Annotated in this window: 50 protein-coding genes and 2 pseudogenes (2 of these 52 only partly in view); 21 read left to right on the top strand and 31 right to left on the bottom strand. The window is 74.8% G+C overall.

What is annotated here, in order from left to right:
- The 4 genes from AB0D10_RS14745 to AB0D10_RS14730 all read right to left on the bottom strand — a co-directional run.
- Positions 1-153 carry the 5' portion of a hypothetical protein gene (locus AB0D10_RS14745; protein ID WP_360255638.1) on the bottom strand. 12 nt of this gene lie to the left of the window's left edge, so 153 of the gene's 165 nt are visible here — the first part of the coding sequence; its start codon is at positions 151-153; its stop codon lies beyond the left edge, outside the window.
- Positions 154-311: 158 nt separating this feature from the next.
- Complete coding sequence (locus tag AB0D10_RS14740; protein WP_360255636.1) at positions 312-1523, bottom strand: cytochrome P450; 1212 nt, start codon at positions 1521-1523, stop codon at positions 312-314.
- Positions 1524-1663: 140 nt separating this feature from the next.
- On the bottom strand, positions 1664-1882 hold the full coding sequence (locus AB0D10_RS14735) for a ferredoxin (RefSeq protein ID WP_360255634.1): 219 nt from the start codon (positions 1880-1882) through the stop codon (positions 1664-1666).
- A 214-nt stretch (positions 1883-2096) separates the two neighbouring features.
- On the bottom strand, positions 2097-3647 hold the full coding sequence (locus tag AB0D10_RS14730; RefSeq protein ID WP_360255632.1) for an ATP-dependent DNA ligase: 1551 nt from the start codon (positions 3645-3647) through the stop codon (positions 2097-2099).
- A gap of 705 nt (positions 3648-4352) precedes the next feature.
- On the opposite strand from AB0D10_RS14730, the gene AB0D10_RS14725 reads away from it, so the two are divergent.
- The 3 genes from AB0D10_RS14725 to AB0D10_RS14715 all read left to right on the top strand — a co-directional run bounded on the left by AB0D10_RS14725 (position 4353) and on the right by AB0D10_RS14715 (position 7748).
- Entirely contained in the window at positions 4353-4832 is a 480-nt protein-coding gene (locus AB0D10_RS14725) for a GNAT family N-acetyltransferase (RefSeq protein WP_360255630.1), read from the top strand.
- 116 nt (positions 4833-4948) lie between these two features.
- Entirely contained in the window at positions 4949-5932 is a 984-nt protein-coding gene (locus tag AB0D10_RS14720) for a CAP domain-containing protein (RefSeq protein WP_360255628.1), read from the top strand.
- A gap of 238 nt (positions 5933-6170) precedes the next feature.
- The gene (locus AB0D10_RS14715) at positions 6171-7748 is read left to right on the top strand and encodes a sigma-70 family RNA polymerase sigma factor (protein WP_360255625.1); all 1578 of its coding nucleotides are present in this window, start codon (positions 6171-6173) and stop codon (positions 7746-7748) included.
- Between the two features lie 90 nt (positions 7749-7838).
- Here the strand turns inward: AB0D10_RS14715 and AB0D10_RS14710 are convergent, their stop codons facing one another.
- Both AB0D10_RS14710 and AB0D10_RS14705 read right to left on the bottom strand, forming a co-directional pair.
- Positions 7839-8075, bottom strand: a complete 237-nt coding sequence (locus AB0D10_RS14710; RefSeq protein WP_360255623.1) for a hypothetical protein — start codon at positions 8073-8075, stop codon at positions 7839-7841.
- A gap of 90 nt (positions 8076-8165) precedes the next feature.
- Positions 8166-8594 carry a nuclear transport factor 2 family protein gene (locus tag AB0D10_RS14705; RefSeq protein WP_360255621.1) on the bottom strand — a complete coding sequence of 143 codons (429 nt, stop codon included), beginning with the start codon at positions 8592-8594 and terminating at the stop codon, positions 8166-8168.
- Between the two features lie 872 nt (positions 8595-9466).
- Here AB0D10_RS14705 and AB0D10_RS14700 point away from each other — a divergent pair.
- Positions 9467-10417 carry a carbohydrate kinase gene (locus tag AB0D10_RS14700; RefSeq protein WP_360255683.1) on the top strand — a complete coding sequence of 317 codons (951 nt, stop codon included), beginning with the start codon at positions 9467-9469 and terminating at the stop codon, positions 10415-10417.
- 77 nt (positions 10418-10494) lie between these two features.
- Here AB0D10_RS14700 and AB0D10_RS14695 read toward each other — a convergent pair whose 3' ends face one another.
- Positions 10495-11034: a GNAT family N-acetyltransferase gene (locus AB0D10_RS14695; protein ID WP_360255619.1), complete on the bottom strand. Its 540-nt coding sequence runs from the start codon at positions 11032-11034 to the stop codon at positions 10495-10497.
- A 258-nt stretch (positions 11035-11292) separates the two neighbouring features.
- On the opposite strand from AB0D10_RS14695, the gene AB0D10_RS14690 reads away from it, so the two are divergent.
- Positions 11293-12309 carry a polysaccharide deacetylase family protein gene (locus AB0D10_RS14690; RefSeq protein ID WP_360255617.1) on the top strand — a complete coding sequence of 339 codons (1017 nt, stop codon included), beginning with the start codon at positions 11293-11295 and terminating at the stop codon, positions 12307-12309.
- 16 nt (positions 12310-12325) lie between these two features.
- Here AB0D10_RS14690 and AB0D10_RS14685 read toward each other — a convergent pair whose 3' ends face one another.
- The 5 genes and pseudogenes from AB0D10_RS14685 to AB0D10_RS14665 all read right to left on the bottom strand — a co-directional run.
- Entirely contained in the window at positions 12326-12757 is a 432-nt protein-coding gene (locus AB0D10_RS14685; protein WP_360255615.1) for a YchJ family metal-binding protein, read from the bottom strand.
- Between the two features lie 104 nt (positions 12758-12861).
- Complete coding sequence (locus tag AB0D10_RS14680; protein ID WP_360255612.1) at positions 12862-13518, bottom strand: NAD(P)-binding domain-containing protein; 657 nt, start codon at positions 13516-13518, stop codon at positions 12862-12864.
- A gap of 94 nt (positions 13519-13612) precedes the next feature.
- Complete coding sequence (locus AB0D10_RS14675; protein ID WP_360255609.1) at positions 13613-13966, bottom strand: hypothetical protein; 354 nt, start codon at positions 13964-13966, stop codon at positions 13613-13615.
- A 72-nt stretch (positions 13967-14038) separates the two neighbouring features.
- Positions 14039-14296 (bottom strand): hypothetical protein, encoded by a 258-nt coding sequence (locus AB0D10_RS14670; protein WP_360255607.1) that lies wholly within the window; start codon positions 14294-14296, stop codon positions 14039-14041.
- 163 nt (positions 14297-14459) lie between these two features.
- Positions 14460-14780 (bottom strand): annotated as a pseudogene (locus AB0D10_RS14665) (hypothetical protein); the annotation flags it as partial.
- Positions 14781-15011: 231 nt separating this feature from the next.
- Between AB0D10_RS14665 and AB0D10_RS14660 the strand changes: the two are divergent.
- Positions 15012-15413 carry a hypothetical protein gene (locus tag AB0D10_RS14660; protein WP_360255605.1) on the top strand — a complete coding sequence of 134 codons (402 nt, stop codon included), beginning with the start codon at positions 15012-15014 and terminating at the stop codon, positions 15411-15413.
- Positions 15414-15503: 90 nt separating this feature from the next.
- Here the strand turns inward: AB0D10_RS14660 and AB0D10_RS14655 are convergent, their stop codons facing one another.
- The gene (locus AB0D10_RS14655) at positions 15504-17126 is read right to left on the bottom strand and encodes a cytochrome bc complex cytochrome b subunit (RefSeq protein WP_360255603.1); all 1623 of its coding nucleotides are present in this window, start codon (positions 17124-17126) and stop codon (positions 15504-15506) included.
- A 409-nt stretch (positions 17127-17535) separates the two neighbouring features.
- Here AB0D10_RS14655 and AB0D10_RS14650 point away from each other — a divergent pair, with 409 nt between their 5' ends.
- The 3 genes from AB0D10_RS14650 to efeB all read left to right on the top strand — a co-directional run bounded on the left by AB0D10_RS14650 (position 17536) and on the right by efeB (position 21558).
- The gene (locus tag AB0D10_RS14650) at positions 17536-17856 is read left to right on the top strand and encodes a hypothetical protein (protein WP_360255600.1); all 321 of its coding nucleotides are present in this window, start codon (positions 17536-17538) and stop codon (positions 17854-17856) included.
- A gap of 262 nt (positions 17857-18118) precedes the next feature.
- Positions 18119-20197 (top strand): iron uptake transporter permease EfeU, encoded by a 2079-nt coding sequence (gene efeU, locus AB0D10_RS14645; RefSeq protein WP_360255597.1) that lies wholly within the window; start codon positions 18119-18121, stop codon positions 20195-20197.
- The gene (gene efeB, locus AB0D10_RS14640) at positions 20197-21558 is read left to right on the top strand and encodes an iron uptake transporter deferrochelatase/peroxidase subunit (RefSeq protein ID WP_360255595.1); all 1362 of its coding nucleotides are present in this window, start codon (positions 20197-20199) and stop codon (positions 21556-21558) included. Before efeU ends, efeB begins: the two co-directional genes overlap by 1 nt.
- A 68-nt stretch (positions 21559-21626) precedes the next feature.
- Here the strand turns inward: efeB and AB0D10_RS14635 are convergent, their stop codons facing one another.
- The gene (locus tag AB0D10_RS14635; protein WP_360255592.1) at positions 21627-23009 is read right to left on the bottom strand and encodes an ATP-binding protein; all 1383 of its coding nucleotides are present in this window, start codon (positions 23007-23009) and stop codon (positions 21627-21629) included.
- Positions 23006-23704, bottom strand: coding sequence for a response regulator transcription factor (locus AB0D10_RS14630; RefSeq protein WP_360255589.1), 699 nt, complete (start codon positions 23702-23704; stop codon positions 23006-23008). Before AB0D10_RS14630 ends, AB0D10_RS14635 begins: the two co-directional genes overlap by 4 nt.
- A gap of 178 nt (positions 23705-23882) precedes the next feature.
- On the opposite strand from AB0D10_RS14630, the gene AB0D10_RS14625 reads away from it, so the two are divergent.
- Positions 23883-25364, top strand: a complete 1482-nt coding sequence (locus tag AB0D10_RS14625) for a glutamate synthase subunit beta (RefSeq protein WP_360255586.1) — start codon at positions 23883-23885, stop codon at positions 25362-25364.
- Positions 25365-25415: 51 nt separating this feature from the next.
- On the opposite strand, the gene AB0D10_RS14620 is transcribed toward AB0D10_RS14625, so the two are convergent.
- Positions 25416-26915, bottom strand: coding sequence for a hypothetical protein (locus AB0D10_RS14620; protein WP_360255584.1), 1500 nt, complete (start codon positions 26913-26915; stop codon positions 25416-25418).
- Between the two features lie 372 nt (positions 26916-27287).
- On the bottom strand, positions 27288-28598 hold the full coding sequence (locus tag AB0D10_RS14615; RefSeq protein WP_360255582.1) for an MFS transporter: 1311 nt from the start codon (positions 28596-28598) through the stop codon (positions 27288-27290).
- A 142-nt stretch (positions 28599-28740) separates the two neighbouring features.
- Between AB0D10_RS14615 and AB0D10_RS14610 the strand changes: the two genes are divergently transcribed.
- The 4 genes from AB0D10_RS14610 to AB0D10_RS14595 all read left to right on the top strand — a co-directional run bounded on the left by AB0D10_RS14610 (position 28741) and on the right by AB0D10_RS14595 (position 31784).
- Entirely contained in the window at positions 28741-29478 is a 738-nt protein-coding gene (locus AB0D10_RS14610; protein WP_360255579.1) for a TetR/AcrR family transcriptional regulator C-terminal domain-containing protein, read from the top strand.
- On the top strand, positions 29465-29977 hold the full coding sequence (locus tag AB0D10_RS14605) for an isochorismatase family protein (RefSeq protein ID WP_360255577.1): 513 nt from the start codon (positions 29465-29467) through the stop codon (positions 29975-29977). The genes AB0D10_RS14610 and AB0D10_RS14605 overlap by 14 nt, the downstream gene beginning before the upstream one ends.
- A 127-nt stretch (positions 29978-30104) precedes the next feature.
- A complete protein-coding gene (locus AB0D10_RS14600) occupies positions 30105-30776 on the top strand; it encodes a HEAT repeat domain-containing protein (RefSeq protein ID WP_360255574.1) in 672 nt (223 codons plus the stop codon).
- A 3-nt stretch (positions 30777-30779) separates the two neighbouring features.
- Complete coding sequence (locus tag AB0D10_RS14595; RefSeq protein ID WP_360255571.1) at positions 30780-31784, top strand: MerR family transcriptional regulator; 1005 nt, start codon at positions 30780-30782, stop codon at positions 31782-31784.
- Positions 31785-32034: 250 nt separating this feature from the next.
- Here the strand turns inward: AB0D10_RS14595 and murQ are convergent, their stop codons facing one another.
- Positions 32035-33045: an N-acetylmuramic acid 6-phosphate etherase gene (gene murQ, locus AB0D10_RS14590; RefSeq protein ID WP_360255568.1), complete on the bottom strand. Its 1011-nt coding sequence runs from the start codon at positions 33043-33045 to the stop codon at positions 32035-32037.
- Between the two features lie 61 nt (positions 33046-33106).
- Between murQ and AB0D10_RS14585 the strand changes: the two genes are divergently transcribed.
- Entirely contained in the window at positions 33107-33730 is a 624-nt protein-coding gene (locus AB0D10_RS14585) for an endonuclease (RefSeq protein ID WP_360255565.1), read from the top strand.
- A 107-nt stretch (positions 33731-33837) separates the two neighbouring features.
- On the opposite strand, the gene AB0D10_RS14580 is transcribed toward AB0D10_RS14585, so the two are convergent.
- The gene (locus tag AB0D10_RS14580) at positions 33838-34518 is read right to left on the bottom strand and encodes a DUF6445 family protein (protein ID WP_360255563.1); all 681 of its coding nucleotides are present in this window, start codon (positions 34516-34518) and stop codon (positions 33838-33840) included.
- Between the two features lie 201 nt (positions 34519-34719).
- Positions 34720-35373, bottom strand: coding sequence for a TetR/AcrR family transcriptional regulator (locus AB0D10_RS14575; protein ID WP_360255561.1), 654 nt, complete (start codon positions 35371-35373; stop codon positions 34720-34722).
- Positions 35374-35536: 163 nt separating this feature from the next.
- Here AB0D10_RS14575 and AB0D10_RS14570 point away from each other — a divergent pair, with 163 nt between their 5' ends.
- Both AB0D10_RS14570 and mca read left to right on the top strand, forming a co-directional pair.
- A complete protein-coding gene (locus AB0D10_RS14570) occupies positions 35537-36991 on the top strand; it encodes an MDR family MFS transporter (RefSeq protein WP_360255558.1) in 1455 nt (484 codons plus the stop codon).
- Between the two features lie 273 nt (positions 36992-37264).
- Positions 37265-38218 (top strand): mycothiol conjugate amidase Mca, encoded by a 954-nt coding sequence (mca, locus tag AB0D10_RS14565; RefSeq protein WP_360255556.1) that lies wholly within the window; start codon positions 37265-37267, stop codon positions 38216-38218.
- A gap of 45 nt (positions 38219-38263) precedes the next feature.
- Here the strand turns inward: mca and AB0D10_RS14560 are convergent, their stop codons facing one another.
- A complete protein-coding gene (locus AB0D10_RS14560) occupies positions 38264-39064 on the bottom strand; it encodes a hypothetical protein (RefSeq protein WP_360255554.1) in 801 nt (266 codons plus the stop codon).
- A 363-nt stretch (positions 39065-39427) separates the two neighbouring features.
- Between AB0D10_RS14560 and AB0D10_RS14555 the strand changes: the two genes are divergently transcribed.
- The gene (locus tag AB0D10_RS14555) at positions 39428-40003 is read left to right on the top strand and encodes a PaaI family thioesterase (protein WP_360255551.1); all 576 of its coding nucleotides are present in this window, start codon (positions 39428-39430) and stop codon (positions 40001-40003) included.
- 93 nt (positions 40004-40096) lie between these two features.
- Here the strand turns inward: AB0D10_RS14555 and AB0D10_RS14550 are convergent, their stop codons facing one another.
- Both AB0D10_RS14550 and pip read right to left on the bottom strand, forming a co-directional pair.
- Positions 40097-41095 carry a YdcF family protein gene (locus AB0D10_RS14550; protein ID WP_360255549.1) on the bottom strand — a complete coding sequence of 333 codons (999 nt, stop codon included), beginning with the start codon at positions 41093-41095 and terminating at the stop codon, positions 40097-40099.
- A 144-nt stretch (positions 41096-41239) separates the two neighbouring features.
- Complete coding sequence (pip, locus tag AB0D10_RS14545; protein WP_360255547.1) at positions 41240-42193, bottom strand: prolyl aminopeptidase; 954 nt, start codon at positions 42191-42193, stop codon at positions 41240-41242.
- Positions 42194-42522: 329 nt separating this feature from the next.
- Here pip and AB0D10_RS14540 point away from each other — a divergent pair.
- Both AB0D10_RS14540 and AB0D10_RS14535 read left to right on the top strand, forming a co-directional pair.
- A pseudogene (locus AB0D10_RS14540) lies at positions 42523-42963 on the top strand (MFS transporter); the annotation flags it as partial.
- Positions 42964-43093: 130 nt separating this feature from the next.
- A complete protein-coding gene (locus AB0D10_RS14535; RefSeq protein ID WP_360255544.1) occupies positions 43094-43909 on the top strand; it encodes an MFS transporter in 816 nt (271 codons plus the stop codon).
- 75 nt (positions 43910-43984) lie between these two features.
- Here AB0D10_RS14535 and AB0D10_RS14530 read toward each other — a convergent pair whose 3' ends face one another.
- From AB0D10_RS14530 to AB0D10_RS14495, 8 genes are all read right to left on the bottom strand, one after another.
- Complete coding sequence (locus AB0D10_RS14530; protein WP_360255542.1) at positions 43985-44809, bottom strand: lysophospholipid acyltransferase family protein; 825 nt, start codon at positions 44807-44809, stop codon at positions 43985-43987.
- Positions 44806-45660, bottom strand: a complete 855-nt coding sequence (locus AB0D10_RS14525) for a GNAT family N-acyltransferase (protein WP_360255540.1) — start codon at positions 45658-45660, stop codon at positions 44806-44808. The genes AB0D10_RS14530 and AB0D10_RS14525 overlap by 4 nt, the downstream gene beginning before the upstream one ends.
- Positions 45661-46066: 406 nt before the next feature.
- Positions 46067-47446, bottom strand: coding sequence for a serine hydrolase domain-containing protein (locus AB0D10_RS14520; protein ID WP_360255680.1), 1380 nt, complete (start codon positions 47444-47446; stop codon positions 46067-46069).
- A gap of 100 nt (positions 47447-47546) precedes the next feature.
- Entirely contained in the window at positions 47547-48872 is a 1326-nt protein-coding gene (locus tag AB0D10_RS14515; protein ID WP_360255678.1) for a M1 family metallopeptidase, read from the bottom strand.
- Positions 48873-48919: 47 nt separating this feature from the next.
- Positions 48920-52807 (bottom strand): Pls/PosA family non-ribosomal peptide synthetase, encoded by a 3888-nt coding sequence (locus AB0D10_RS14510; protein ID WP_360255538.1) that lies wholly within the window; start codon positions 52805-52807, stop codon positions 48920-48922.
- A gap of 406 nt (positions 52808-53213) precedes the next feature.
- On the bottom strand, positions 53214-54080 hold the full coding sequence (locus AB0D10_RS14505; protein ID WP_360255536.1) for an NmrA family NAD(P)-binding protein: 867 nt from the start codon (positions 54078-54080) through the stop codon (positions 53214-53216).
- Positions 54077-54568: a hypothetical protein gene (locus AB0D10_RS14500; protein WP_360255535.1), complete on the bottom strand. Its 492-nt coding sequence runs from the start codon at positions 54566-54568 to the stop codon at positions 54077-54079. The genes AB0D10_RS14505 and AB0D10_RS14500 overlap by 4 nt, the downstream gene beginning before the upstream one ends.
- 240 nt (positions 54569-54808) lie before the next feature.
- Positions 54809-55330, bottom strand: coding sequence for a MarR family transcriptional regulator (locus AB0D10_RS14495; protein ID WP_360255533.1), 522 nt, complete (start codon positions 55328-55330; stop codon positions 54809-54811).
- A 153-nt stretch (positions 55331-55483) separates the two neighbouring features.
- Between AB0D10_RS14495 and AB0D10_RS14490 the strand changes: the two genes are divergently transcribed.
- Positions 55484-55788, top strand: partial view of a hypothetical protein gene (locus AB0D10_RS14490; RefSeq protein ID WP_360255531.1) — the 5' portion only. It continues 127 nt past the right edge of the window; the window shows 305 of its 432 coding nt (coding positions 1-305); its start codon is at positions 55484-55486; the stop codon falls past the right edge of the window.

Below are 55788 nucleotides of genomic sequence, written 5' to 3'. Positions count from 1 at the left end.
GCCGGGTGCGTCCGGCACGGCGTCGCCCTCCGCCTGCGAGGTGTCCTGTGCGTGCAGGTTCTGCATCGAGGTGATGCCCTCCTCAGGGTCCGCGGCGCGGATGTCCTCGTCGCGGTCGGTGCTCACCTCGGACCGTTCGCTCATGTCGGTCATCGCGGGCTCCGTCTCCTCGGCCGGTCCGGCGGGCCGGGCGGCGGGTGCGGCCGGGCCGGGTGTCTCTTCGCCCTTCCAGCCTGCCTCCGCCCCGTCGCCGGGGCCAGCCGGGTGAGCGGAGTCCCGCGTTCCGGCGGCCGGATCCGGACCGGGCGAAGTCACCAGGTCACAGGCAGTGACCGCATGCCGTAGATGAAGGAGTCCGTGCGGAAGGCCGCCGTGCCGGGCGGGCCGGCCGGCCGCAGTCCGGGCAGCCGCCGGAACAGGGTGGCCAGGGCGATCTGCAGCTCGGCACGGGCCAGCGGCTGGTCCAGGCACTGGTGCACGCCGAAGCCGAAGGCCATGTGCCGCCGGGCGTCCCGGTCGAGGTCCAGTTCGTCGACCTGCCCGGGGCCGCTGCCGCCGAACACCGTCCCGTCCCGGTTGGCGGTGGAGATCATCGCGATCACGCCCTCGCCGGCCCTGACCGTCGTGCCGCCCAGCTCGACGTCCTCCAGGGCCACCCGGGGCAGGCCGGTGTGCACGATGGTGAGGTGGCGCAATAACTCCTCCACCGCGCCGGGCACCGCGGCCGGGTCGGCCAGCCTGGCGGCCTGCTCGGGCCGGTCCAGGAGCAGGGCGGTGGAGAGCGAGATCATGTTCGCGGTGGTCTCGTGGCCGGCGATCAGCAGCAGGATGCCGGTGCCCGCGGCGTCGCGCGGGGTGAGGTCGTCCCGGGCGGCGAGCCGGCTCAGGATGTCGTCCTCCGGCTGCTCCCGTTTGCGGGCCGCCAGTTCGCTCAGGTAGTCGAGCATCTCGTCCTGGGCCGCTGAGAGCTGCTCCGGGGTGCTGGTGTTGTTGAGCAGGGTCCGGCTGACGCCCTGGAAGAACTCCCGGTCCTCGTACGGGACGCCGAGCAGCAGGCAGATCACCAGGGAGGGGACCGGCAGGGCGAAGTCGGGGACCAGGTCGGCCTCGGTCCGGCCCTCGGTCATCCGGTCCAGTGCCTCGTCGACGATCCGCTGGACGGCCGGACGCATCGCCTCGACCCGCTTGACCAGGAAGTCTCCGGTGACCATCCGACGCAGCCGGGCGTGCTCGGGGTCGTCGAGGCGCAGGAAAGTCGGGTTCTCGGTGATCAGCTTCCGGACGCCGGGGACCAGGAGCGGGAAGTTCGGGTGGCGGACGTCCGCGCTGAACCGGCGGTCGGACAGGACGGTGCGGACCTCGGCGTAGCCGGTGGCCAGCCAGCAGGACTCGCCCCCGGGCAGTTCGGCGCGGGTGAGGGGTCCGGCGCCGGCGGCCTCGGTGTAGGCGGGCGGCGGGCCGAACGGGCAGGCGGCGGAGTGCGAGGCGGGAATCGGGACGGCGGTGGTGGGCGTGCTCGTCAAGGTGGGGTCTCCTTGCGTCGCGGTGTTCTCCGGTGGGGGTGGGGTGCCGGGCGGTCCACCGGCTGCGCGGCGGTCCGTCGGAGACGGTGCGGTGACGCCGGTGAAAGCGGTCTGCCGGTGGTGGTCCCGCGGTGGGGGCGTCAGCCGTCGATCTCGGCGGGCTCGTCCTCGGTGACGGTGATGGCGCCGCCCGGGCAGAGCTGGGCGGCCAGTCGCAGGTCGGCGAACTGCGAGGGCAGGAAGGTGGTCTGACGGAGTCTCACCAGGCTGTCCTCCTCGTCCTGGTCGAAGACTTCGGGAACGTTCATGACGCACATCCCGGAGCTGCAGCAGCGGTCCCGGTCGACGCTCACCCGCATGGTCGGGCACCTCTCGCCAGTGCGCCGCCGGCTGCCCGGCGGCTGCCTCTCGTTGTCATTGCCAACCTAACCGCCGCTGCTCCGTCCACGGAGGGTGCGGTGCGGGATCGTCGAGAATGGCCGATTCGGTCCCTGTCCCGGCGCCCGGGCGCCGCCGCAGGTTTGAATTGACGTCACCCCGACAAGCGGCGGCCGGGCCGTCCCGGACACGGGATCAGGAGGAGAGCCCCTCGGCGGCGGCGATCTCCCGCACAGTCGCGACGGTGTCGGCCTCGGCGGCTGCCTTGTCCGGCCGGTAGCGCACCACCCGGGCGAACCGCAGGGCGAGCCCCGCCGGGTAGCGGGAGCTGCGCTGCAGACCGTCGAAGGCGATCTCGACCACCAGTTCCGGACGGACCCGCACCGTCCAGGCGTCCCGCTCGGTCTCCCGGGCCAGCAGTTCGGTGGTCTGCCGGGCCAAAGTCTCGTCGGTCAGGCCCTTGAAGGTCTTGCCCAGCATCACCCACGGGCCGAGCCCCGGCTCACCCGCCGCCCGGGCGCCCAGGTGCAGGTTGCTGAGGAACCCGAGCCGCCGCCCGCTGCCCCACTCGGCGGCCAGCACGACCAGGTCCAGGGTGTGTCGGGGCTTCACCTTGATCCAGCCGATCCCGCGCCGCCCGGCCGCGTACGGGGCCGCCGGGTCCTTCACCAGGACGCCCTCGTGGCCGAGGGCCAGCGTGTCGCGGAAGAACGCCAGCGCCCGCCCGGGATCCCCGGTCTCGGTGCGCGCCACCCGCAGATCCGGCGGCGCCGACCCGGCCAGCGCAGCCCAGCGCTCCCGGCCCGGACGATCCACCAGGTCCTCGCCGTCCCGGTGCAGCAGGTCGAAGAACTGGACGCTGAGCGGGACTTCGGCGCGCAGCCGCTCCGTGTCCCGCCGGGCGGCGGCGCGCGCCGCGGTCTCCTGGAACGGGCGCGGCCGCCCGTCGGGACCGAGCGCGATCGCCTCGCCGTCCAGCACCGCCGAGCGCAGCGGCAGCGCCAGCGCGGCCTGCACCACCTCGGGGACGCGCGCGGTGATGTCGTCCAGGCTCCGGGTGAACACGGCGACCTCGTCGCCGTCCCGGTGTACCTGCACCCGGATGCCGTCCAGTTTCCACTCCAGCGCGGCCGGGCCGGTGCGCTGGAGTGCCGCGGCCACGTCCGGTGCGGAGGCGGCCAGCATCGGGCGCACCGGCCGTCCGACCTCCAGCCGGAACGCCGCCAGGGCGTCCGCCCCACCGGTCAGTGCGGCCTGCGCCACCGCGCGCGCCGAGCCCCTGAACATCAGCGCCCGCCGCACCGCCGAGGCCGGGACCCCTGCCGCCTGCGCCACGGCGTCCCCGACCACCGCGTCCAACGCCCCCTGTCGCAGGTCCCCGACCAGCACCGCCCGCAGGAAGCCCTGCTCCGCCCCGGTCGCCCGGGCGAACAGCCCGTGCAACAGCCGGCGCCGCTCCGCCTGCGCCCCGGCCCCGTGCACCCCCGCGATCCGCTCCAGCTCCCGCTCCACCTCCCGCACCCCGAGCGACGCCTCGCCGGTCGGCGCCGGCAGCCCCCGCAGCGCCGCGGGCCCGACCCCCGTCCGCAGCCGCTGCGACTCCCCGGACAGCAGTGCCACCGCCGCCGGCGCCTCCACCGGCCCCGCCTCGCCCAGGTACCCGGCCAGCAGACCCGTCTTCGCCCGCCGCCCCGGCTCCACCGCCACCGCCCGCGACACCTCCGCCAACCGCAGCAACCCCGCCACACCACCACCTCCTTCCTCCAGCATCGGCGCCCCCGGCGGCCCGCGCCTCAGCAGCGCCGCAGGAGGGCGCTCCGGTGTGGCGACGAGGGGGGTGTGACGGGCCGGACGGCGGTCGGACCGGGGCCGGAGCGGGGCTGGAGCCGTCCGAAGCGGGGCCGGAGCGAGCGGCCCGGCGGGCTCCGCCGCCGCGTTTCCCGAGGCGATCGACGCACGGGGTGCGCGCGGTGGCGGCCCGGACCTGGTCCGCACCCCGCGTGACGTCGGCACGGGCGCACGCTGCCGGGCGTTCACCCGGGCCTCCACCGCGAGCTCTGTCCCCCTCGGCCTCGCCACGCCCGGGGCCGGCTGGGCACGGTCCGGGCGGTGGCCGGTCGCGGCCGCCGGCTCCGGGGCTTGGCCGGGGTCGTCGGTCTGCCGTCCAGCGGAGTGCCCGCGACGTCCAGGTGACGCCGGAGAGCACCCGGGCACCGGGCACCGGGCATCGGTGAGCGCCCCTTGCCGCGATACCTGGCGGCGGGGGCACCCGGGCGGACGGATCCGGCGTCGGTGCGGATCCGGTGTCGGGACGGGTCCGGTGCCGCTCGGTTTCCAAGCGCCGGAGTGGAGCGGGCGGCCGTCGCTCTTGGCCGGGGTGGTGATCGGACCCGGGCCGACGGGACGTCATGCTGGGCACGCCCGACGAGCCGTGACCCCGAGGAGACCGAGATGAGCAGCACCCCCGCCGACCGTTGGAGCGTCGGCGCGCCCGAGGCCGACGACTTCGCCGCCTGGCGCGAACTCTTCCGCGGGTACTGCGACTTCTACCGGGTGCCGTGCCCGGAGGAGAAGGCCGCGCTGGTGTGGTCCTGGCTCACCGACGAGGACCACGAGCTGTCCGGGCTGCTGGTGCGGGACGGCGACGGGCGGCCGGTCGGGCTCGCCCACTACCGGCCGTTCGCCAGGCCCCTGCACGGGGCCGTCGGCTGCTTCCTGGACGACCTCTTCGTCGCGCCGGACGTGCGGGGCGGCGGCGCCGTGGACCTGCTGCTGGCCGGGTTGCGGGAGATCGCCGCCGAGCGAGGTTGGAACACCGTCCGCTGGATCACCTCGGAGACCAACTACCGGGCGCGTGGAAAGTACGACCGGGTCGCCACCCGGACGCAGTTCCTGACCTACGACATGGCCCCGGACGCCCCGGTGCGCTGACGCGGCGACCGGGCCGCCGGACATTCGTTCGGACTTTCTGTTATCGGCGCGTCGCCTGGGGGTCTCCCAGGTGTCGGCACCCGACCAGCCGACCCGGAAACAGGAAGCGTGACCACGTGAACAGCGACGACAGGACGACCATCCTCCCGGCCACCGGCGGCGACGGCGGCGCGGATGGCGCCCACGGCCGGTCCGGTGGCCGGGCCGCGCGGCGGGCCGCCGACCGGCACGCGGGCCAGGGCCGCCGGGGTCGCCGGCGCGGCGGGTTCGTGCCGGTCACCGCGGTGGTCGCGGCCGTGGCCGGGACCGGGCTGATCGCCGCGCTGGCGGGCGCCGGGTACGCCGCGTACGGCGGCAAGCAGTCCGACCGGGACACGATGGGCCAGGCGATGGCCGCCGACGCGCTGATCGCCGCCGAGATCGGCACCCACGAGGGCATCCAGGTCCCTGGCGCCGGGGGAGCGAACCCGGCCGCCGCGATACCGTCGGCCGGCGCGTCCGCGAGCGACCCGGCGGCGACCCCGAGCGCCTCGGCCACCCCGACCCCCACCGCCTCGGCCACCCCGACGGCCACTGCCACCGCCACCCCGACCCCCACCGCGTCCGCCACGCCCGCCAAGGCGACCGCGAGCGAGACCCGAAGCACCGCAGCCGCGGCGACCTCCGCCAAGCGGACCGCCACCGCGCCCGCCACCCCGGTCGGCGGCGGCGCGGCCCCGTCGGACGCCCAGGCGGTCGTGGACCTGGTCAACGCCGAGCGCGCCAAGGCCGGCTGCGGACCGGTCGCGTCCGAACCGCGACTGGCCACGGCGGCCCAGTCGCACAGCGACGACATGGCCAACCGCAACTACTTCGATCACGCGAGCCCCGAGGGGTACCACGCCGACCACCGGATCGAGGCCACCGGCTACCGGTGGAGCACCTGGGGCGAGAACATCGCCCGGGGCCAGAAGGACCCGGCGGCCGTGATGGACGCCTGGATGAACAGCCCCGGCCACCGGGCCAACATCCTGAACTGCGCGTTCAAGCAGCTCGGCGTGGGTGTGCGGACCGGGTCCGGCGGCCCGTGGTGGACCCAGGTGTTCGCCGCCCCGGCCTGACCGACCCCGGCCCGAGCCGCCCCGGCCCCCCGTTCCACCGGAACCGCACCGGCCCGACCTGACCCGAACACACCTGACCCGAACAGACCGACCCGAGCAGACCCGTAGCCCGGCCCGATCCGGGCTCCGGGCCGGGCCGATTTTCCGATTCCGCGCACATTGTTGTTATCTGATCACTCCCCACAGGTCTCCGAGGAGGCAGCGGCGGACGGAAACACGGCAAGACGGAGTGCGGACCATGAACGCTGATGTGCAGAACAGGACCGGAAGCACCCTGGTGCTCGCGGCGCAGGCCGGCGACCGGCAGGCCCAGGAGGCGCTGGTCGCCGCCTGGTTGCCGCTCGTCTACAACGTCGCGGGCCGCGCCCTCGGCGGCCACGCGGACGTGGACGACGTCGCGCAGGAGACCATGATCCGGGCGCTGGACGGTCTGGACGGGCTCCGTGACCCGGACTCGTTCCGCTCGTGGCTGGTCGCCATCACCATGAACCAGGTTCGCCGTCGTCACGCCGCCGGTCTGCAGCAGGCCGTCGGCGGGCTGGACGAGACCTGGGAGGTCGCCGACCCCAGGGCCGACTTCACCGACCTCACCATCCTGCGGCTCGGCCTCTCCGGCCAGCGCCGGGAGGTCGCCGAAGCGACCCGCTGGCTCGACCCGGACGACCGCGAACTGCTCGCCCTGTGGTGGCTGGAGGCCGCGGGCGACCTCACCCGCGCCGAACTCGCCGAGTCCCTTGACCTGAGCCCCGCGCACACCGCCGTCCGCGTCCAGCGGATGAAGAAGCAGCTCGAAGCCGGCCGCGTCGTAGTCCGCGCCCTCAGCGCCTACCCCCGCTGCCCCGAACTGACCGAGCTCACCGCCGGTTTCGACGGCACCCCGAACTCGGTCTGGCGCAAGCGCATCGCCCGTCACATCCGCAGCTGCGCCGGCTGCGACGGCCTCGGCCGTGACCTCTTCCCCGCCGAAGGACTGCTGGCCGGCCTCGCCCTGGTGCCGATCCCGCACGGCGCGCCCGTCCTGCTGCACTTCCAGCACACCGCGGCCGCCGCCGCCCAGACCGCCGCCACCGGAGCCGGTTCGGGCGCGGGCCTGGGGAGCGGTTCCGGCGCGCACGCCGGTGCGGGAGGACACGGCGGCTGGGCCGGCACCGCGGCCCGCAAGGCCGTCCTGGTGAGCGGCGCGGCCGCGGCGGTGGCCGTGACCACCCTCGCGCTGGTCTGGCCGCAACACGGTGAGCCTCCGCTGCCGACCGCCCCGGAGCCGACCGCCCCGGCGGCCGCCCAGGACACCCCGACCGTTGCCGCCGCGCCCGTGGCTGTGGTCCCGACGCCGGTGCCCACGCCGACGCCCACGGAGACCCCCACCCCGACGTCGACCCCCACGCCGACCACGACCCCGACCCGCGTGGTCACCGCCGCACCGGTGCCCAACCAGGAGCGCCAGCTGGTGGACCTGATCAACGCCGAGCGGGCCAAGGCGGGTTGCGCACCCCTGCGGATCGACCCCCGGCTGCACACCGCCGCCCAGAAGCACGCGGACGACATGGCCACCCGTGGCTTCTTCGACCACGTCAACCCGGACGGCGTCCGCGCCGACGCCCGAATCACCGCCGCCGGCTACCGGTGGTCGCAGTGGGGCGAGAACCTCGACCGGGGCACGGCCAGCCCGGCCACGGTCTTCACCCACTGGATGGACGGCGGCATCCACCAGTCGAACATGCTGGACTGCGGCTTCAAGGACATCGGCGTGGGCCTCGCCACCAGCCAGGCCGGCACCCCGTACTGGACCCAGGACCTCGGAGCGCCGATGTCCTGAACGGGCGGGTTCCGTCGCGTGGCGCCTCGGCCGCGCACGGCCCGGAGCGAGCCGGCCCGGAGCCGATCTGGACCGGACCGGTGGGCGGGACTAGGCGGGGGTGACCCCGACCAGCCCGTTCGCCGTTCCGGTCACGAAGCCCGTGGGCTGCCCGACGACACCGCCGGCGTCGCCGACCTGACCGGGCAGCACGTCGGGCGCGCTGCTGAGCGACCCGGGCAGGCCCTCCTGGCCGCCCACGGCGCTGGCGTGCGCACTCGGCGCGGTGAGGGAGGCCACGACACCCACGGCGAGCGAGGCGACGGCGAGCATGCTGCGCTTCTTCATGGCCGGTCCAACGAGGCTGCGCCGGAAGGGTTACGGCGGGCGGCCCGCACGGACCGCCCGCCGCGCTCCCGCACCCGTGTCGACGGTGCGTCAGGCCCGGTAGAACGTCCGCCCGGCGGAACCGGAGGAGACCGACCAGACCTCGGTTATCAGCCCGCCGTCGAGCCGCAGGACGTCCGTCCCGCTGCGCGCCACCGTGCCGCCCTCGCCGTCCGAGAAGCTTGCCAGGTACGGCCGGGCCACCAGGCCGGACACGGCCCCGTCGACCGACTCCAGGTCCACCACCGCGACGCCCTCGGCGGCGAACCGCAGCTCGGACCGCTTGGCGTGCCACTGCCGGATCACCTCGGCCAGCCCCGCCGGCGTCCGCACCTCGTCGAACAGCTCCGAGCCCGCCTGCGTGTACCGCAGGGTGAAGTCGGGCGCCATGATCTTCTCGGCCAGCTCCAGCTCGCCGTTCCACAGCGCCGTCCAGCGGTCGTAGACCTCGACCCCGAACTCCCGCAGCCCAACACCCATGAGGAGACCCCCCCGTTCGTTCCCGACCGTTCCTCGATCGTGGTCGGAACGCTAGCACCGGCCACTGACAACCGGGCGGGAGCGGGGACGCGGAAGGCCCCGGAGCGCAGCGGCCGCCGACCGTGCCGGCCGCCGACCGCGCCGCGCGCACCGCGGCGAGGACCCGCGCGGAGAAGTTGGACGGCCCGCGAACCGACCGGGACTCAGGCCGGGCGGCGGGCGGGCCGTGGGAACCACCATGGCCCCACCCGCCCCGGCCGGTCAGGGCGCGTTCACGGCGACCGGACGCGAAGCGGCGCGCCGGGGCGTGCACCAGCAGCCCCAGCGGCGCCGTCAGAGCGTCCCGGAGCCCCGGGCCACCCCAGCCCCGCCCGCCCCCGCCGCCCCGTCCTGACTGCCCGCCGTACCCGCCGTCCCCGTAGCCGTGGCCGTGGCACCGCGCCCGGCACGGCCCCCGCCGGCCCCACCGCCCGGTCCGGGTGCCCCGGCATCGGGGCTGCGCAGCCCGGACGGCCGGTCGCCGAGGAGCCCACCCAGGTCCTCCCCGGACACCTCGGAGGCGGAGCGGACGTCGTCCGCGGTGGCCGCGCACCGCGCACGCGGGCCAGGGCGCCTCCGGGCCCGGTGCCGAGCGATCCGGAGGGCCCGACGACACCCCGTCGTCCCCCGGACGGCCCACGGTGATGGCGGGGCCCCCGGCGGCCGTCTAACGTCAGGAGTGCTTCGTCCCCTGACGGACGGGGCCACGGCCGCCGGAGTTCCTGGACCAGGTCCGGCGGCCGTACTTCCGTGCCCGGGCACGGCCCCTGCGGACGCACCCCGTAGGCTGGCGGCCGAGTCGAGCCCCGCCCCGGATGCCAGGAGCCGCCGTGATCAGCCCGGATTCGCACGTTCTGGTGATCGGCGAGTGCGTCGCGGACGTCGTCCGCACGGACGGTGCCCCGGACCGGGTGCACCCCGGCGGCAGCCCCGCGAACGTGGCGTACGGCCTGGCCCGTCTGGGCCGCCCGGCCACGCTGCTCACCGAGCTGGGACCGGACGAAAACGGCCGGCTGATCCGGGCCCACCTGGAGTCGGCGGGCGTACGGGTACGGGCCGCCGGGGCCGCGCGGACGCCCTCGGCCGTGGTGCGGCTGGACGACCGGGGGCGGGCGCAGTACACCTTCGACATCGGCTGGACGTTCCCCCCGACCGCGCTGCCGGGGGCGAGCGCGTCGACCGGGCCGGCCGACCCCGCGGCGACGCCCGCCGCGATCCACCTCGGCTCGATCGGCGCGGTCACCGAGCCGGGCGCGGCCGCGGTGCTGGCGCTGGTGGAGCGGTGGCGCGGACGGACGCAGATCAGCTACGACCCCAATGTGCGCCCCGCGCTGATGGGCGAGCGGGCCGGTGCCGTCCGGCGGGTCGAGCGCTGCGTGGCACTGAGCGAGCTGGTCAAGGCGAGCGACGAGGACCTGGCCTGGCTCTACCCGGGCGAGCGGCCCGACGCGGTCGCCGAGCGCTGGCTGGCGCTCGGCCCCGCCGTCGTCGCGGTGACCCTCGGTGCCGACGGGGCGTTCGCCCGCACCGCCGAGGGCGTCCGGGTCGAGGCGGCGGCCGTCCCGGTGCCGGTCGCGGACACCGTCGGTGCCGGGGACTCCTTCACGGCCGCCTTCCTGCACGCCCGCGTGTCCGGCGAGGACCTGCGGACCTGCCTCACCCACGGGGTGACGGCCGCCGCCCTGACCGTCGCCCGCCCGGGCGCGAACCCGCCCTCGGCGGCGGAACTCCGGGCCGCCCTGACGGACGGCCGGGAGCGCCGCTCCGAGGCCGGCGCGCGCTAGCCGGATCCGAACCGTTCCCGGCGACCGCCGCCGGGTTCGGCCGGCACCCGGCGTCGGGGCGGCCGGACCGGTGGTGCTCAGCGCCCCTGCTGATCGGGGGCGCTGAGTTCCTTGCCGTACCAGACCTCGGCGTACGGGCCGCTCTTGTAGGCCGGGATCTCCCGGTAGCCGTTCCGGAGGTAGAGCGCGCGGGCCTCGACCAGGTCGAGGCGGGTATCGAGGACGATCCGGTCGGCGCCCAGGGCCCGGGCTCCCTCGTCGACGGCGGCGAGCAGACGGGCACCGCCGCCGGTGCCGCGCAGGGCGGGACGGACGTACACGCGGGTGAGCTCGACGGTGGTGGCGTCGAGCCGCCGCAGGCCCGCGCAGGAGTGGGCGGCGCCGTCGTGACGGCCGATCAGGAACAGGCCGTCCGGGGCGACGAGGTCGCCGCTGGGGGAGTCGGCCAGCCCGGACTCCAACTCCTCGGGGGCGCCCTCCCGGCCGAAGTGCAGGCGGTAGTACCGGTTGGCCACGTCGTAGAAGTACTCGCGCAGCAGCTCCAGGGCCTCGTCGGAGGTCACGTCGGCCGTGGCGACGGCCCAGTGGTCGGAGCGGCGGGGCGAGGTGTTCGTCATGCGCGCATGATCCACTCCGCCCTCCCCCCGTCGCAATCGGTTTTCGGTGCGGCTCCGGGCCCGGTCGGTGCGGCCGGGTGCGGCCGGGCGACCGGCGCGGCGGCCCGACGGGGTCGGCGGACGGGCGGTCGGCAAAGGAAGGGCAAGCACCGCGGTGCGCCGTTGCCCCGCACGGGTGATGGGGGGATTGACGGGGGTGCGCGGCGGGGGAGCAGTGCAGCTATGGATAGACCATCAGATTGTCGGATTAATGGGGGTTTGAGGGGGAGTCAGAAGGGCCGGAGCGGTGTGCGGACCGGCCTGCTGGCCACCGTCTGCCTCTCCGCCGTCCTCGCCGGCTGCGCAGCCCCGGCCGCCCCCGCCGGGCCGAAGGCCGCACCGGCCGGGACGGCGCCGGCCGGTGCGGACGCGGCACCCGCCGTGGAGGCCGCCGCGGCCCCCGCGGGAGCGGACGCCGCCGGGCACGGTGCGGGCCGCCCGCCGGCGGCGCCACCGATGCTGCCCGGCGCGGCCCGCCTGGAGGAGGAGACCAGCAGCGAGGCGGTCGCCCGCCAGGAGGCGGCCGCCCGGACCGCCCTGGAGACCGCGCGGCGCTGGGGCCTGGAGAGCACGCCGCTGAAGGCCCCGCCGCGCCCGGCGACCAGGGCCCGGCTCACCCCCGTCCAGGGCGTCAAGCTCGCCGAGGGCCGCCCGCCGGTGGTCTACCGGGTGCCGACCGACGACAAGGTGGTCTTCCTGACCGTCGACGACGGCGCGGAGAAGGACCCCGCGTTCTCCCGGATGGCCGAGGAGCTGGGCATCCCGCTCAGCGCCTTCGTGTCCGACTACCTGGTCCGCGAGAACTACGGCTACTTCCGCGACCTGCACGCCCAGGGCGTGGAGATCAACAACCACACGATCAACCACCGCAACCTGAAGGTCCTGGACTACGAGACCCAGCGCCAGGAGGTCTGCAACCAACAGGACCAGCTGGAGCAGCAGATCGGCGTCCGCCCCCGGCTGTTCCGGCCGCCGTACGGCGAGTACAACGACGACACGCTGCGCGCGGCGGCCTCCTGCGGGGTGCAGGCGGTGCCGCTGTGGAACGAGGAGGCGTTCCCGGACCACATGGAGTGGCGCTACGACGACCGCAAGCTGCACCCGGGGGACATCATCCTCACCCACTTCCGGGGCCAGGACATCTGGAAGGCCTCCATGCCGGACCTGCTGCGCAAGGTCGTCAACGACGTCACCGCGGCCGGCTTCGCCCTGGGGCGCCTGGACGACTACCTGTAACGACGGCAGGGCGGGCTCAGCCGAGCGAGAGGGCGTCGACGTAGACCCAGGCGCCCTCGTGCCGCACGAAGCGGCTGTGCTCGGTGAGCACGCCCTCCTCGCCGCCCTCGGTCCAGTGCGCGCGGAAGGCGACGGTGCCCGTCGCGTGGAACGCGCCGCCCTCGGAGGTGGAGACCACCTCCAGCCGGGTCCAGCGCAGCGCCGGGTCGAAGTCGACCTCGGCGGGACGGGTATCCGGGTGCCAGGTCCGCAGCAGGTACGCCTCGTCCTGCGCCGCGAAGGCGCTGAACCGGGAGCGCATCAGCGATTCGGCGGTGGTCGCCGCGGCCTGGCCGCGGTGCAGCCGGCCACAGCAGTCGCCGTAGGCGGCCGACAGGCCGCACGGGCAGGGGGAGGAGGGCAGCAGCCGCGGGGCGGCGGAGCGGGGCGCGGAACGACGTCGGGACATGCGGTCCATTCTCCCCCACCGCGGGTGCCTCCTGTCGCCCGGGACCGGGCGCGCGAAGGGTCTGCCCCCGCCCGGCGCGCCGGGCGGGGGCAGACCCTCCCGCGTTACGCGGGGCGCCGGAACGAGTAGTTGAACTCGGCGCTGCCGAAGTGCCCCATCATCCGGAGCCAGAACGGCATCAGCATCTCCGTCGCACGGGCGGCCGTGATGTCCCCGAGGTCGATGATCCACTCGGCCGGCCAGCCGAAGCCGCCGAGCAGGGCGACGGCCTCGGCCTTGGCCGCCGCGTCGTCGCCGGCGATGAAGAGGTCGTGCTCGCCGCTCAGCCGGCCCGGCTCCACCATCAGGTCGCAGTTGACGGTGTTGAGCGCCTTCACCACCCGAGCCTCGGGGAACTCGCGCTGGATCCGCTCGCCGACGCTGTCGGTGTTCACCGGGTCGAGGGAGACCTGGCCCTCGGGGCCGAAGACCAACGGGTTGGAGACGTCGATCAGCAGCTTCCCCGCGAGGTGCTCCGCCCCGGCGGCCCGCAGTGCCGCCAGGGCGACCGTCCCGCCGGTGGCGTTCAGCACCACCTCGCCGAAGGCGGCTGCGTCGGCGAAGGTCCCGCACTGGGCGCCGGGGCCGGCCTCGGCGGCCCAGGCCGGCCCCTTCTCGTTGTCCTTGGTCCGGGAGCCCAGCGTCACCCGGTGGCCGAGCGAGACCAGCTTGCTCCCCAGCGTGCGTCCGACCATGCCCGTGCCGATGATTCCGATGCGCACCGTTTCCCCGTCTCGTCAGGAGGTGGCCCGTCCACGCCGGACGTGCCGGCGACGACCATAGTTGACCCGGCGTCAGTCCTGCGGAACGCCCGGATCAGGTGTTTCCCTCGATGGTGAACATCGCGACCACGGCGACCGCCAGGGCCACCGCGGGGAGCAGCGTGACCAGCACCCGGCCCCGGCGGACCAGGCGGACGACGGGCCACTGGAGGACGACCAGGGCCAGGCTCGCGAACAACCCGCGGTCCGCCAGGGCCAGATGGGCGTAGGTCGAGGGGCAGGCGGCCGGGGAGGCGCAGGCGTCGGTCATCATCTCGGCGAGGCCTCGGACGACCGCCGCCAATGGCAGGAGGACCAGGTACCCCACGGTGGAGATCGTCACGGCGTTCCACCACTGCCCGCGGGCGGAGACGGTCGTGCGGCCGGAGGTGCGCGCGAGTTCGCTCATACGGCCCATGCTGCTGCCTCGCCCCGGCCGCCGGGCAGCGGCGGGGTACTCGGTCGGCCTGGGTACGCGTACTCAGGTCCGGGCGTCGCCGCACCAGGTGCACAGTGCCCGGGTCAGGCCGCCCGGGTCCGGCGCGCCGGGCTCCGACGCCCAGGCGACGTACCCGTCGGGGGCGCAGCAGCAGGGCCCCGGCCGGGCCGCGGGCCGTGGCGCATCCGGTCCGCCGAGCGGTTCGTACCGGCCCTGGTGGTCGAGCAGCCGGATCACCTCGCCGACCAGGCCGTTGGCCTTCTGGGCCCCGGAGCGTTCGGGCAGTCGCTCCGGCACCACCGGCGGAACCCGGCCAGTGCCCGTCCGCAGGCCGGCAACCGCCCGTTCGGGCCGACACCGGCGATGACGACGTCGCGGCCCATCTCGATTCCCCCGCCGGGAGCACGGGTTCAGTGTGACGACGGGTCGGGCACCGGTAAGGCACCGGTGGATCGGCGTTCACGAACTGGTCGTTGGCGGCCTTGAGCGCCGCGAGCGCGGCCGCGGCGACGAGCTTCGGGTGGTGGTCCCGGGCCGCGTCGGTCCCGGTCCGGCCCGCCACGGCCGCCGCGAGTCCGGCCTCCGTCTCCGCGCCGCCGCGGGTCAGCTCGGCCTGGAGCACCGGTTCGCGCAGCAACAGCCGTACGGCGGCGGTCCACTGCGGGGTCGGCTGCTCGGCCGCGCCGTGGAACGAGTCGAGCAGGGGCCGGGTGAGCGCCCCCCGAGCGGTTCCCCGGCCGGCCGTTCGCGCAGTGCCGCGGCGGCCTGGCTGATCCGTCGTCATGGCCGCCACTGTCGCGGAAGTTGCGCGTCGAGCAGGAGTGCGGGGCGCGCAGAAGTGCGCGGCGCGCAGCCTTTTCGACCGGGGGCGGGCCCGGGTTGTGCGGAGGCTCGGCGAGTCGCCCGACGCCCCCACTCGGTCACTGATAGTAGTTTCCTGGTTGCGGAGCGGTCTGCCGCAGGGCCGACTCCCGCGCGGCCGACCAGGCGGGACGACTGGACACGAGGAGCGGTCATGGGTGGCAGACAGCGTCCGCCGGGCGCGCGGAACCCGCGCCGGGGCAGGCCCGCCGGCACCGGCGGCCGGGCGGACTCCCGGGTGGAGTTCGCCCGCATCGAGGGCTTCCTGGCCTGGGAGGCGGAGGTCGCGGCGGCCGAGCGGGACGCCCGTGCCTTCGCCGGGCAGTTCCCCTGGCTCCCGGCCGCGGAACGGGAGAACCTCGAACAGGCCTACACCGCGGACCGGTTGCGCTACGCCGAGGAGGTCGTGGAGCGCGCCGTCGAACGCTGCCGCCGGCTGGCCGCCCGGTACCGCGCCGAGTGCCGCCGGATCTGCGCCCGCTGGGCGGCGCTCTGCGCCTCCGTCACCCTGGCGGCGGCGCTGTTCGCCGTCGTCCCGGCAGTCCTGCGGGGCTGAGCCCGCGGGGCCGCCCGGACCCGCACGCACGACCAGGGCCCGCCGCGCCGGCAACGGCGCTGCGGGCCCTGGTCGTGCCCGGAGCGGGGGTCAGTGGTGGCCGTGGCCGCTGGTGACCTCCGCGTGCTCCTCGGCGGTGGGCTTGGCGATCTGGCTGCCCTGGCCGTAGAAGCCGCGGGACAGCTTCGCCCGGGCGCGGGTGAACAGTCCGGCCTTGCGGACCACCCCGTTCTCGTCCACCTCCGGCGGTAGGACCGTCGGCTGCGGCTGGTCGTGCGCGGTGAGGGTGAAGAGCCGGCCCGGCGGCAGCGGGGCGTGGATCTCGACGAACTCGCCGTGCTGGAGCCGCTGGATGACGCCGGTCTCCCGTCCGTGCAGCACCTTCTCCCGGTCCCGGCGCTGCAGGCCCAGGCACCACCGCTTGGTGATCACGAAGACGATCACCGGCACGGCGAAGAAGCCGATCCGCACGGCGTAGGTGATGGTGTTGATCGAGAGGTGGAAGTGGGTGGCCAGCAGGTCGTTGCCGCCGCCCGCCAGCAGGCTCAGGTAGAGGCCCATCCAGGCCGCGCCGAAGGCCGTGCGCACCGGCGCGTTGCGCGGCCGGTCCGCGATGTGGTGCTCACCGCGGTCCCCGGTGACCCACGCCTCCAGGAACGGCCAGGACCAGATGGCCATCAGCACGGTCGGGAAGACGACCAGTGGGATGAACACCCCGAGGTTCAGGGTGTGGCCGCCCCAGACGCTGACCTCCCAGCCCGGCATCACGCGGACCAGGCCCTCGGAGAAGCCCATGTACCAGTCCGGCTGGGCGTCCGTGGACACCTGGTCGGGCCGGTACGGGCCGTACGCCCAGATCGGGTTGACCGTGGCGATCGCCGACATGACCGCCACCACGCCGAAGACCAGGAAGAAGAAGCCGCCCGCCTTGGCCGTGTAGACCGGCAGCAGCGGCATGCCGACCACGTTCTTGTTGGTGCGGCCGGGCCCGGCGAACTGGGTGTGCTTGTGGTAGAAGACCAGGATCAGGTGCGCCGCGAGCAGGCCCACCATGATCCCCGGGATCAGCAGGATGTGGACGGTGAACAGCCGCGGCACGATGACGAAGCCGGGGAACTGTCCGCCGAAGATGAAGAACTGCAGGTAGGAGCCGACGATCGGGACGGCCAGGATCGCGCCCTCCATGAACCGGATGCCGGTGCCGGAGAGCAGGTCGTCCGGCAGGGAGTAGCCCATGAAGCCGTCGAACATGCCGAGGAACAGCAGCAGGGCGCCGAAGATCCAGTTGATCTCGCGCGGCTTGCGGAACGCGCCGGTGAAGAAGACGCGCATCATGTGCGTCAGCATCGAGGCGACGAAGACGATCGCCGCCCAGTGGTGGATCTGGCGGATCAGCAGGCCGCCGCGGATGTCGAAGCTGATGCCGAGCGTCGAGGCGTAGGCCTCCGACATGGTGACGCCCTTGAGCGGTACGTACGAGCCTTCGTAGACGACCTCGCTCATGCTCGGCTGGAAGAACATGGTCAGCCAGACGCCCGTGATGATGATGATCACGAAGGTGTAGAGCGCGATCTCGCCCAGCATGAAGGACCAGTGGTCCGGGAAGATCTTGCGCAGGTTGGACTTGGCCAGGGCGTAGATGCCGAGCCGGCCGTCGGTCCAGTCGGCGAGGGCCTCGGCCGTGTTCGCGGGTTTGGCGCGTGTGCTGGTCACCGGTCCCGGCTGCGACTGCTGGTCGGCTCTCACGACGGGCTCCCCGGCGTCCTCGGCGTGCCGTGCTGGAGCCCCGTCGGCGGGAACGCCGGCCGGCGAAGTGTTGTGATCATGGGACCTCTCGATACGGGCCCGCCGGTCGAGCCGGCGCGCGGACCGGGCCGGCCCGCTGGACACGTTGCTCAGGGTGATGGAGCGCTTACTCTGACATGCTGTCGGCAGGGGGCCGACTGTGCACGTCCATCGGCCCGTCCGGCCGCTCGTGTCGGGCCGGACGGGCGTTCCTGAAGCCCGATCGGCTGGCCGCCGGTCGGCTCAACGGGCGCCGATGCTGCGGTCGGGTGCCGTTGGACCGGTCCGGCGCGTGCCGCGCCCTGGGGTCGCGCGCTCCACGGCCTACGCTGCGCCAATGGTGGATCACCGTGAACTCTTCGAGGACGTCACCGAAGCCCTGGCCCGCGCCGGGTTCGACACCGCGCCGGGCCCCTCACCGCTGTGGATCGACCGCCGCCCCGAGGGCGTGGTGGTCGGCTGGAAACCGGGCGCGGAGCCGGACGGGCCGCCCACCCGGGAGGCGTGCGCGGCACTGAGCGGCGCGGCCGCGCTCGTGCTGCGCGAACGCGGCTACCTGGTCGCCGAGACCGAGTCGGGCGACCTGCTGGTGCGCTCCGCCGAACCGGTGACGGTCCCGGACGAGCCGGAGCCCGTGCCCGAGCAGTGGTGGGGGTGACGGTGCGAGCACGGACGGGGTGACGCGCACCACCCCTCGACCGCTCCGACACGCCGGTTTGGTGAACGCACGGGAGTACCCATACCGAACCCTTACCCGAAGCAGGGGTGCAGTTGACCAGCGCAGCCCTAAGGTTTGCCTAAGCTAAGCCGAAGCGCCCTGGACCACGACGTCCGGGGCGTTCGGCTGTGCCGCTCCACCGCCGCCGCGGCGGGGCGAGACAGGTGACGGCCCGGGGCGGCCCGGGGGAGGAGCCCGCTGCATGTGGGATGAGGCGTTTCCCAGCTTCCTGATCGGGTTGCGCGAGGGTCTGGAAGCCGGACTGATCGTGTCGATCCTGGTCGCCACACTGGTCCGGGCGGGCCAGAAGGCCCGGCTGCCCCAGGTGTGGACCGGCGTCGCGGCGGCCGTCGCGCTGAGCCTGAGCTTCGGCGCCGTGCTCACCTTCACCGCCGCCAACCTCTCCGGCCACGCCCAGGAGGCGTTCGGCGGGGTGCTCAGCCTGATCGCGGTCGGCTTCGTCACCGCGATGGTGTTCTGGATGCGCCGCTCGGCGCGCACCCTCTCCGCCGAACTGAAGGAGAAGGTCCAGGCCTCGCTGGCGGTGGGCGCCGGCGCACTGATCCTCACCAGCTTTCTCGCGGTCGCCCGCGAGGGCCTGGAGACCTCGCTCTTCCTGTGGACCAACGTGCGCACCGCCGGGGAGTCCACCGGCCCGCTGCTCGGCGCGGCCGTCGGCCTGGTGCTCTCCGCCGGACTGTGCTGGGGCCTGTACCGGCGGGCGCTGAAGATGAACCTCACCCGGTTCTTCACCGTCACCGGGGCCGGGCTGATCGTCGTCGCGGCGGGCGTGCTCGGCTACGGCCTGCGCGACCTGCAGGAGTCCGGCCTGGTCGGCGGCGGCAGCACGTACGCCTTCGACCTGAGCGGGCACCTGGACGCCTCGTCCTGGTACGCCACCCTCGTCCAGGGCACGCTCAACCTGACCGTCACCATGACGGTGCTGCAGGTCGTCGGGTACGTCGCGTACCTGGGCGTGGTGATGACGATGTTCATCGAGGGCGTCCGCGGCGGTGCGGATGCTCCGGCGCCCGCGAAGGACGCTGCGAACGACGCCGGGAAGGACGCGAAGGACGATGCGACCGCGGCGCCTGCCGGGGCGCAGGCCGGGCCGGTGCGCCCCGGCCGTCCGCGCTGGGTGCTGCCGACCGCCCTGGTCGCCGTCCCGGTCGTGGTGGCCGGCGCCGTGATCGCACTCGGCGACGGCAAGCAGAACGGCTCCGCCACCGTCATCGTCTCCGAGCGGGACTGCGGCCGGGGCTTCGGCACCCCGCAGCCCGGCCAGCAGGTCTTCCAGATGCACAACACCGGCGACAAGGTCTCCGAGGTGTACCTGGTCGACCCGGGCACCGGCGCGGTCTACGGCGAGGTCGAGGGTCTGGCCCCCGGCACCACCCGGGCGCTCACCGCCACCATCGGCTCGGGCGACTACGCCTGGCGCTGCGTTCCCACCGGCGGGAACGCCGTCACCTCCGCCGTCGTGCACATCGCCGGCGGCAGCGAGGCCAAGGCCGTCAAGCCGGTCTCCGAGGACGACCTCAAGGGCCCGCTCGACAGCTACAAGGCGTACGTCGAGCAGGGCCTCGCGACCCTCATGACGCAGACCCAGAAGCTGCAGGCCGACGTGCACTCCGGCGACCTCGCCACCGCCAGGACCGACTGGCTCACCGCACACCTGCAGTACGCCTCGCTCGGCGCCGCCTACGGCACCTTCGCCGACCTCGACGGCAAGATCGACGGACGCCCGGACGGCCTCGCCGACAAGTACCGGGACCCGGGCTTCACCGGCTTCCTGCGCCTGGAGTACGGCCTCTGGCACGGCCAGTCCGCCGCCGACCTGACGCCCGTCGCGGACGAGCTGGCGCAGAACGTCGCCAAGCTGGTGCACGACTTCCCGGCCCAGGACTTCGACCCGGCCGACCTGCCGCTGCGCGCCCACGAGATCCTGGAGAACACCCTCCAGTTCGAGCTGACCGGTGACACCGACATGGGCAGCGGCACCAACCTGGCCACCGCCCAGGCCAACCTGGCGGGCACCCGGGAACTGCTGACCCTGCTGCAGCCGCTGCTCGACGACCGGGACCCGCAGCTGCCGGTCCGGGTGAACGCCGGGATGAAGCGGGTCGGCGACCTTGTCGCCGCCGCCCGCACGCCCGACGGCTGGACCCCGGTCGACCGGTTGCCCGCCGACACCCGCCGTCAGCTCAACGGTGCCACCGGCCAGCTGCTGGAGGACCTCGCCCCCATCCCCGCCCTGCTCGAGATCCGGAAGGCCGCCTGATGACCGACCACACCGCAGCCGCCGGCTCCTGCCCGTTCCCGCACGCCGCCCAGGCCGTCGCCCCGGCTTCCGAGGCTCCCGCAGCTCCGGCGGCTTCCGCGGAGAGCGGCTGTCCGGCCGGACCGGCCCGGCGCAGCTTCGTCCGGGCCGCGCTCGGCGCCGGTGCCGGCGCGGCCGTGCTCGCCGGCGGCGGCCTCACCCTTGCCGCCGGTCCGGCCTCCGCCGGGGACGCCCACCCGACGAAGGGCGGGGCGGTGCCGTTCCACGGCGCCCACCAGGCCGGGATCACCACCCCGGCCCCCGGCTACGCGGCCTTCGTCTCCTGCCAGGTGATCGCCCAGGACCGCACCGGACTCGAAGGCCTGCTGAAGACCCTGACCGAGCGGATCCGCTTCCTCACCGCCGGCGGCACCCCGCCCGACGCCGGCGTCGGCGCGCCGCCCGCGGACAGCGGCATCCTGGGCCCCACCGTCCCCAGCGACAACCTGACCGTCACTGTCGGCGTCGGCGCCTCGCTCTTCGACGACCGCTACGGGCTGGCGAAGGCCAAGCCGCTCAAGCTGACGCCGATGAAGACCTTCCCCAACGACAACCTGCAGGCCGCCGAACTGCACGGCGACCTCTCGCTGCAGATCTGCGCCGACCGCCAGGACACCGTGCTGCACGCGCTGCGCGACATCACCCGGCACACCCGCGGTGCGATGCAGATCCTCTGGCGGATCGACGGCTTCCAGAACCAGTCCCGCCCCGACGGCGCCCAGCGCAACCTGCTGGGCTTCAAGGACGGGATCGTCAACCCGGACACCGGGTCGTCCCGGGAGATGGACCGGCTGATCTGGGTGAACGGTGCGACGGGCGAGCCCGCCTGGGCCGTCGGCGGCAGCTACCAGGTGATCCGGATCATCCGGATGCTCATCGAGTTCTGGGACCGGGTCACCCTCACCGAGCAGGAGAAGATGTTCGGCCGCCGCCGCGACACCGGCGCGCCGCTCGACGGCCACCAGGAGACCGACGCGCCGGACTACGCCAAGGACCCGGACGGCAAGGCGATCCCGCTCGACGCGCACATCCGCCTCGCCAACCCGCGCACCTCCGACACCGACGACTCGCGCATCCTGCGCCGCGGCTTCAACTACGACCGGGGCGTGGACAAGGCGGGCAACCTGGACATGGGCCTGGTGTTCTGCTGCTACCAGCAGGACGTGGCGCGGCAGTTCGAGGCCACCCAGACCAGGCTGATCGGCGAGCCGCTGGTGGACTACATCTCGCCGACGGGTGGCGGGTACTTCTTCGTCCTGCCCGGTGTGAAGGACGAGTCCGACTGGCTCGGGCGGGGGCTGATGACGTCCGTCTGGGTTTGACGCCTGTCCGGGCTTGACGTCTGTCGGGGCCCGGTGCCGCTTCAGCGCACCGGGCCCGTCCGCGTTCGTCAGTCGCCGAGGGTGAAGCCGATCACCGCACCGCCGCCCTCCCGGTTGGCGGCGAACGCGGCGCCGCCGTGCGACCTGGCCACCTCGTGCACGATCGCCAGGCCCAGCCCGGAACCGGGCAGGCTGCGGGCGGCGGTGGCCCGGTAGAAGCGGTCGAAGACCCGGTCGAGGTCGGCCTCGTCGATGCCCGGGCCGCGGTCGCGCACCTCCACCCGTGGGCCGCGCACCACCACCTCGATCGGGCCCGCCCCGGCCGGGTCGAACTTGGCGGCGTTGTCGAGCAGGTTGCCCACCGCGCGGGCCAGCGCGTCGGGGCGGGCGGTGACCACGGTGTCGTCCGCGTCCACCAGGATCTCCCGGTCGCTGCGCCGCCCGGCCTGGGCGGCGGCCCCGCGGACCACATCGGCCAGGACCACCTCGGTCGGCAGCTCGTCCGCCCGGCGGTCGGCGGCCAGCGCCACCAGCTCCTCCACCAGCTGGGTCAACTCCCTTGCCTCCTCGGCCAGATCGGCCATCAACGCGGCGCGCTCGGAGGGCGGCAGCCGGTCCAAGGCGGGGAGCACCGCGAGATTGGTGCGCAGGCTGGTCAGCGGGGTGCGCAGCTCGTGCCCGGCGTCCTGGACGAGACGGCGCTGGTTCTCCTTGGCGGTGGCGAGCCGGACCAGCATCCGGTCGAAGGCGCGGCCGAGCCTGCCCACCTCGTCCGTACCGGCGGCGGGCACCGGGACGTCCAACCGGCCGCTGGCGGCGACCAGTTCGGCCGCGGCGGTGAGCCGGACCAGCCGGCCCGAGATCCCCCGGGCCAGCAGCCAGCCTGCCCCGCCCGCGAGCACCGCGACCATCGCCACCAGGAGGGCGGTGCGGATCCGCAGCACGGCCAGCAGGTGCTCGGTCGGACCGACCTGCTGGATGATCTGGACCGCGCCCCGGTGGCCGCCGAGCGAGACGACGCCCACCCGGAGGGTGTCGCCGTGCAGGACGCGCAGCCCGGTCGCGGTGCGGCCCGGCTCGTCGGACCGGGCGAGTCGGAGGTCCTCCGGGGTCGACGGCAGGTCGAGCCGGGCGGTGCCGGGGAGCACCCGGGCATCGGGGTCGAGCGCCTGCGAGGTCACCCGGATCGGGCGCAGCAGGTCGTCGCTCAGGCCGCTGGGGCCGGCGAAGTCGCCCGGGAAGAGGACCTCCCGTTCGACCTGCCGGTCGACGGAGGCGACGGCCGCGCCGAAGTCGGCGGTCTCGTCGTCGCGGATCAGCCGGGCGGCGGCGTGGTAGCCGAGGGCGCCGATCAGCACGGCGACCAGGGCGGCGATCGCGGCGAAGGCGAGCGAGAGAGTAACGTGCAGGCCCGGGCGCGGCAGGCGCGGGCGGCGCGCCTGGCCGGTCACGGCTCGCGCAGCGTGTAGCCGACGCCGCGGACGGTGTGGATCAACGGGAGCATGCCGGGGCGGTCGAGCTTGCGGCGCAGGTAGCCGATGAAGACGGCGAGGTTCTTCGAGCCGGGTCCGAAGTCGTAGCCCCAGATCCGCTCGTACAGGGTGGCCTGGTCGAGGACGGCGCCGGCGTGCCGGGCCAGCAGCTCCAGCAGATCGAACTCGGTGCGGGACAGCTCCAGCTCCTCGCCGCCCCGCCAGGCCCGCCGGGCGGGCGGCTCGATCCGCAGGTCGGCGACGGTCAGGACCTCGGCGACGGGCGGGCCCCCGGTCGTGGGCGCCGGCTCGTGGCGACGCAGCAGGGCGCGCAGCCGGGCGAACAGCTCGTGCACGTCGAAGGGCTTGACCAGGTAGTCGTCGGCACCGGCGTCGAGCCCGGCGATCCGGTCCGGGACCTCGACCCGGGCGGTGAGCATCAGCACCGGGGTGCGGTCGCCGGCGGCGCGCAGCCGGCGGCAGACCTCCAGGCCGTCCGGCTCGGGCATCATCACGTCGAGCAGCAGGACGTCCGGGCGCTGTTCGGCGAGGACGGCCAGGGTCTGGGTGCCGTTCGTGGCGATCCGCACCCGGTAGCCCTCCAGCATCAGCGCGCGGACAAGCGAGTCGCGGATGGCCCGGTCGTCCTCGGCGATCAGCACGGTGTGGGTCATGACGAGGATTCTCCCTGGCGTGCTCACGACGGTCCGGGGCGGGTCGGTGGAGCCGGTCGGACGGGTACGTCCGGTCGCCGCTTTCGCGTGCTGCTTCGCGGGCGTACGGTGGCCACACGGTGGCGTGCCGCCGGGCGGGCCGCCGGGTCAGTGTCGGCACGCCCTGCCGGAGGCCGCGATGGCAGACCGGATGGCCTTCTTCACCACCCCCCGTGCGGAGCGGGCGCGGCGGGACGCCCGGGACCGGCTGGGGGACCGGCGGGAGGTGTACCGGCCGGGGGCACTGCTGCCGGTGGTCGGCGGGCAGGCGGAGCGGTGCATGGACTGCGGACTGCCCTTCTGCCACAGCGCCTGCCCGTTGGGGAACCTGGTGCCGGACTGGAACCGGCTGGTGGCGGCAGCCGACTGGCGGGCCGCGGCGGCCCGGCTGCTGGCCACGAACAACTTCCCGGAGTTCACCGGGCGGCTCTGCCCGGCGCCCTGCGAGAGTGCCTGTGTCCTGGCGATCGGCGGAGCCGCGGTGACCATCAAGAACGTGGAGCTGGCGATCGCCGACCGGGCCTGGGAGGAGGGCTGGGACGGCCCCCTGCCGCCCGGGCGGGGCGGTGGGCGCGACGCCGGGCGGCGGGTCGCGGTGATCGGGTCGGGCCCGGCCGGGCTGGCCGCCGCCCAGCAGCTGACCCGGGCCGGACACGCCACCACGGTCTACGAGCGCGCCGACCGCGCGGGTGGACTGCTGCGGTACGGCATCCCGCCGTTCCGGTTGGAGAAGCACCGGCTGGAACGCCGGCTCGACCAGCTGCGGGCCGAGGGCACCGACTTCCGCACCGGAGTGTGGGTCGGCCGGGACGTGCCCGGCGAGGAACTGCGGTCCGGGTACGACGCGTTGGTCGTCGCGGTGGGCGCCACCGCCTGCCGGGAACTGCCGGTGCCCGGACGCGAACTGGCCGGGGTGCACCAGGCGATGGACTACCTGACCTGGGCGAACCGGACGGACGAGGGCGACTGCCCGGCCTCGCCGGTCTCCGCCGAGGGCCGCCACGTGGTGATCGTCGGCGGCGGGGACACGGCGGCCGACTGCCTGGGCACGGCGCTGCGCCAGCGCGCCGCCTCGGTCACCCAGTTGGACATCAACCCGCGCCCGCCGGAGCGCCGGGCGGCCGAGCAGCCCTGGCCGGTCCACCCCAAGGTGTACCGGGAGACCACCTCGCACGAGGAGTCCGGCGCCGTCGCAGCCGGGCCCAGGGTGTTCGCGGCGACCACCGTGGGCTTCGAACCGGGCCCGGACGGCCGGCTCGCCGCCGTCCGCTTCGCCGAGACCGAACCCGCCGACCGCAGCCCGCGGCCCGGCACCGAGCAGACCCTCCCGGCGCAGCTCGTGCTGCTTGCCCTGGGCTTCACCGGGCCGGAACCGGACCAGCGGCTGTTCGCCCAACTCGGCCTCGCCATCGGGCCGGAGGGCGCCCTGGCCAGGGACGACGGCTTCGGCACCGCGGCGGAGGGCGTCTTCGTGGCGGGCGATGCCGGGCGCGGACAGTCCCTCGTCGTCTGGGCGATCGCCGAGGGGCGGGCGGCCGCTGCCGCGGTCGACCGCTACCTGCGGGGGCGGACCGAACTCCCGTCGCCGATCCGGGCCTCGGAGCGGCCGCTCACGCCGTGAGGGCCGTCCTGATCGGGGTCGGGAGTCCGGCCGGAGCCGCCGGACCGGGTGTCAGAACAGTGGCAGACGGCGGAGGAAGACGTCCGGGACGTGGTTGGTGTCACCGGGGACGAGGGAGCCGTCGGACGAGGTGAACACCACCGCGGTGCCGAAGGCGTTGACGAACGGGGCGTCCGAGCCGGCGCCCTGGGAGCCGTCGTCCGCCAGGTCGACCCGCTCGGTGCGGCCGGTCCACAGGTCGCGGCGGAAGACGTCCGAGGCCTGGTCGGTGTCGCCGGGGACGAGGTTGTCCGCCTCCGAGGAGAAGAAGACCCAGCGGTCGTCCGCAGTCATCCGGCCGGCGTAGGAGCCCGCAGTGGTCTTCGTCCCGGGCAGGCCGACGCTGACCAGCATCTCGGTGCCCAGCGCGAGGTCGCGGGCGTAGACCTCGAAGTGGCGGTCCCACTCGCTGTCGCCGTGCAGGACCCAGGAAGAGTAGACGGCGTAGCGGCCGTCCGGGCTGATCGAGGGGTTGACCACGCCCCGGTAGCCGCCGCTGCCGTCCGGGCTGGCCAGGCGGGTCCGCGCGGCGCGCAGGTCGCGGACGTACAGCGGGTAGGTGCGCGGCTTGAGGATGTTCGCCTTGTCATCGGGCCGGACATCCTGGCGGACGTTCGGCCGGACATCCTGCCGGACGCCCGGTCGGACGTTCGGCTGCAGGGTGTCGGCGGTGAACTCCGCGTCGGAGCCGGCGGCGAGCCGGGCGACCGCGTCCGGGGAGAGGGCGTCGGGCTGGCCCGCGCCGATGATGTTGGTGGCCTTGGAGATGAAGACGACGGTGCCGCCGTCGGCGCTGATCTCGGGGGCGGAGGAGGAGGCGTCCGCCTCCCTGCCGTCCGCGCCGACGCTGACCAGGGCGGTTGCACCGGTGCGGAGGTCGGAGACGTAGATGTTGCCGCCGAACCAGGTGACCGTCCCGGGGGCGAGGTCGCTGCGGTTGGACTGGTAGGCGACGGTGAGGCCGTCCCAGCTGATCGAGGGCTGGGCGGACACCTTGTTCGGCTGCGGCGCTCCCGGGGTCCTGGCGGTGGAGACCAGCCTGGTCCGGCCGGTCCAGCGGTCGTGGACGTAGACGTCCTGGGCGCCGAGGACCGCGCCGGGCGCGAGGTCGGTGGCGGAGGAGCTGAACGCCACGTAGCGGCCGTTGCCGCTGATCGTGGCCTCGTAGGAGGCGCCGTCGGCCTGTGCGCCGTCCGGGCCGGTGTCGACCCGCTCGGTGCGGCCGGTCCACAGGTCGCGGACGAAGACGTCGGACTTTCCGTTGGTGTCACCGGGGACCAGGTTGGTGGCGTCCGAGGTGAAGACGGCGTACCGGCCGTCGGCGCTCAGACCACCGGCCTGTGAGGCGCCGTCGGGCTGGGCCTGGCCGAGGCCGACGGACACCCGTTCGGTCCGGGCGGTCGGCTGGCCGGGCAGGGACGGGGTGGCCTGCGCGGGTGCGGCACCGGCGACGGCGAGTGCGGCGGCCGCGAGGATGCAGGCCGCGCGCAGTGGGCGGCGGAAGCGGGTCATCTGGTTCCCTCCCCTGGGATCGGCCGTGCCGCGTCGGCGGTGGCGCCGAACTCCCCGGCGGCCGGCTCGGGGTGAGCCAACCGTCGGGAGGGGCGGACGGTCAACGGTTGCGCGCCGGGAGTGACGCATTCACGCCACGACGCCGCGGACACGGACGGGTCGAGCACGTACGGGCCGAGCACGTACGGGCCGTGCTGCGATCCGAGCAGGCGACGATCGGGAGATGTGCGTACGGTGATCGGGGCTTGGGACTTGGGGCGCGGGGCGCGGACTCGGGAGTTGGGGCATGGGGTGGGGGCTCGGGTCTTCGGTCCGGGGCTCCGGCTCTGGACGTGGGGTGGTCGGCGGTCGTGGTGCCGACGGTGCGGCGCGTCAAGGGGCAGGCCCGGTGAGCGGCTCCGCGGAGGGCACGGTGGAGGCGTCGGTCGCCGACCTGACGCGGTGCTCGCGCTGGTCGTAGCGCCAGAGTGCGGGGACCGCGGCGGACAGCACGGCGGCGCTGCCGAAGCAGAGCAGGCCGCCGGTGCGCAGCGCGGCCCGGATGCCCTGCCGGGCGGCGAGACCGCCGGCCCGCAGGTCGCCAAGGGCGGGCCCGGCGGCGCCGATCAGCATCTCCCACCCGGCGGCGCGACCCCGGAGCCCGTCCGGTACGGACTGGTTCCAGATCGCGCTACGGAAGGTGTCGCCGATCCAGTGCGCGCTGCCGGCGACGACCAGGCAGAGCAGCACGGTCCACGGGTCCGGGGCGAAGGCGGCCGCGGCCGTCGCCGCACCGACCAGGGCGGCGGAGAGCACGACCGGCCGGCCGTGCCGGTGCACCCGCCCCGTCCAGCCGCTCGTCGCCGCGGCGATCAGGCTGCCCACCGCGCCGGCCGAGTAGAACAGGCCGAGCGCCCAGGTCGCGTTCAGCTCCACGGCCAGGAACGGGAACAACGCGGTGGGCAGGGCGAAGACGGTGGCCGCGAGGTCGGCCAGGTAGGTGCCGATCAGATCGGGCCGCCGAGCGGCGTACCGGGCGCCCTCGACGAACGCGCCCAGCCGCGGCTTCTCGGCGTCCCGTTCCGACGGGACGGGCCGGACCCGGGCGAGCAGGGCGATCGAGAGCAGGAAGGTGCCGAGGTCGACGAGGAAGGCCGCCGGCACTCCGGCCGTCGCGATCAGCAGCCCGGCGGCGGCCGGGCCCACCACCCCGCCGACGCTCCAACGCAGCGAGAGCAGGGCGCCCGCCGCCACCAGTTGGTCGTGCGGCACCAGCCGCGGGACCATCGCCTCCACCGAGGGCTGCTGGATGCCCTGCAGGGCCGCCGCCAGCCCGGCGGCGACGTAGAGCGGCCAGACGGCGGGGGTGCCGAGCAGCGCGTCGGCCAGCAGCAGGGCGCTGAGCGCGGCCAGGGCGACCTCGGAGACCAGGGCCACCGTGCGGCGGTCCGCGCGGTCCGCGAGGACGCCGCCGTACAGGCCGAACACGACGGCGGGCACGAGTTCGACCGCGCCGACCGCGCCCACGGCCCACGGCGAGCCGGTGAGGTCGGCGATCTGCAGGGGGATCGCCGTCATCGTGAAGATCGAGCCGAACAGGGTGACCGTGCCGGCGGTCCAGGTCAGGCGGAAGTCCCGGGAGGACCGCCAGGGCGCGGTGTCCGGGAGCAGCCGGGACCGGAAACGGTCGGGGGCGGAGGTCATACGGGCGCTGGTCCCTTCGTGGTCGACGCGTGGCGCGCCGGTGTCGCGGCGGCGGCCGGTCCTTATCGCCGATAAATTCCAGCTCGGGAACTTATCGGCGATAAGGTGGGCGTGGCAAGCGATTAACCGGGAGGCCGAACGGATGGCGCTGCAACGCGACGAGGTGGTGCGCACCGCGCTGCGCCTGCTGAACGAGGAGGGCATCGAAGGGCTGACCACCCGACGGCTCGCCCGCGAACTCGGCGTCCAGTCGCCGGCGCTGTACTGGCACTTCAAGAGCAAGCGGGAGCTGCTCGACCTGATGGCCGAGGCGATGCTCGCCGAGGCCCTCCCGCCGGACCGCGAGCCCGGCCCGGACCGCTGGCCGGAGTGGATCGCCGCCGACGCCCGGGCCAAGCGCCACGCCCTGCTCGCCTACCGCGACGGTGCCCGGGTGCACGCCGGTACCCTGCCCGCCGAGGACGAACTCCCGGCCGTGGAGGCCCAGCTGAGCGCCCTCTGCACGGCCGGCCTGCGGCCGCGCACGGCCCTGCGGCTGCTGCTGACCGTCGACCGGTACGTCATGGGCTGGGTCACCGAGGAGCAGGCCTGGCAGCAGGACGCCGAGAGCCAGGAGCGGCCGCCGTTCCCGGACGACGCACTGCGCGGGCTGCCGCTGTTGCGCGAGGCGGCCGACGTGCTGCGGATGACCGACCACGACGCCGACTTCGAGTACGGGCTGCGCGTGCTGGTCGAGGGGTTCCGGGCGGAGATCGCCCGGGAGACGGGCGAGCGGGCTCCGGAGGGCGAGCGGGCTCCGGAGGGGGAGGCAGGGGCGGCGAGGGAAGCGAGGCCGGCTGGCGCGGAGGATGGGCTAGGTTGGCGCCATGACCGCCCTTGATCCCCGCAGCACGGCCCTGGTCCTGATCGACCTGATGGACCGGATCGTCGCCAACCCGCTCGCGCCGCACGCCGGTTCGGAGGTGGCCGCGACCTCGCTGGAGCTCGCCCGGGCCTTCCGGGCCGCCGGGGCCCCGGTCGTCGCCGTTCGGGTCGAGCGGCCGAACGTCGTCGAGCAGCCGCCCGGGAGCGACCTGCTCGCGGAGGTCGAGGCGGTGGCCGACGAGGTCGTGGTCAAGCGCACCATCGGCGCCTTCCAGGGCACCGGCCTGCACGAACTGCTCCGGGCGCGGGGCGTGGAGACCCTGGTGTTCGCCGGGATCGCCACCAACCTCGGGGTGGAGTCGAGCGCCCGCGCCGCCGCCGACCACGGGTACGAGCTGGTGTTCGTCGAGGACGCGATGACCGGGCTCACGGCGGAGGAGCACCGGGCGGCGGTGGAGCTGGACTTCCCGCGCCTCGGCGAGGTCGTGGTGGCGGAGGACGTGCGGCTGGGCTAGGCGGTCGGCTTCGGGCCCGGGCCTCCGGGCCTTCGGGGGTCCGTCGGGACGTCGGGTCGGTGGGTCAGCGGCGGCTTGACCTTGACACCGTGACAAGGCTTTCACTGTGGCCGAGGAGGTGGTCCCGATGACCATGACGACGAAGGACACCGCCACGGCGCGAGCCCTTCGGGGCCTGGAGGACGACGACCCGTCCGTCCGGCTGCGGGCGGCGCTGGCGATCGGTACGGCCCCGGACCCGGGGTCCGTCGGAACGCTCGTCGAGCGGTGCGCGGTCGAACCCGACTTCTCCGTGCGCGAGATGCTCACGTGGGCGCTCACCCGCCATTCGGCGTCCGCGACGGTCCCGGTGCTGGTCGACGAAGTCCGCTCGGAGCGCGCGCAGGCGCGGAGCCAGGCCCTGCACACGCTGTCCAAGATCGGGGACCGGCGGGCGTGGCCGGTGGTCACGCCGGAGCTGCTGGCCGACGCCGACGAGGACGTGGCCCGAAGCGCCTGGCGGGCCGCGGTCGTGCTCGTACCCGACGGTGCGGAGCACCGGCTGGCCGTAGGGTTGGCGACGCAGCTCGGGCGCGGCGGGCGCGAGACGCGACTGAGCCTCAGCCGGGCGCTGATCGCGCTCGGGGAGGCGGCGGTGCCGGCCGTGGACGCCGCGGCGACGGATCCCGACCCCGGTGTGCGCGCGCACGCGGTCGCCACGGAACGGCTGCGGCGCGACCCGGACGCCGGATTCGAGCTCGCGGTCGAGGAGGCCAAACGCGTCGCGGTCCTCGGCGGGCCGGGCCGGGAGGAGCGGTAGGCAGTGTTGATCGGTGACGTCGCCCAGCGGTCCGGGGTCAGCGCCCGCATGCTCAGGCACTACGAATCGCTCGGCCTGGTGCGGCCGTCGGGCCGCACCGGCTCGGGCTACCGGGAGTACTCCGAGGAGAACATCCGGCGGATCTTCCACATCGAGAGCCTGCGGTCGCTGGGGCTGTCGTTGAGTGACGTCGGGCGCGCGCTCGACGACCCCGGGTTCGCGCCCTCGGAACTCGTCGACGACCTCATCCGAAGGACGCTGGACCGCATGGCGGCCGAGACCGAACTGCTCACCCGGCTCCGGCGGATCGGCGCCGCCGGACCCGCCGGCTGGGAGGACGTCCTCCGGATCGTCTCGCTCCTCCAGGCGTTGCAGTCGACGAGCCCCGGGGCGCGGCAGCGCGCGGCCCTGTCCGCCGCGGACGACGTCGCCGTGCCGGTGGAGGCGTTGGCCGAGGCCGCGCTGAACGAGTCCGACCCGAACGTCTCCGGGGCGCTCCGCTGGGCCCTCGCGCAGGCGGGCGCCGACGCGCTGGCACCGCTCGCGGAGGGCCTCGGCTCACCCGTGGCCGAGGTGCGCGAACGCGCCGTCCGGTCCATCGCCGAGATCGCGGACGACGCGGCGACCGCACTGCTGCGGGACGCCCTCACCGGCCCCGACGCCGTGGTGCGGGGGTACGCGGCGCTGGCGCTCGGGGCCCGCGGCGTGACCGACGCCGTTCCCATGCTCATCGACATGGTCGACGGGGCGAGGAACGACGCCGACGCGGCCGACGCGCTCGGCGCGCTGGCGGCCGACCCTGCCGCGGCGGACCGGATCGCCACCGGGCTCGTCGACTGCCTCGCCCGCGCCGCCCCCGGCTCCTCGGCACGCCGACGGCTGACCCAGGCGCTCGCGGACGTCCCGGGGGCCACCGCGGCAGGTGCCCTCGCCGGTCTGACGCACGACGGGGACCCGGCCGTCGCGCTCACCGCGACCTACGTCCTGCGGCTGCGCGGGGCGCCGTGACGGACCTCCTTCAGGGGGCGTCCGCCGCGGTCCTCGGGCTCACCCGCATGCGGACGTCGTCGGCGCCGGGACGCTCACCGGCCGGGACCTGGCGGGCCCGCGGGTGCCGGCACCGCGCCCCGACGGACGTGCGGCCGCGCGGAGGCTGGTCGCGGGGCTGACGGCACCGCAGAACCGGCGACACCACGCGAAGGGGAAGCGCGACTGAGACCGGGGGGGGGAGACAGGGGAGGCGGCTGGCCGGTCCGGATCAGCCGGTCCGGGCGGCCCGCAGGGCCTCGCGCAGCCGGCCGTCGGCGGCCGTGAGGAGTCGGGAGGCGGTGGCGGCGTCCACATCGGCGAGCAGGAGCAGGACCGCGTCCTTGGCCCGTCCGTCGGTCGCGGTGAGGGCGCGGCGGACGGCCTCCTCGTCGGCGCCGGTGGCCTCGGCGACGATCCGCCGGGCGCGCTCGCGCAGCTTGGCGTTGGTGGCCCGGACGTCGACCATCAGGTTTCCGTACGTCCGGCCGAGGCGGACCATCACCGCCGTCGACAGCATGTTGAGCACCAGCTTCTGCGCCGTGCCCGCCTTGAGCCGGGTCGAGCCGGCCAGCACCTCGGGGCCCACCTCCACCTCGACGGCCAGATCGGCGGCGGCCGCCAGTGCCGAATCGGGGTTGCAGGCCAGAGCGACGGTCAGCGCGCCGGTGGCCCGGGCGGCCCGCACCGCCGCCACCGCGTACGGGGTGCGGCCGGAGGCCGAGACCCCCACCAGGATGTCGGCGGGTGTGAGGGCCAGTGCGGCCACGTCGGCCCCGGCGAGTTCGGGGCGGTCCTCGGCGCCCTCGACGGCCTCCGTCACGGCCGTCCGGCCGCCCGCGATCAGGGCCACGACGAGTGCCGGATCGGTGCCGAAGGTCGGTGGGCACTCGGCCGCGTCCAGCACCCCGAGGCGGCCGGCCGTGCCCGCCCCGGCGTAGACCAGCCGCCCGCCGCGCGCCAGCCGGCCTGCCACCGCGTCGACCACGGCGGCGATCTGCTCCACCTGGGCGGCGACGGCCGCCGGGACGGTGCGGTCCTCGGCGTTCATCAGGCGAAGTAGGTCGACGGTGGGCAACTCGTCGATGGCGGCCCAGTCGGGGCGGATCGCCTCGGTGGTCGACGCGGTGGGTGGCGCGGAGGGCGGGCCGGGGTGGACGGGGTGGCCGGTCTCGGGCTCCGGGGCTGTCGGCGGGGCGGTCGGCCGGTGTGTGCGGTCGTGGGCCGCGGTGTCCTGGTCCATGCGGCGAAGCGTCCCCCGGTGCGCCGGGCCCGAATCGGGGCAAGCGTGGAGGCAGGAGGTGATGGCCGTGGACACGACCGTTTCCGAGCTGTTGGACCGGTTCGGCCGCACCTATGCGGAGGAGGCCGGGATCACGCTGCGCGACGAGCCCTCACCGCTCTACCGGCTGCTCGTGCTGACGGTCCTCTGCTCGGCCCGAATCAGCGCCGGCACCGCCACCGCGGCGGCCCGTGAGCTGTCGGCCGCCGGTCTGCGGACACCGCGCGCGATGGCCGGCGCCCGGCGCGGCACGCTCGTCGCGGCACTCGGCCTGGCCCACTACGTGCGCTACGACGAGAGCACCGCCACCGCACTGGTCCGGGGCGCCGAACTGCTGCTCGACCGCTGGCGCGGCGATCTGCGGCGGCTGCGGGAGGAGGCCGACGGCGAGCCCGAGCGGATCGGCGGGCTGCTGCGGGAGTTCCCCCGGATCGGGCCGGTCGGGGCCGGGATCTTCCGGCGCGAAGCGCAGGCGGTCTGGCCGTCGCTGCGGCCGTACTTCGACGAGCGGGTGCTGGCGCGGGCCCGGGCGCTCGGGCTGCCGGGGAGTCCGGCGGGCCTGGCGGGGCTGGTCGGGGCGGAGGATCTGGCCCGGCTGGCGGCGGCGCTGACGCGGGCGGGACCGGCGGACGTCGGGGCCGCCTGAGCCGGAATGTCAGGGCGTCGGGCCGTCGCTCGGCGTCGGGCTGTCGGTCGGTGAGGGGCCGGCCGCCGATGAGGGACCGTCGGCAGGCGTCGGGCCGTCCGACGGGGTCAGGCCATCCAGAAGAACACCGCCGTCATCCGGCGGTCCGCCAGTTCGTCGCCGTAGTAGGTGGTGGCGCTGTGGATCAGATTGGCGTGGTAGAGCAGCAGTTGGTTGTAGCGGTTGGGGACGCGGACGTCCTCGACGAAGTGGTCGGCGGGCACGCGGCGGGTGCCGAGCGCCTCGACCAGGTTGGTGTGCGGGGCGTCGACCAGATTGCCGCCGAGGCGGCCGCCGGGGAACTGCTGGCGGTAGAAGCTGGTGCCGGCGTCCTTGGGCGCGCCGGGGCTGAGGTAGAGCACGGCGGCGTAGCGGCAGAGCGCGCGGGAGTCGGTGTGCGGGCGGGACTCGGACTCTCCGGCGCCGACGACCTGGACGCAGTTGTGATTGAGCGTGCCGCCGCCCGGGGTGCTCTGCACCCAGAGCCGGGAGGCGCCGGTGGCCTTGCGGACCAAGGCCTCGACCCGGGTCAGCTCGTCGGGCTCCAGGCCCGGCATGGTGCGCAGGCCGGGCCAGGTCTCGGGGCGGTGCGGGTAGCCCTCGGTCCACTCGCCGCGGGCCAGGCAGCGCTCGCGGACGGCGTCCGGGTCGGACAGGACGTCGTTCAGGACCCAGTAGTCCCGGCCCCGGGTGGGCTTGCGGTACGGCAGGACCGGCAGCGTGGTGGGCCTGATGGGCTGTGAGGGCATGGGCCGACGATAGAGGCGGTGATCGTCAACCTTCTGCCGTGAGCAGGTCAACTTTTCGTCAAGGGTGCTCCGGGTCGGGTGAGCCGCTCGGCCCCCCGTCCGGTGCTGGGCGCCGGGCTCACCGTCGGTTCGTCGCCGGACCCAGGGGCAGGCTCACCGCCGGGCTCACCGCCGGGCTCACCGCCGGGCTCACCGCCGGGGTCACCGCCGGGCCTCGCGCACGGCGAAGCCACCCAGTGCGCCCTCCAGTCGGCCGTAGGCGTGGACGGCGGACGGGCGGACCGCGGCGGCGATCGCGGCCTGCTCCTCGCCGGCCAGGGTGCGGCGCAGGACCTCGCCGAACACCGCCCGGTCGACGGCGGCGAGCAGTGCGGCGGCGACCCGGCTCTCGAAGCCGACGGGTCTCTCGTGCACGGCCTCGGCGAGCGCCTCGGCGAGCGCGGTCTCGCTCTGCTCGTGCACCTCGCGCAGTCGGGCGACCAGGGCCGGGCTGTCGAAGACCGTACGGGCGAAGGCGGGGTCGGAGAAGCCGAGCCGGGGGTCGTGCCGGTCGAGCCTGGCCAGGCAGTCGCGGCGCAGCGCGGCGAGGGCGGACTCGCCCGGCGCGCGCTCGGCGACGACCCGGGCGAGCCGGTCGACGAGCTCCTCGTGCAGGTCGAAGAAGAGGTCCTCCTTGCGCGGGAAGTGGTTGGTGACGGTCATCTTGGCGACGCCCGCGGCGGCCGCGACCTCGGCGATCGTCGTCCGGTCGAAGCCCTGCTCGATGAAGAGCCTGGTGGCGGCGTGCGAGATCGCCTCGTGGGTGCGGCGCTTGTTGAGCTCGCGGAGGTTCGGCGGTGTCCCGGTCTCGGTCATGGCGGGAGCCTAGCGCAGCTCGCTGGGTCGAGCACAGTAATTAGGCTTGACCCAGAGACTGGGTCCGTCCTAAGTTCTTCTCGGGCGGCCGAGGAGGTCGCCGGGGTGGCCGCCGGATGGCACGGGGGCGACTCGACCGAGGCACGTCTCAGGGGAGGGGCGCATGACCACATCAGTCACGGCGGAGGGTCGGCGAGGGGGAGTTCGGGGGGAGGGCGAGCAGTCGGAGCCGATTCCGCCGGGCCTGTGGAAGATGGGCGCGGTGCTCGCGCTGGGTCCGGTCCTGGCGCTGCTGGACACGACGATCGTCAACGTCGGCATCGACTCCGTCGGCCGCGACCTGCACAGCTCGATCGCGGCGGTGCAGTGGGTGGCCACGGGGTACCTGCTGGCGATCTCGCTGACCATGCCGCTCTCCGGCTGGGCCGCGGGCCGCTTCGGGGCCCGGCGGGCGTGGCTCGCCTCGGTCGTCCTGTTCGTCCTCGGATCGGCGCTGTGCGGCCTGGCCTGGTCGACGGGCAGTCTGATCGCCTTCCGGGTGCTGCAGGGAATCGGCGGCGGGATGATTCAACCGCTCGGCCAGACCATCATCATACAAGCGGCCGGTCCGTCCCGGATCGGGCGGGTGATGGGCACCCTGATGCTCCCGATCAGCCTGGCCCCGGTCCTGGGGCCCATCCTCGGCGGGCTGGTGCTGGAGCACCTCGATTGGCGCTGGATGTTCCTGCTGAACGTGCCGGTCGGCCTGCTGACCCTGTTGCTGGCGGCCCGTTGGCTGCCCTCCGACGAGGCGTCCGATGCACCGAAGCCCCGGCTGGACGTGACGGGCCTGGCGCTGCTCTCGCCCGGTCTGACCGGCCTGGTCTACGGGCTCTCGACGGTCGGTGACGGCGGAACGGCCGGCTGGGTCGCCCTGGTGGCGGGCGCGGTGCTGGTGGCGGCCTACGGCTGGTACGCGCTGCGGGTGGGGCGCGGTGGGGTCCGGGCGCCGCTGATCGACCTGCGGCTGTTCGCCCGGCGCGGTTTCAGCGTGGCGACGGCGAACAGCTTCCTGCAGGGGGCCGCGCTCTACAGCTCGATGTTCCTGGTCCCGCTCTACTACCAGCAGGTGAAGCACGCCGGGGCGGTGGAGGCCGGCCTGCTGCTGGCACCGCAGGCCCTCGGTACGGCGGTCACCGCGATGCTGGCCGCCCGCATCACGGACCGCGTCGCGCCGCGCCCGCTCATCATGATCGGCATCGCCTGCTCCCTGGCCGGCACGCTCGCGTTCACCCGGTTGGGCAGCGGTTCCGAACCGGCCGCCTGGCTGATCGCCGGCTCGCTGGCGCTGCGCGGCGCGGGCATGGGGATCATCGCGATACCCGGCCTGGCGGCGGTGTACGGGAGCGTCGAGAAGGCGCAGGTGCCGGCGGCGGCCGGTGCGGTCAACGTCCTGAACCGGGTCGGCGGGGCGCTCGGCACGGCGGTGCTGACCCTGGCTCTCCAGCAGGCGCAGAGCGGTCACCAGGACCGGCCGGGCGCGGCCTTCGGGGAGACCTTCTGGTGGGTGCTGGCCCTCTCGGCGCTGGCGATCGCGCCGGCCTGGCTCTATCCGAACACCCGCAAGGAGGCCGCCTGAACGGCCGTCAGCCCGGCCGTCAACCTGGCCACCGAACGGCTCTCGACCGCGGCGGCTCCCGGCCCCGGAGGCTCCCGACCGGCGGTGCTCGACCCCGGCGGTGCTCGACCCCGGCGGTGCTCGACCCCGGCCGTCCTCGACCCCGGCGGTGCTCGACCCCGGCCGTCCTCGACCTCGGCGCTTCTCGACCGGCTGTTCCGCAGCCGGTCCCGCGAACGGCAGAACTCTCGACCGACCTTTGACCGACTTTCGACCGGTTCCACGGAGACACCCATGTTCACCAAGCATCCCGGCGGCCTGCGCCTGCTCAGCGTGCACGCGCACCCCGACGACGAGTCCAGCAAGGGCGCGGCCACGCTCGCCCGGTACGCCACCGAGGGAGTGGAGGTCCTGGTCGCCACCTGTACCGGCGGCGAGCGAGGTTCGGTGCTCAACCCGGCGTTGGACCGTCCCGAGGTCCGGGCCGACATCGCCCGGATCCGGCGCGAGGAGATGACGGCCGCCCGGGAGATCCTCGGGGTGCGTCAGCGATTCCTCGGCTTCGTCGACTCCGGCATGCCCGCGCCGGACGAGCCGCTGCCGGAAGGCTGCTTCGCCGCACAGCCGGTGGAGGTCGCGGCGGCGCCGCTGGTCGCGCTGATCCGCGAGTTCCGTCCGCACGTGGTCATCACCTACGACGAGACCGGCGGGTACCCGCACCCCGACCACGTGATGACCCACCGGGTCGCCGTGGCCGCCTTCGAAGCCGCCGCCGACCCGGCGCGCCACCCGGGGACGGGCGAGCCCTGGCAGGCGTCCAAGCTCTACTACCACCTGGCGCTCTCCCGGGCCTGGTTCCAGACTCTGCACGACGCCATGACGGAGCGCAGTGTTCCGTCGGCCATGGGCGAACTGCTGGCCGAGTGGCCCGATGTGCCGCCCGCCCTGCCGACCACCACCCGGGTCGCGTGCGCCGAGCACTTCGCCGTGCGGGACGCGGCGATGCTGGCGCACGCCACCCAGGTCGCACCCGGAACCGCGTTCATGGCCCACCCCCGGGACATCGAGCGGGAGGTCTGGCCGACCGAGGACTACCACCTGGCCCGGAGCCTGGTGCCCGTGGCTGCCGGTGCGGTCGGTGGGGCTACCGGTGGTGCGACCGGTGGGACGGCCCCGGCCGGCGAGGTCGAGAGTGACCTGTTCGCCGGGCTCCGCGAGGATCAGGGGGGCTCGGACGTGTCCTCCTGACCATCTGTCGTGCCGCCCTGCGAACCGCTGCTCGCCCGAACGGCGTCAGCGTGGCGGATGGCGGTGGTGATCACCACGCAGGACGAGGGCGGGCGCGTCGGGGTCGTAGGCTCCGCAGGCGGTGGCGGACCAGGCCGACCACTGCTGCGGCACGGTGTAGTAGGGCACCAGGCGCGGTCCGCTGTCCCAGTCGGTGGCCCCGGCGGGAAGCAGTGCCGGAAGCACGTCCGGGGTCTGGCCCGCCAGGATGGCGTTGCGGCAGGACCGGCAGGCCGGACGCCGGTCCGCGGCGGCCTCCCGGGCGCCGTGGGTGGGGCGCTGGCGCTGCTTCTTCCCGGGCCGAGGGGCGGTGGCGGCGGGGAGGGCCGGGCCGTGCAAAGGGTTGTAGAAGCAGCGGACGGTCGGCTGCTCGGGGCGGTGCCCCGCCAGCAGGGCGTGGGCGGCGGCGAGCCGCTCGACGGCCTGTTCTGCCAGTACGACCGCGGCCGCGAGGCCGGGGAGGTCGGTGTGGGGGTCCTCGGCCTGCTCCAGCAGCCGCCCGGCGGCCTCGAACGTCTCCAGGGCCCACAGGTACCCGGCGCGTGCGGCTGACTGCGTGGAGCCGGTGGTCTCCTCGGCGGAAAGCCGTAGTTCGGCGGCCCGGAAGAGTTCGCCCGCGGCGGTCACCCGCTGCGCGGCGAGCCGTGCGAGCCGGTCGCGTAGCACCTCCCACTCGCCCAGCACCAGCTCCCGCCGCTCCCGCTCGGCGCGCTGCCGCGCGGCCCGCGTACGCCGCGGGCCACGCCGATCGGTCTGCTCCTGCGGAACCGTCAGCAGTCTGACGAACCACCAGCGGCGAAACACCATGCCTCCGACACACCACCACGGGCCGACACCCTGACCAGGACCAAACAGGATCAGGACCAACGGGATCATTCTGCGCCCGCCGCTCAGAACGGGTGACACCGGCCCGGTTCCGATCCGCAGGGCTCGCCCTGGCGACCGTCCTCAGGGCTGCACAAGGGCCGCACAAGAGCCGAGCGAGGCGGTGGATCGTGGGAGCGAGTGTTCGGCCCGGGGGCTGCAGCGCCGAATCGTGGTGCGGCCCGCCACGATTCGGCCCGTCGAGAAGGTTGCGGGGAGCCGGGGCGGGGAGCAGCCGGCCGTGGTTGCCCTGCCGTACCACGGAAGGCACTTGAGACGGATCACCGAACCGGGCAGGTTGATCCCATGACGACTTCAGAGATCGACTCCGACAAGCAGCAGCAGCAGAAGCAGCAGCAGAAGCCGCAGCACCCGTCCGACCGGGAACTGCGCACCCGGACCCACACCTGGACGGCCGGTCCGCCGATCGCCGAGTACTCCCACCTGAGCGGGGAGGAGATCCTGCTGGAGTGGATCGCCGGGCGGATCCCGGAGCCCTCGATCTGCAGCACCATGGGCTTCCACCTCACCGAGGTGAAGCCGGGCACGGCGGTGTTCGAGGGCCACTTCGGCGACCACCTCCACAACCCGATGAACACCGTGCACGGCGGCTACCTGGCCACCCTGCTGGACTCGGCGCTCGGCTGCGCCGTGCTGAGCAGGCTGCCGGCCGGCCTCGGTTACACGACCACCCAGCTGAACGTGCACATGCTGCGCCCGCTGTTCGCGGACTCGGCGCCGGTGCGCTGCGAGGCCGAGGTGCTGCACCTGGGCCGGACGATGGCGACCGCCGAGGCCAGAGTGATCGGTGTGGAGAACGGAAAGCTCTACGCGCACTCCACCACCACCTGCGCGATCCTGGCGCCCCGGCCCGCGGCCTGACGGGTCGACGTCCCGAGCGGCCGGAACGACCTGGTCCCGGCCGCCGAGGCTGCCGGGACCAGGCCCGAGGAAGGTCCCGGACGCCGGGGGCGCTCAGAGCGCCGCGAGCACCCCGCAGAGCGCGAGGAGGCCGCAGATCCCGAAGTTGACGAGCTTGTGGGAGAGGAACACCGCCGCGAACTCGCGGATGGTCGCGCTCGGCCAGTAGTACCGCGCGGTGGGCGAGCCGAGGACGTGCCCGTTCACTCCGGTCTTGCGGGCGAGCAGCGCCGCCCGGAAGGCGTGGAAGTCGTTGGTGACCACGACGCAGCGGTAGTCGGGCTTGGCCCGCTCCATGATGGCCTTGCTGAAGAGCAGGTTCTCCTCGGTGGTGCGCGAGCGGTCCTCCCGCTCCAGCTGCCCGGCCGGGAAGCCGCGTTCGGCCAGGTAGTCGGCCATCGCGTGGGACTCCGGCAGCTTCTCGTCCGGCCCCTGACCGCCCGAGGTGATCAGCACCGGCGGGTTGCCGCGTGCGGCCTGCTTCTCGTACGCCTGGCGGCCCCGCTCCAGTCGGCTGGCCAGCAGCGGCGGGACGCGTTCGCCGCCGATCAGCCCGGAGCCGAGCACGACCACGAAGTCGACGTTCCGGCGCGGTCGGTGGCGGCTGTAGAGGAAGGCGTAGCCGACGAAGCAGACGAACAGGAACGAGACGTAGAGGACGACCAGGACGGCGGTGCCCGCCAGCACGGCCAGCGACTTGGAGCCGGTGACGAGGGCGGCGAGCAGCAGCCCGATCACGCCGAGCATGCCCGATCCGGCGAGCAGGGACAGCAGGTTGGCGGGCCGGGTGCCCTCCTTGCGGATCATGGTGATGCCGTTGGAGATCAGGAACCAGATCAGCGCCACCGTGCCGAGGGCCGGCAGCAGGATGATCGCCACCGCGACGACCTCCACCACGAGTGTGGGGGCCTTGCGGAGTCCGGCGAGCAGGGCCAGCAGGAGGAGCGAGACGGCGATGCCGAGGAGGACGGCGTTGCTGAACTGACGGCGGTCGCGCAGTACCCCGATTCCGAACAACAGGAAGAACAGTGCGGCCGGGGCGTAGGCGATCATGCGTCGTATCGTAGGGGTTCATCGGAATGGGCCGTGGGTGACGGATGGCCGGGACCTCCAGGCCGGTACCGGCGCCCCCGACGTCCACGCCGCCCCGGACTCGCACTTCGCCCCTCACGCTTCGCCCCGGCCGGTCCCGGATGCTCAGGCGAACCGCTCGATCGCGGACAGGACCGCCTCCGTCATCCGCGGGCTCCCGGTGTGCCCGGATTCGTCGATGACCGTCAGTCGGGCGTCCGGCCAGGCCTTGGCCAGCTTCCAGGGGATGCCGAGGGGGGCGCCGAGATCCAGCCGCCCGTGGATGAGCTCGGCCGGGATCCCGGCCAACCGCCCGGCGTCGCGCAGCAGTTGACCGTCGGTCAGGAAGGCCCGGTGGGAGAAGTAGTGTGCGGTGATCCGGGTGAAGGCCATGAGGGCGTCGGAGGGGCGGTCGCTGTAGGCGTTCGGCTTGCCCAGGGCCTCGTGCGCGATGACCGCGTCCTCCCAGGTGGCCCAGGCGTTGGCGGCGGCCCGTCGGACCGTCTCGTCGGAGTCGTTGAGCAGCCGGCTGTAGGCGGCGAGGAGGTCGCCGTCCCGGTCGGCGGCCGGCAGGAAGTCCCGGAAGTCCTCCCATGGTCCGGGGATCAGTCGGCCGACGCCCCGGTAGAGCCAGTCGAGTTCGTCGACGTCGGTCATGGTGACCCCGCAGATCACGATCCCGGAGACCCGTTCCGGGTGCGCCTGGGCGTACGCGAGGATCAGTGTGGAGCCCCACGAGCCGCCGTACAGCAGCCACTTGTCGATGCCGAGGTGTTCGCGCAGCCGCTCCATGTCGGCGATCAGGTGCGCGGTGGTGTTGTGCTCCATCCGGGTCGACGGGTCGGCGGCGTGCGGCAGGCTCTGCCCGCAGCCGCGCTGGTCGAACTGGACGACGCGGTAGCGCTCCGGGTCGAAGTACCGCCGGGAGCCCGGGCTGTGGCCGGATCCGGGCCCGCCGTGCACCACCGCGGCCGGGGTGCCCGCCGGGTTCCCGGAGGCGTTCCAGTACATCCGTTGCCCGTCACCGACGTCCAACAGGCCCTGGGCGTACGGCTCGTAGAGGGGGTAGGTGGTGGGCATCGGTGACTCCTCCGTGGTCGTACGGACGGGGGTGCCCGGTGAGCCTACCCCGGGGCCGGGCGCCGCCGTACGGCCGTCGAGCCGCCGGATCAGCGCCGCTCCGGCGGGAGCAGCGTGGCGAGACCGTCGAGGATGCGCTCCACGCAGAACTCGAAGCGGACGTCGAGATCGGGTTCGGTGAGGTCGGCGGCGAGCTCGACCAGGTTGGGGAAGGTCTCGACGGGCAGGGCGCGGAAGCGGTCGCGGACCTCGCCGACGACCTCCAGCCGACTGGCGCCGTCGGCCTCGGCGGCCGACAGGGGTGACTCAGCCTCGTCTACGCCGCCCTCCTGCTGACCGGTGGCACGCTCGGCGACCGCTACGGCCGTACCCGGGTGTTCCGGCTCGGTCTCGCCCTGTTCACGGCGGGCTCCGCCGTCGCCGCCCTCGCGGGGACGATCGGGGTGCTGGTCGGCGCCCGGATGCTGCAGGGCGTCGGGGCGGCCCTGCTCACCCCCGGCAGTCTCGCCCTGCTGCGGCACGTCTTCACCGACGAGCGCGAGCGGGCCGGCGCCGTCGCCACGTGGTCCGGGGTCTCCGCGCTCGGCCTCTCGGTGGGCCCCGTGATCGGCGGCCCGATGGTCGAGCACCTCGGCTGGGCCAGCGTGTTCTGGATCAACGTGCCGATCGGGGCCGTCGGGCTGCTGCTCGCCGCCCGTGTCCTGCCGGACATCCCGCCGCGCCCGCGCCGGATCGACCTCGGTGGCCTCGCGCTGTCCGCCACCGGGCTGACCCTGCTGGTCCACGCCCTGGTCGAGGGCCCGTCCCGGGGCTGGACGGACGCCCGGGTGCTCGTCGGCGGCGCGGCGGCCGCCGTTCTGCTGCTCGCCTTCCTGGTGCTCGAACTGCGCCTCGGAGCCGATGCTGGAGCTGCGGCTGTTCCGGGACGGCGCACTGGCCGGCGCGCTGCTCAGCGGGTTCATGGTCAGTTTCGGGATGTTCGGCGCCCTGTTCTTCCTGCCGCTGATGATGCAGGGCACCCTCGGGTGGTCACCGGCCGCCGCGGGCTACGCCGGACTGCCGATGACCGCGATGCTGGTGGTCGCCGCGCCGCTGTCCGGCCGGCTGACCGCCCGTCACGGCCCGCGGCCGCCGCTGGTGCTCGGCCTGGCGCTGTGCGCGGCGGGTCTCGGCGGGCTGGCGCTGTACGGCGACCACGCCCGCTACCCGGAATACCTGTGGACGCTGTTCGCGATGGGCCTCGGGATGGGGCTGACCTTCACCCCGGTGTCGATCGCCGTGATGATGCGGGTCCCCCCGGAACGGACCGGGATGGCCTCGGCCGCCGTCAACACGCTGCGCGAACTCGGCGGCGTACTCGGGATCGCCGTGCTGGGCGCCGTGCTGACCGACCGGCTGACCGGTTCCCCGACGGCCGCCCTGGACCGGCTCGGCGTCCCACCGGACGTGGTCGGCCCGGTCGCGGACGCGCCCACCGGCGCGCTGCACGGGGGCGGACCGGGAACGGCGGCCCTGCCCGGCCCCGTCCGGGACGCCGTGGACGGGGCGTTCATCGACGGCATCCACCTCGCCGTGCTGTGCGGGGCGGCCGCGCTCGCCGTCACCGCCGTGCTGGTCGCCGTCCTGCTCGGCCGGGCCCGACCGGTCGTCCCGGCCGGTGCCGCCGCCGGGCGGCAGCCGCACCCGGCGGAGCCGGCCGGATCCCGACGGGCCTGACCGGCCGGGGTTGACGGGCCGGGCCTGACCGGCCGGGGTTGACCGGGCCGGCCCGGCCGCCGTGGTGGCGGCCGGTCAGCGGATGCCCTCGACCGCCGCCTGCGCCGCGCGGGCCAGTTCGCGCCGCGCGCCGGACCGGGTGGCCCGCGGGGCGGGCGGCGGGATCGGCGGCAGGAACGTCACGTCGGCGACCAGCCCGCGCGCCGCGACCACCCGGGCGAGCGAGGTGAGCAGGCCGTCGTCCCCGACGAAGGCCGGGACACTGGTCGGCCGCCCGTCCGCCAGCCGGTAGCGGATCGTCACCGGCTGGACGAAGGCCCCGGCCTCCACCGCGGCCTGGAACAGCGCGGGGCGGAACCGCCCGCTCTCCCGCCCGCACCAGGTCGAGCCCTCCGGGAAGACGATCACCGGGTGTCCGGAGCGCAGCTCCTCGGCGACCTCCGCGACGGTGTCGGGCAGTGTCCGCAGCCGGTCGCGGTCCAGGAAGACGGTGCCGCCCCAGGCGACCAGCGGGCCGAGCACCGGCCACCGCCGGACCTCGGTCTTGGCCAGTGAGCGGCCCGGCCGGCCGGCGGCGAGCAGCGGGATGTCCAGCCAGGACACGTGGTTGGCCACCACGAGCACACCGCCGCCGCCCGCGCCGGAGGGCCGGGCGCCGGGCCCGGCGAGGTGGACGGTCACGCCGAGGGTGCGCAGCAGGACGCGCGCCCAGAGCCGGATCAGCCGCTCCCTCCCCCCGTACGGAAGCAGGCGGACCGGCGGGCTGAGCACGACGCCGGCCACCGCCGCCGCCAGGCAGGCCGTCAGCCGCAGCGCCCGCCGGGGGTGGGAGACCTCCGGGGCGGGGTCGGCGAGGCAGGTCTCGGGCCGGCAGGTCGCCGTGGGCAGCCAGACGCTCACGACGCGGAGCCCAGGCCGGGCAGCCCGGAGAGGAAGTGCCGCAGGTAGCGCGGGTCGGTGCGCTCCAGCGAGAGCAGCACGTACAGGTCGGCGCAGTCGAAGTCCGGGTCGTACGCGGGCTCGCCGCAGACCCAGGCGCCGAGCCGCAGGTAGCCGCGGAGCAGCGCCGGCAGCGGGCCCCGCTCGGCGCGCGGCACACCGGTGGCGTCCCAGCGGTGGCGCGGGGCGACCCGGTACTCGGCGGGGGCCAGGTGCTTGGCGCTGACGGTGTCCCAGACCCGGGCGGCGGTGGCGCCGCCGTCCTCCAGGCCGATCGAGCAGCAGCCGCCGACCCAGGTGTTGCCGGTGTCGGCGAGGTAGCGGGCGATGCCGCCCCACATCAGGTTGATGACGGCGCCGTTGCCCCGGTGGTCCGGGTGGATGCAGGAGCGCCCCAGCTCGACCAGGCCGGGGCGGACCGGCGTCAGGGCGGAGAGGTCGAACTCGCCCTCGGAGTAGAGCCGTCCGGCGCTGCGGGCGGCCTCGGGGCGCAGCAGCCGGTAGGTGCCGACGACGGCGCCGTGCTCGCCCTCGCGGACCAGGAGGTGGTCGCAGTGCTCGTCGAACGGGTCGACGTCCAGGCCCGCGACCGGGCTGTGCAGGACGGCGCCGAGCTCGGCGGCGAACACCTGGTGGCGCAGCCGCTGGGCGGCCCGCACGTCGTCCTCGTCGCGGGCGAGGGAGACGGTGTAGGCGGCCGGGGCGGGCGTGCGGACGACGGCCGGGGCGGGCCGGTGGCGGGGGACGGGGACCGCCGGGGCGTCGTGGGTGGGGGCGACTGCGGACGGAGCGTACGTGGGGACGGTGGTCATGGCGGACCCTCCAGGGCAGCACGATCGGCGGTGCCGAGGATCGCCAGGGCACCGTCCCGGTCCGCAGGTGGTTTGGGCATGGACGCGAACCGGTCTCGGTATGTCTCTCCGAGCCGGTTGGCATCCACGTTGCGGCGCGGCGGAGCGCAGATGTGCACCTGTTGAATGGGACCACCCGTGGCCTGCCGGTCACCTGCCGGGCGTCGGGCGCTCGTTCGCAGGGGGTGGACAACGGGGGCGTGCGGCTGCACCGTACGCCCCCGCCGTCGGACTCACCACCGGTCACCCCGGTCGTCGGACTCACCACCGGTCACCTCGGTCACCGGACTCACCGGACTCACCGGGTCAGGTTCACCCCGGTCACCCGAGTCACCCCGGTCACCCCGGTTCACCGGTGCAGCCCCGGTCACATGGAGTGCCAGCCCTCCGGGCCGACGCCGCCCGGGACGGCGTCGGCCGGACCGTACGGTTCCCGGGTGTAGACGAAGGAGCCGACGTCGAGGTGGCTGACCGTGCCGTCGGCCTTGCGGACCACCCGCAGGGTCTCGCCCGCGTAGTAGTTGTCGAGGCCGGTCCAGGTGCCGTCCGGCTCGGGCCGGAAGCGCGAGCCGCGGCCGGTCGAGGCGAGCGGGGAGAGTTCCAGGACGCGGTCGGCCCGTAGCCGCAGGGTGTTCGGCGCGGCGCCCCAGTACCAGGGGCCGGTGAGCTCCAGCAGGTCCTTGTCGGCCTCGGGCAGCGGGCGCCAGGGCTCGGGCAGCGGGGGCTCGTGGTCGGCGGTGAGGGTGATCAATCCGGCGGCGAGCTGCGGGGCGTTGCCGCCGCTGGTGGCGTTGGAGAGGGCGAACGCGGCGAGTCCGTCGGTCTCGCTGATCCACAGGCCGGCCGTGAAACCGGGCATCGAGCCGGTGTGCCCGTACAGCAACCGGCCCTCGTGGCGGCGCAGTTGCAGGCCGAGGCCGAAGGCGGTGGTCCACCCGGCGTCGTCCGGGGCGACGGCGGGGCGGCGCATCTCGGCGAGGGTGTCGGCGGGCAGCACCTTGTCGTCGCCGACGGCGAGGAAGGCCGCCCAGCGGGCCAGGTCGGCGCCGGTGGACCAGAGTTGGCCGGCCGGGCCCATCAGGCCGGTGTCGGTGAGCGGCTCGGGCAGCATGACGTCGGCCCACGGGTGGACGGCGAAGCCCCCGGCGTGCGGGTGTTGGGGCAGCAGCGTGGTGCGGTCCATGCCGAGCGGCGCCAGCACCTCGCGGCGCAGCACCTCGCCCCAGTGCTCACCGCGCACCTTCTCCACCAGCGCGCCGAGCAGCGCGTAGCCGGGGTTGGAGTAGTGGAGGCGGCGTCCGGCCGGGTGCTTGACGGGCCGGTCGGTCTCCAGGACGTCGTCGAGGGCGGGGCGCAGGGAGCCCTCGGTCCGCTCCCACCACGGGCCGGGGGTCTCGGCGGCGAGCCCCGAGGAGTGCGAGAGCAGGTGGGCGATCGTCGCGCCGTCGGCCGCGGTGCCGGGCAGGTGGCGGCCGAGCGGGTCGGCGAGGTCGAGCAGGCCCTCGTCGCGCAGCCGCAGCACCAGCACGGCGACGAAGGTCTTGGTGAGCGAGCCGATCCGGTACTGGACGTCCGGGGTCGGCGCGTGGCCGTCGACCATGCTGCGGGCGCCGCTCCACACCAGCCGCCCGCCGCGCACCACGCCGGCGACCATCGAGGGAGTGCGCCCCTCGGACTGGGCGACCGCGAGGAGGTGCAGCAGGGCGCGGCGGGTGGTCGGCAGCAGTTCGTCGGGCAGGCCGGTCATGTGGGCTTCTGAACTCATCGACATGTGACGGACAGTAGCCCAGCCCGGCGCCGGCCCCGACCGGTTTTCCGGCCGTCCGACGGGCTGCTCGTCCGGCCGCTCAGCCCGGCAGCGGCGGCAGTTCCGGCCGTTCCAGCCAGGCCTCGAAGAGCGGGCCGAGCGGCGTGGAGGTGTACCGGGAGGCGTGCGCCCGAAGGTCGGCGGTGTCGACCACACCGTGCCGGTTGATGCCCGTCCAGTCCCGCAGCATCGCGAAGAACGCGTCGTCGCCCAGGGCCCGCCGCAGGGCGTGCACGACGAGACCGCCGCGCTGGTACAGCCGGTCGTCGAACATCAGCTTCCGGCCGGGGTGGCCGAGGACCAGGTCCTGCGGCTGCCCGGCCAGCAGGGTGTGCGCGGCGGTGGCACGGGTGGCCGCGGCAGGGCCGCCCGTGTGCTCGGACCAGAGCCACTCCGCGTACTTGGCGAAGCCCTCGTTGAGCCAGATGTGCCGCCAGTCGGCGATCGTCACGCTGTTGCCGAACCACTGGTGGGCCAGCTCGTGGGCGATCAGCCGCTCGCGCTCCCAGCCGCCGCCGAGGTGGTTGGCGCCGAAGGTGGCGAGGCCCTGCGCCTCCACCGGCACGTCCAGTTCCTCGTCGGCGAGGACGACCGCGTACTCGCCGAACGGGTACGGCCCGAAGACCTCGCCGAAGTAGGCCGTCATCTCGGGCTGCCGGGCGAAGTCCCGGGCGAACCCGGTGACCAGCCGCTCCGGTACGTACCCGGTCTGTGGCACGGCCGGCCGGGCGGCCAGCGGCACCGGCCGGTAGTGGCCGATGGACACCGTCACCAGGTACGTGGAGGTCGGCGCGCTCTGCTCGTACACCCAGGTGGTGCTGGACGCCCGGGTCGTGCGGGTCAGCAGCCGGCCGCTCGCGACCACGGTGAACGGCGACGGCGTGGTGACGGCGATCTGGTAGGTCGCCTTGTCGGCGGGCCGGTCGTTGCACGGGAACCAGGACGGCGCGCCGACCGGCTGGCTGGCCACCAGCGCGCCCTCGGTCAGCTCCTCCCAGCCCAGGCCGCCCCACGGGCTGCGCACCGGGCGCGGGTTGCCGGTGTAGTGCACCTCGACGGTGAACGCCGCGCCCGCCGCGAGCGGCTTCGCCGGGCGGATCCGCAGCTTGCCGCCGCGGTGGGTGTAGCGGGCGACCCGGCCGTCGACCAGGACCCGTCCGATCCGGAACTCGGCCAGGTCGAGCGCGACCTCGGCCAGCACCGCGTCCGCCACCGCGCTCAGCCGGGCCGAGCCGGTCAGCCGGTTGGGACCGGGCCGGTAGTCCAGCGCCAGCTCGTAGCGGTGCACCCGGTAGCGGTGGTCGCCGCTGTTCGGGAAGTACGGGTCCGGGGCGCCGGCGGCCGCGGGGGCGTGCTTGGAATTCACGGGGACGAGCGCTTCCTGCGGGCCGGGACGGGTGGTCGACGGGGTGGTCACGACGTGGTCTGCCACGCCTCGATGGGGTTGCCCAGCCACCGCGTGTCGGCGGGGACGGACTCGGCGCGCATCACCAGCGAGGCCGGGCCCAGCGTGCTGCGCGCGCCCACCGTGCTGCCGGGCAGCACGATGCCGCCCGGGCCCAGGGTGGCGCCCTCGCGGAGGACCACAGTATCCATCCGCATGATCCGGTCGTGGAAGAGGTGGGTCTGCACGACGCAGCCCCGGTTGATGCTGACCCCGTCGCCGAGGGTGACCAGGTCCGCCTCCGGCAGCCAGTAGCTCTCGCACCAGACGCCGCTCCCGACCTTGGCGCCGAGCGCCCGCAGCCACAGGTTCAGCACCGGCGTGCCCGGCACCGCGCCGACCAGCCACGGCACCGCCAGCATCTCCACGAAGGTGTCCGCCAGCTCGTTGCGCCACACGAACCCGCTCCACAGCGGGTGCTCCACCGCCCGGAACCGCCCGACCAGCAGCCACTTCGCCGCCACCGCGACCAGGCAGGCCACCGCACCGGCGCCCAGCAGCACCAGGCCCGACAGCAGCGCGGCGGCCAGCGGCGAGCCGGCCGCCAGCCAGGACAGCGCCGCCACCGTCAGCAGGCCCAGCGCGCCCGAGGCCAGCACCGGCACCACCCGGGCCAGCTCGACCAGCCCGCGCGCCCACAGCAGCCGGGCCGGCGGCTCGTAGGTCAGGCTCTGGTCGGCCCGGTCCGCCGCGCGCGGCAGCCGCACCGGCGGCATGCCCAGGTACGAGCTGCCCTTCTTCGCCTTCGCCGGCGTCGCCGACAGCACGCCCACCAGGCCGCGCTTGGGCACCGACCGGCCCGGCGCGGTCATGCCCGAGTTCCCGAGGAACGCCCGCTCGCCGACCTTCGCCTCGCCGAGCCGCACCCAGCCGCCGCCCAGCTCGTACGGGGCGATCAGGGTGTCGTCGGCCAGGAACGCGCCGTCTCCGACGGTGGTCAGGCTGGGCAGCGCGAGCACCGTCGACACCTCGGCGCCGCGGCCGATCCGCATCCCCAGCGCCCGCAGCCACAGCGGGGTGACCAGCCCGGCGTACAGGGGGAACAGCACCTCCCGGGCCCGGTCCATCAGCTGGGTGACCGTCCACGCCTGCCAGCCGACCCGGCCGTGCAGCGGGTGCACTCCGGGCACCAGGCCGATGCTCAGCAGCCGGACCAGCACCAGCAGCTGCGCCGCGTACACCGCGCCGTACGCGAGGGTCGCGGGCAGCAGGCCGAGCAGTGCGCCGCCGAGCGCCGGGCCGAGGGCGTCGCCCTGCTGGAAGCGGGACAGCACGGCGAGCGCGGCCACGGCGGGCAGCGCCGGGAGCAGGCCGAGCACGGCTCCGCTCGCCCCGTACAGCGAGGCCCAGCGGGCCCGGCGCACCGGGCGGTCCTTGGGCCAGGTGCGCTCGGCGCGGCCCAGCTTGACGGCGGGCGCGCCGCCCCAGCGCTGGCCGGTCGGCACCTGGCCGGTGACGCTGGAGCCGGCCACCACCTGGGCGTGCTTGCCGATCCGGGCACCGGGCAGCAGCGTCGAGCGGGTGCCGACCACGGCGCCGGAGCCGACCTTGACCTGGCCGATCAGCAGCCGGTCGCCGTCCAGCCAGTAGCCGCACAGGTCCACCTCGGCCTCGACCGCGCAGCCGCGGCCCAGCTTCAGCATCCCGGTGACCGGCGGCAGCGAGTGCAGGTCCACCTCGGGCGCGACCTTGCAGCCCAGCGCGCGGGCGAAGCGCACCAGCCAGGCGCCGGACAGCGAGTCCGCGCCGCTGAGTTCGGCGAGCCGTTCGGCGGTCCACAGTCGCAGGTGCACGGCGCCGCCGCGCGGGTGGCTGCCGGGGCGCACGCCGCGCAGCAGCAGCCGTGCGCCGCCCGCCGCGACGGCCAGCCGGCCCGCCGGGGTGTACAGCGCCAGGGCGCCCGCGCCGACCCACCACCAGGAGGCGGTGGGCGCCCACGGGTAGTCCCCGAGGTGGGTGAGCAGGTTGCCGGCGGCCAGCAGGGCGACCGTCCAGCGTAGGCCGACCACGGTGAACAGCGGGACCAGCAGGAGCAGCTGCAACAGCTTGGCCCTGGTCGGCACCAGGGTGACGGTGCGGGCTTCGGTGCGGTCGGCGGCGGTGCGCTCCAGGTGCCGGGCGAGCTTGCGCAGCGTCGGGTGCTGGTAGATGTCGAGGACGGCCGCGCTCGGGTAGCGGGTGCGCAGCAGGGTGGTCAGCCGGGCGGCGGCCAGGCTGCCGCCGCCGATCGCGAAGAAGTCGTCGCGCGGGCCGCCGACGGTGATGCCGAGGATCTCGGACCACTGCTCGGCCAGCCAGGCCTCGGTGCCGTACAGCTGCTCGCTCGGCCCGGCGGACTCCAGCTCGGGCAGTGGCCAGGGCAGGGCGTTGCGGTCGACCTTGCCGGAGGTGCGGGTGGGCAGGGTCTCCACGGTCGTGAGCAGCGGGACCAGGGCGGCGGGCAGCTCGGCGCGCAGCCGCTCGACGGCCTGCTCGCGGTCGAAGCCGTCCTGGACCACCAGGTAGCCGACCAGCAGCTGGTTGCCGCCGCGCGCGGTCCGGACGGCGGCGGCCGCGCCCGCCACGCCGGGCAGGGCCTGCAGTGCCGCGTCGACCTCGCCGAGCTCGATCCGGCGGCCGCCCAGCTTGATCTGCTCGTCGGTGCGTCCGAGGAAGAGCAGGCCGGCCGGGTCGGCCTGGACGAGGTCTCCGCTGCGGTAGGCGCGCTCCCAGCCCAGCGAGGGCAGCGGCGCGTACTTCTCGGCGTCCTTCTCCGGGTCGAGGTAGCGGGCCAGGCCGACCCCGCCGATCACCAGCTGGCCGGTGCCGCCGGGGGCGACCGGAGCGCCGGCCTCGTCCACCACGGCGAGGTCCCAGCCGTCGAGCGGGAGGCCGATCCGCACCGGGCCCTCACCGCTCAGCAGGGCGGCGCAGGCGACCACGGTGGCCTCGGTCGGGCCGTAGGTGTTCCACACCTCGCGGCCCTCGGTGACCAGGCGCTGCACCAGCTCGGGCGGGCAGGCCTCGCCGCCGAAGATCAGCAGCCGCACCTCGTTGAGCGCCTCGGCGGGCCACAGGGCGGCCAGGGTCGGCACGGTGGAGACCACGGTGATCTCCTGCTCGGCGAGCCAGGGCCCGAGGTCGGCGCCGCTGCGGACCTGGGCGCGGGGGACGGGCACCAGGCAGGCGCCGTGCCGCCAGGCCAGCCACATCTCCTCGCAGGAGGCGTCGAAGGCCACCGACAGCCCGGCCATCACCCGGTCGCCCGGGCCGATCGGCTCGTCCTGGAGGAAGAGCGCGGCCTCGGCGTCCACGAAGGCGGCGGCGTTGCGGTGGGTGACGGCGACGCCCTTGGGCTTTCCGGTGGAGCCGGAGGTGAAGATGATCCAGGCGTCGTCGGCCGGGGTGGGGCGGTGCCCGGGGGCCGGAGCGCGCTCGGCCGTGGTGGTGAGGACGAGGCCGGCGCCGATCACGCCGGCGACCCCGGCCTCGCCGAAGACCAGGTCGGCGCGTTCGTCAGGGTCCTCCGCGTCCACCGGGACGTAGGCGGCGCCGGCGGCGAGCACGGCGAGGATCGAGACGTACAGGTCGTTGGTTCCGGAGGGCACCCGCACGCCGACCCGGTCGCCCGGGCCGATCCCGGCGGCGGCCAGCCGGCGGCGCAGCCGGTCGACCTCGGCCGCCAGCGCGCGGTAGCCGAGCACGGTGCGGCCGTCGTCCAGGGCGGGCTCGTCGGGGTGGGCGCGCACGGTGGCCTCCAGGAGGTCCACCAGGGTGCGCGGTGCGGCGGCCGGGCGGCCCGGGAACAGGGCGCGCGGCGGCGCGGCGGGCCGGTGCGGTCGGCTCGGTTCGTTCGGCTCGATCGGTTCAGCTGTCATGGCAGCCCGTGCGCTCCTCGTCCTCGCCCCGTTCCGACCGATGCCCGGCCCTTGGGGGCGGTGGGAGCACTCGCCGGACCGGGTGACCCCACTCCGGGGCCGGAGCGGACAACCCAACCGATGGTAGCTCCGGTCATCCGTCGGCGGGTGGGTCGTTGCGCGGCCCAACTCTGCCGGGGGCGGCCGAATCTGATGATCCGTCAGTCGGCAACTGAGGCGGTATTGCTCCGATGTGACGACGAGTCAGTCGAATTGACGGATCGTCAGGCCGGATTTTCCGATCGTGATCCACACCACAGCGAATACTGCTCCCTTCGGGTGGCGGGCCCGGTGTTTCGGCCGTTTCCGGCACTCTTTCGGCCCTGCGGCCCCGGTCGGCCCGGGCCCGCCACGAGGGTCGGGACGGTCAGCCGAAGGCGTGCAGGTGCTCCCGGAGGAACGCTTCCAGGGTACGGGGGCTGCGACCGGTGGCGTCGGTGAAGGCGCCGTCGGGCGTCTCCCGGCGCACCACCGCGAGCTGCTGGATCTCCACCACGTGGGCGGCGAGCCAGTCCGGCATCCCGGCACGTTCGACCAGATGGGCGTGCAGCCTGGTCGGGGCGAGGTCGACGTAGCGGACCGGCCGGCCGAGCAGCTCTCCCAGCAGCGCGGTGAGCTCCGGGTGGCTGTACGCCCGCCCGCCGGTGAGCGGGTAGGTGCCGCCCGCCAGCTCCGGGCGGGTGAGGACGTCGGCGGCGAGGTCGCCGACGTCCCGGACATCCACGTAGTTGCAGCGGGCCTGCCCCGTCGCGCCGTGCACCACGCCGGCGGCGGCGATACCGGGGGCCAGCAGCAGCAGCTTCTGCATGAACGCGTACGGGCGCAGGACGGTGGTGGTGACGCCGGAGGACCGCAGGCGCTCCTCGATCAGGTGGTGGCCGCGGGAGACGGCCACGGGGGAGTCCGGCTCGGCGGCGGGCGCGGAGACCTTGACGACGTGCTCCACCCCGCAGTCGAGCGCCGCGTCGATCGCCGCCAGCTCGTACCGGACCTGGTCCGGGCTGTTGGCCATGGTGAGGAAGAGCTGGCGGGCGCCGCGGAAGGCCGCCCGGAGGGACGCCGGATCGGCGGCGTCGGCCCGGAACGGCTCGGTCCGGGCGAGGGTCCGCCCGTCCAGTGAGGCGGCGAGCCGGCCGGGGTCGCGGCTGAGCGCGCGGCTCGGGGCGCCGAGGGCGGCGAGGCTGCGCAGGGTGGCGCCGCCGGTGGCGCCGGCGGCGCCCATGATGACGATCATGACGTCTGCCTTTCGGGTTGCGGTGCGGAGTGGAGTCGGTGCTGCGGTTCGCGGGGCGTGCGTCGGCTGGCGCGCCAGTGCCAGGTGGTGATGGTGGCGGCGATGGCGGCGGAGACCGGCAGGTCGACCGGCAGCCGCTTCGGCCAGGGGCTGTCGGCGAGGGCCGGGAGGTGCGGGAGCCAGTGCGCGGCGGCGAGGCCGACGCCGAGGGCGAGGGCGGCGGCGACCAGGCCGAGGACGGCTGCCGCGAGGGCGCGCGGGGTCCGGGCGGGCCGGGGGCGGACGGGGCGCCCGCGCAGGACGCCGCCGAGCGCGGCGGCCACCAGGGCCGAGGTGCCGCCGATGGTGGTGAGTGCGGCGACCACCAGCTCGTGTTGCCGGGTGACCGCCCCGCCGAGGCCGGCCATCGCGGCGGGCATGACGTAGGCGACCAGGACCTCGCGCCACAGGACGAACGGCGGCGGAGCGCCGGGGGCCTTCTTGCTCATGGGGTTGTCCTCACGTTCGGGTTGCGGTGGTTCCGGTGGTTCCGGTGGTTCCGGTGGTTCCGGTGGTTCCGGTGGTTCCGGTGGTTCTGGTGGGGTTCTGGTGAGGCGCCTAAGTATTTGTGCTTAGGTGCCTAACTATCGGGGTGAAGGAAAGGCGGGCCGGCTGCGGCCCGCCCGGTGGGGTGTGGCGGTGGGGGTGGGGGTGCCAGGTTCGAGGTCGGGTCGCGGACGGCCCCGCGGTCAGTCTGCGGTGAACGCGTCGACGCCCGCGACCACCCGGGCCAGCAGGTCGAGGAAGGTGGTGCGCTCCTCGACGGAGAGGCCGCCGACCAGCGCCTGCATCCGGGCGAAGTGCTCGGGTGCCAGCTCGCGCAGCCTGTCGGCGCCGCGCGCGGTCAGGATCACCACGTTGCCGCGCCCGTCCTCGGTGGACGGGCGGCGGGCCACCAGACCCTCCCGCTCCAGGCCGTCGACCAGGCCGGTCACGGTCGCCCGGGAGACGCCCAGGCTCGCCGCGAGCTGGGACGGCGACTTCTCGCCGCCGTGGTCCTCCAGGTCGGCCAGCAGTCGGTAGCGGCCGGTGGAGAGCCCGAAGCGGCCGAAGTGCACCTCGCCGGCCTGTCCGATCCTGGCCCCCGCCGCCATCAGGCGGGCCGCGACCAGGACCGCCTGCGGGTCGGCCGCGAGGCCGTAGCGGGCGATCTGGCGGCGGGCCTGGTCGAGGGTGGGTGCGCCGGGGTCGAACTCGGAGTGCTGCGTCACGAGAAGTAATATGGCGCCTAATCAGATCTCTCGTCAAGTGCGCCCGGGAGAGGCGGGCGGGCCCGCGGACGGCGTCCTTGACCGGTCGCGTCCGAAGCGGCGAAGCTGCCCCCGGCAGCGGCCGGGAGGGGCCCGGCGCGGGAGGGCGCCGCCGTGGTCGTCGAGGTACCGGGACCCGAGGCGGACTGGGAAGAGGCCCCGGCCTACCAGGGCGGCAAGCGCAACCCCGCCTTCCAGCAGAGCGCGTGGGAGATCGCCGCCGGTTCGTACCGCATGGTCGCCGGTCTGCAGCCCCCGCTGGAGGCGCTCGCGGCGCGCCTGCGGCTGGTCGTGGAACGGACCTGGGAGGACCTCGGCTACGTGGACGTGGCCATGTTCGGCATCGGCCGGACCTCCGTCGCGCTGAGCTGCTTCACGGGCGGGACTCCCGACTACACGGCGGTCTTCCTGGACCGCTC

It is taken from the genome of Kitasatospora sp. NPDC048545 (assembly GCF_040651155.1).
Taxonomy (GTDB): Bacteria; Actinomycetota; Actinomycetes; order Streptomycetales; family Streptomycetaceae; genus Kitasatospora.
Note: the sequence above shows the minus strand (reverse complement) of the source record. Positions and strands in the feature narration are given on the sequence as shown.

Coding starts and splice junctions, on each gene's coding strand:
- AB0D10_RS14630 (WP_360255589.1), bottom strand. CDS start 23,704: ATGACCCACACCGTGCTGATCGCCGAGGACGACCGGGCCATCCGCGAC.
- AB0D10_RS14510 (WP_360255538.1), bottom strand. CDS start 52,807: ATGACAGCTGAACCGATCGAGCCGAACGAACCGAGCCGACCGCACCGG.
- AB0D10_RS14580 (WP_360255563.1), bottom strand. CDS start 34,518: ATGCCCTCACAGCCCATCAGGCCCACCACGCTGCCGGTCCTGCCGTAC.
- AB0D10_RS14715 (WP_360255625.1), top strand. CDS start 6,171: ATGAACGCTGATGTGCAGAACAGGACCGGAAGCACCCTGGTGCTCGCG.
- AB0D10_RS14615 (WP_360255582.1), bottom strand. CDS start 28,598: ATGACCTCCGCCCCCGACCGTTTCCGGTCCCGGCTGCTCCCGGACACC.
- AB0D10_RS14610 (WP_360255579.1), top strand. CDS start 28,741: ATGGCGCTGCAACGCGACGAGGTGGTGCGCACCGCGCTGCGCCTGCTG.
- AB0D10_RS14695 (WP_360255619.1), bottom strand. CDS start 11,034: ATGACGAACACCTCGCCCCGCCGCTCCGACCACTGGGCCGTCGCCACG.
- AB0D10_RS14570 (WP_360255558.1), top strand. CDS start 35,537: ATGACCACATCAGTCACGGCGGAGGGTCGGCGAGGGGGAGTTCGGGGG.
- efeU (WP_360255597.1), top strand. CDS start 18,119: ATGTGGGATGAGGCGTTTCCCAGCTTCCTGATCGGGTTGCGCGAGGGT.
- AB0D10_RS14710 (WP_360255623.1), bottom strand. CDS start 8,075: ATGAAGAAGCGCAGCATGCTCGCCGTCGCCTCGCTCGCCGTGGGTGTC.
- AB0D10_RS14555 (WP_360255551.1), top strand. CDS start 39,428: ATGACGACTTCAGAGATCGACTCCGACAAGCAGCAGCAGCAGAAGCAG.
- AB0D10_RS14505 (WP_360255536.1), bottom strand. CDS start 54,080: ATGATCGTCATCATGGGCGCCGCCGGCGCCACCGGCGGCGCCACCCTG.
- AB0D10_RS14535 (WP_360255544.1), top strand. CDS start 43,094: ATGCTGGAGCTGCGGCTGTTCCGGGACGGCGCACTGGCCGGCGCGCTG.
- murQ (WP_360255568.1), bottom strand. CDS start 33,045: ATGGACCAGGACACCGCGGCCCACGACCGCACACACCGGCCGACCGCC.
- AB0D10_RS14620 (WP_360255584.1), bottom strand. CDS start 26,915: ATGACCCGCTTCCGCCGCCCACTGCGCGCGGCCTGCATCCTCGCGGCC.
- AB0D10_RS14575 (WP_360255561.1), bottom strand. CDS start 35,373: ATGACCGAGACCGGGACACCGCCGAACCTCCGCGAGCTCAACAAGCGC.
- AB0D10_RS14705 (WP_360255621.1), bottom strand. CDS start 8,594: ATGGGTGTTGGGCTGCGGGAGTTCGGGGTCGAGGTCTACGACCGCTGG.
- AB0D10_RS14560 (WP_360255554.1), bottom strand. CDS start 39,064: ATGGTGTTTCGCCGCTGGTGGTTCGTCAGACTGCTGACGGTTCCGCAG.
- AB0D10_RS14550 (WP_360255549.1), bottom strand. CDS start 41,095: ATGATCGCCTACGCCCCGGCCGCACTGTTCTTCCTGTTGTTCGGAATC.
- AB0D10_RS14500 (WP_360255535.1), bottom strand. CDS start 54,568: ATGAGCAAGAAGGCCCCCGGCGCTCCGCCGCCGTTCGTCCTGTGGCGC.
- AB0D10_RS14660 (WP_360255605.1), top strand. CDS start 15,012: ATGGGTGGCAGACAGCGTCCGCCGGGCGCGCGGAACCCGCGCCGGGGC.
- AB0D10_RS14520 (WP_360255680.1), bottom strand. CDS start 47,446: ATGACCGGCCTGCCCGACGAACTGCTGCCGACCACCCGCCGCGCCCTG.
- pip (WP_360255547.1), bottom strand. CDS start 42,193: ATGCCCACCACCTACCCCCTCTACGAGCCGTACGCCCAGGGCCTGTTG.
- AB0D10_RS14735 (WP_360255634.1), bottom strand. CDS start 1,882: ATGCGGGTGAGCGTCGACCGGGACCGCTGCTGCAGCTCCGGGATGTGC.
- AB0D10_RS14650 (WP_360255600.1), top strand. CDS start 17,536: ATGGTGGATCACCGTGAACTCTTCGAGGACGTCACCGAAGCCCTGGCC.
- AB0D10_RS14585 (WP_360255565.1), top strand. CDS start 33,107: ATGGCCGTGGACACGACCGTTTCCGAGCTGTTGGACCGGTTCGGCCGC.
- AB0D10_RS14725 (WP_360255630.1), top strand. CDS start 4,353: ATGAGCAGCACCCCCGCCGACCGTTGGAGCGTCGGCGCGCCCGAGGCC.
- efeB (WP_360255595.1), top strand. CDS start 20,197: ATGACCGACCACACCGCAGCCGCCGGCTCCTGCCCGTTCCCGCACGCC.
- AB0D10_RS14685 (WP_360255615.1), bottom strand. CDS start 12,757: ATGTCCCGACGTCGTTCCGCGCCCCGCTCCGCCGCCCCGCGGCTGCTG.
- mca (WP_360255556.1), top strand. CDS start 37,265: ATGTTCACCAAGCATCCCGGCGGCCTGCGCCTGCTCAGCGTGCACGCG.
- AB0D10_RS14525 (WP_360255540.1), bottom strand. CDS start 45,660: ATGACCACCGTCCCCACGTACGCTCCGTCCGCAGTCGCCCCCACCCAC.
- AB0D10_RS14625 (WP_360255586.1), top strand. CDS start 23,883: ATGGCAGACCGGATGGCCTTCTTCACCACCCCCCGTGCGGAGCGGGCG.
- AB0D10_RS14675 (WP_360255609.1), bottom strand. CDS start 13,966: ATGAGCGAACTCGCGCGCACCTCCGGCCGCACGACCGTCTCCGCCCGC.
- AB0D10_RS14600 (WP_360255574.1), top strand. CDS start 30,105: ATGACCATGACGACGAAGGACACCGCCACGGCGCGAGCCCTTCGGGGC.
- AB0D10_RS14605 (WP_360255577.1), top strand. CDS start 29,465: ATGACCGCCCTTGATCCCCGCAGCACGGCCCTGGTCCTGATCGACCTG.